The 57,671-nt window shown below is 56.3% G+C and carries 53 protein-coding genes and 1 riboswitch (2 of these 54 running past the window's edge); of the genes, 3 read left to right on the top strand and 50 right to left on the bottom strand.

Translation table 11 applies throughout. The features are described 5' to 3' along the window. From MHI24_RS13830 to MHI24_RS14070, 49 genes are all read right to left on the bottom strand, one after another. Nucleotides 1-1,175 carry the 5' portion of an S-layer homology domain-containing protein gene (locus MHI24_RS13830; RefSeq protein ID WP_340026166.1) on the bottom strand. The gene continues 2,473 nt to the left of window position 1, outside the view, so the window shows 1,175 of its 3,648 coding nt (coding positions 1-1,175); it begins with the start codon at nucleotides 1,173-1,175; the stop codon falls past the left edge of the window. A 186-nt stretch (nucleotides 1,176-1,361) separates the two neighbouring features. Then, entirely contained in the window at nucleotides 1,362-2,489 is a 1,128-nt protein-coding gene (locus MHI24_RS13835; RefSeq protein WP_340026167.1) for an MraY family glycosyltransferase, read from the bottom strand. Nucleotides 2,490-2,602: 113 nt separating this feature from the next. Beyond that, nucleotides 2,603-3,361 (bottom strand): WecB/TagA/CpsF family glycosyltransferase, encoded by a 759-nt coding sequence (locus MHI24_RS13840; RefSeq protein WP_340026168.1) that lies wholly within the window; start codon nucleotides 3,359-3,361, stop codon nucleotides 2,603-2,605. A gap of 7 nt (nucleotides 3,362-3,368) precedes the next feature. Next, nucleotides 3,369-4,532 carry a polysaccharide pyruvyl transferase CsaB gene (gene csaB, locus MHI24_RS13845; protein ID WP_340026686.1) on the bottom strand — a complete coding sequence of 388 codons (1,164 nt, stop codon included), beginning with the start codon at nucleotides 4,530-4,532 and terminating at the stop codon, nucleotides 3,369-3,371. Next, entirely contained in the window at nucleotides 4,505-6,544 is a 2,040-nt protein-coding gene (locus tag MHI24_RS13850; protein WP_340026169.1) for a DUF5693 family protein, read from the bottom strand. The genes csaB and MHI24_RS13850 overlap by 28 nt, the downstream gene beginning before the upstream one ends. A 107-nt stretch (nucleotides 6,545-6,651) precedes the next feature. Continuing rightward, a complete protein-coding gene (locus MHI24_RS13855; RefSeq protein ID WP_340026170.1) occupies nucleotides 6,652-8,370 on the bottom strand; it encodes a phospho-sugar mutase in 1,719 nt (572 codons plus the stop codon). Between the two features lie 47 nt (nucleotides 8,371-8,417). After that, the gene (fabZ, locus tag MHI24_RS13860; protein WP_238651165.1) at nucleotides 8,418-8,840 is read right to left on the bottom strand and encodes a 3-hydroxyacyl-ACP dehydratase FabZ; all 423 of its coding nucleotides are present in this window, start codon (nucleotides 8,838-8,840) and stop codon (nucleotides 8,418-8,420) included. A gap of 322 nt (nucleotides 8,841-9,162) precedes the next feature. Next, nucleotides 9,163-9,405: a DNA-directed RNA polymerase subunit beta gene (locus tag MHI24_RS13865; RefSeq protein ID WP_340026171.1), complete on the bottom strand. Its 243-nt coding sequence runs from the start codon at nucleotides 9,403-9,405 to the stop codon at nucleotides 9,163-9,165. A gap of 9 nt (nucleotides 9,406-9,414) precedes the next feature. Continuing rightward, a complete protein-coding gene (locus MHI24_RS13870; RefSeq protein WP_340026172.1) occupies nucleotides 9,415-10,236 on the bottom strand; it encodes a flagellar hook-basal body protein in 822 nt (273 codons plus the stop codon). A gap of 68 nt (nucleotides 10,237-10,304) precedes the next feature. Continuing rightward, nucleotides 10,305-11,183 (bottom strand): flagellar hook-basal body protein, encoded by an 879-nt coding sequence (locus tag MHI24_RS13875; RefSeq protein WP_340026173.1) that lies wholly within the window; start codon nucleotides 11,181-11,183, stop codon nucleotides 10,305-10,307. A gap of 48 nt (nucleotides 11,184-11,231) precedes the next feature. Beyond that, complete coding sequence (locus MHI24_RS13880; RefSeq protein WP_238651171.1) at nucleotides 11,232-12,230, bottom strand: rod shape-determining protein; 999 nt, start codon at nucleotides 12,228-12,230, stop codon at nucleotides 11,232-11,234. Between the two features lie 127 nt (nucleotides 12,231-12,357). Beyond that, nucleotides 12,358-12,645 carry a sporulation transcriptional regulator SpoIIID gene (gene spoIIID, locus MHI24_RS13885; protein WP_038597396.1) on the bottom strand — a complete coding sequence of 96 codons (288 nt, stop codon included), beginning with the start codon at nucleotides 12,643-12,645 and terminating at the stop codon, nucleotides 12,358-12,360. A 248-nt stretch (nucleotides 12,646-12,893) separates the two neighbouring features. Next, nucleotides 12,894-13,634 (bottom strand): M23 family metallopeptidase, encoded by a 741-nt coding sequence (locus MHI24_RS13890; protein ID WP_340026176.1) that lies wholly within the window; start codon nucleotides 13,632-13,634, stop codon nucleotides 12,894-12,896. A 61-nt stretch (nucleotides 13,635-13,695) separates the two neighbouring features. Further along, on the bottom strand, nucleotides 13,696-14,856 hold the full coding sequence (gene spoIID, locus MHI24_RS13895; protein ID WP_340026178.1) for a stage II sporulation protein D: 1,161 nt from the start codon (nucleotides 14,854-14,856) through the stop codon (nucleotides 13,696-13,698). Between the two features lie 198 nt (nucleotides 14,857-15,054). Further along, nucleotides 15,055-16,434, bottom strand: coding sequence for a UDP-N-acetylglucosamine 1-carboxyvinyltransferase (murA, locus tag MHI24_RS13900; protein ID WP_340026179.1), 1,380 nt, complete (start codon nucleotides 16,432-16,434; stop codon nucleotides 15,055-15,057). A 197-nt stretch (nucleotides 16,435-16,631) separates the two neighbouring features. Beyond that, complete coding sequence (locus MHI24_RS13905) at nucleotides 16,632-16,889, bottom strand: DUF1146 family protein (RefSeq protein ID WP_340026181.1); 258 nt, start codon at nucleotides 16,887-16,889, stop codon at nucleotides 16,632-16,634. Nucleotides 16,890-17,093: 204 nt separating this feature from the next. Further along, nucleotides 17,094-17,510, bottom strand: a complete 417-nt coding sequence (locus MHI24_RS13910) for a F0F1 ATP synthase subunit epsilon (RefSeq protein ID WP_238651176.1) — start codon at nucleotides 17,508-17,510, stop codon at nucleotides 17,094-17,096. Between the two features lie 62 nt (nucleotides 17,511-17,572). Next, the gene (atpD, locus tag MHI24_RS13915) at nucleotides 17,573-18,970 is read right to left on the bottom strand and encodes a F0F1 ATP synthase subunit beta (RefSeq protein ID WP_340026183.1); all 1,398 of its coding nucleotides are present in this window, start codon (nucleotides 18,968-18,970) and stop codon (nucleotides 17,573-17,575) included. 52 nt (nucleotides 18,971-19,022) lie between these two features. Next, a complete protein-coding gene (gene atpG / locus MHI24_RS13920; RefSeq protein WP_340026184.1) occupies nucleotides 19,023-19,892 on the bottom strand; it encodes an ATP synthase F1 subunit gamma in 870 nt (289 codons plus the stop codon). 113 nt (nucleotides 19,893-20,005) lie between these two features. Then, nucleotides 20,006-21,517, bottom strand: coding sequence for a F0F1 ATP synthase subunit alpha (atpA, locus tag MHI24_RS13925; protein WP_340026185.1), 1,512 nt, complete (start codon nucleotides 21,515-21,517; stop codon nucleotides 20,006-20,008). 11 nt (nucleotides 21,518-21,528) lie between these two features. Further along, nucleotides 21,529-22,080 (bottom strand): F0F1 ATP synthase subunit delta, encoded by a 552-nt coding sequence (locus MHI24_RS13930; RefSeq protein ID WP_340026186.1) that lies wholly within the window; start codon nucleotides 22,078-22,080, stop codon nucleotides 21,529-21,531. Then, nucleotides 22,077-22,565 carry a F0F1 ATP synthase subunit B gene (gene atpF / locus MHI24_RS13935; RefSeq protein ID WP_340026188.1) on the bottom strand — a complete coding sequence of 163 codons (489 nt, stop codon included), beginning with the start codon at nucleotides 22,563-22,565 and terminating at the stop codon, nucleotides 22,077-22,079. Before atpF ends, MHI24_RS13930 begins: the two co-directional genes overlap by 4 nt. Before the next feature lie 97 nt (nucleotides 22,566-22,662). Beyond that, a complete protein-coding gene (gene atpE, locus MHI24_RS13940) occupies nucleotides 22,663-22,875 on the bottom strand; it encodes a F0F1 ATP synthase subunit C (protein WP_340026190.1) in 213 nt (70 codons plus the stop codon). 109 nt (nucleotides 22,876-22,984) lie between these two features. After that, a complete protein-coding gene (gene atpB, locus MHI24_RS13945) occupies nucleotides 22,985-23,752 on the bottom strand; it encodes a F0F1 ATP synthase subunit A (protein WP_340026191.1) in 768 nt (255 codons plus the stop codon). A 29-nt stretch (nucleotides 23,753-23,781) separates the two neighbouring features. Then, the gene (locus tag MHI24_RS13950) at nucleotides 23,782-24,159 is read right to left on the bottom strand and encodes an ATP synthase subunit I (RefSeq protein ID WP_340026192.1); all 378 of its coding nucleotides are present in this window, start codon (nucleotides 24,157-24,159) and stop codon (nucleotides 23,782-23,784) included. Then, on the bottom strand, nucleotides 24,152-24,385 hold the full coding sequence (locus tag MHI24_RS13955) for an AtpZ/AtpI family protein (RefSeq protein WP_340026193.1): 234 nt from the start codon (nucleotides 24,383-24,385) through the stop codon (nucleotides 24,152-24,154). The genes MHI24_RS13950 and MHI24_RS13955 overlap by 8 nt, the downstream gene beginning before the upstream one ends. Nucleotides 24,386-24,549: 164 nt before the next feature. Further along, nucleotides 24,550-25,713, bottom strand: coding sequence for a UDP-N-acetylglucosamine 2-epimerase (non-hydrolyzing) (wecB, locus tag MHI24_RS13960; protein ID WP_340026194.1), 1,164 nt, complete (start codon nucleotides 25,711-25,713; stop codon nucleotides 24,550-24,552). 65 nt (nucleotides 25,714-25,778) lie between these two features. Next, complete coding sequence (gene upp, locus MHI24_RS13965; RefSeq protein ID WP_036699222.1) at nucleotides 25,779-26,408, bottom strand: uracil phosphoribosyltransferase; 630 nt, start codon at nucleotides 26,406-26,408, stop codon at nucleotides 25,779-25,781. Nucleotides 26,409-26,834: 426 nt separating this feature from the next. Beyond that, entirely contained in the window at nucleotides 26,835-28,082 is a 1,248-nt protein-coding gene (gene glyA / locus MHI24_RS13970) for a serine hydroxymethyltransferase (RefSeq protein WP_340026195.1), read from the bottom strand. Nucleotides 28,083-28,147: 65 nt separating this feature from the next. Continuing rightward, nucleotides 28,148-28,771, bottom strand: coding sequence for a TIGR01440 family protein (locus tag MHI24_RS13975; RefSeq protein WP_340026687.1), 624 nt, complete (start codon nucleotides 28,769-28,771; stop codon nucleotides 28,148-28,150). A gap of 105 nt (nucleotides 28,772-28,876) precedes the next feature. Next, nucleotides 28,877-28,960: riboswitch (ZMP/ZTP riboswitch) on the bottom strand. 50 nt (nucleotides 28,961-29,010) lie between these two features. After that, the gene (locus MHI24_RS13980; protein WP_340026196.1) at nucleotides 29,011-29,598 is read right to left on the bottom strand and encodes a low molecular weight protein arginine phosphatase; all 588 of its coding nucleotides are present in this window, start codon (nucleotides 29,596-29,598) and stop codon (nucleotides 29,011-29,013) included. Nucleotides 29,599-29,648: 50 nt separating this feature from the next. Then, nucleotides 29,649-30,221, bottom strand: a complete 573-nt coding sequence (locus MHI24_RS13985; protein WP_340026197.1) for a manganese efflux pump — start codon at nucleotides 30,219-30,221, stop codon at nucleotides 29,649-29,651. 150 nt (nucleotides 30,222-30,371) lie between these two features. After that, nucleotides 30,372-31,565, bottom strand: a complete 1,194-nt coding sequence (locus tag MHI24_RS13990) for an L-threonylcarbamoyladenylate synthase (protein WP_340026688.1) — start codon at nucleotides 31,563-31,565, stop codon at nucleotides 30,372-30,374. 288 nt (nucleotides 31,566-31,853) lie between these two features. Beyond that, nucleotides 31,854-32,645 carry a stage II sporulation protein R gene (spoIIR, locus tag MHI24_RS13995; protein WP_340026198.1) on the bottom strand — a complete coding sequence of 264 codons (792 nt, stop codon included), beginning with the start codon at nucleotides 32,643-32,645 and terminating at the stop codon, nucleotides 31,854-31,856. A 75-nt stretch (nucleotides 32,646-32,720) separates the two neighbouring features. Next, the gene (locus tag MHI24_RS14000; protein ID WP_340026199.1) at nucleotides 32,721-33,911 is read right to left on the bottom strand and encodes an FtsW/RodA/SpoVE family cell cycle protein; all 1,191 of its coding nucleotides are present in this window, start codon (nucleotides 33,909-33,911) and stop codon (nucleotides 32,721-32,723) included. A 125-nt stretch (nucleotides 33,912-34,036) separates the two neighbouring features. Beyond that, on the bottom strand, nucleotides 34,037-35,227 hold the full coding sequence (locus MHI24_RS14005; RefSeq protein ID WP_340026200.1) for an FtsW/RodA/SpoVE family cell cycle protein: 1,191 nt from the start codon (nucleotides 35,225-35,227) through the stop codon (nucleotides 34,037-34,039). Between the two features lie 439 nt (nucleotides 35,228-35,666). Beyond that, on the bottom strand, nucleotides 35,667-36,599 hold the full coding sequence (prmC, locus tag MHI24_RS14010) for a peptide chain release factor N(5)-glutamine methyltransferase (protein ID WP_340026689.1): 933 nt from the start codon (nucleotides 36,597-36,599) through the stop codon (nucleotides 35,667-35,669). Nucleotides 36,600-36,624: 25 nt separating this feature from the next. Continuing rightward, entirely contained in the window at nucleotides 36,625-37,692 is a 1,068-nt protein-coding gene (gene prfA / locus MHI24_RS14015; protein WP_340026201.1) for a peptide chain release factor 1, read from the bottom strand. A 363-nt stretch (nucleotides 37,693-38,055) separates the two neighbouring features. Further along, entirely contained in the window at nucleotides 38,056-39,156 is a 1,101-nt protein-coding gene (gene ychF, locus MHI24_RS14020; protein ID WP_340026202.1) for a redox-regulated ATPase YchF, read from the bottom strand. A gap of 528 nt (nucleotides 39,157-39,684) precedes the next feature. After that, the gene (locus tag MHI24_RS14025) at nucleotides 39,685-40,155 is read right to left on the bottom strand and encodes a GNAT family N-acetyltransferase (protein ID WP_340026203.1); all 471 of its coding nucleotides are present in this window, start codon (nucleotides 40,153-40,155) and stop codon (nucleotides 39,685-39,687) included. 47 nt (nucleotides 40,156-40,202) lie between these two features. After that, complete coding sequence (fni, locus tag MHI24_RS14030; RefSeq protein WP_340026204.1) at nucleotides 40,203-41,342, bottom strand: type 2 isopentenyl-diphosphate Delta-isomerase; 1,140 nt, start codon at nucleotides 41,340-41,342, stop codon at nucleotides 40,203-40,205. A gap of 174 nt (nucleotides 41,343-41,516) precedes the next feature. Continuing rightward, nucleotides 41,517-42,992 carry a phytoene desaturase family protein gene (gene crtI / locus MHI24_RS14035; RefSeq protein WP_340026205.1) on the bottom strand — a complete coding sequence of 492 codons (1,476 nt, stop codon included), beginning with the start codon at nucleotides 42,990-42,992 and terminating at the stop codon, nucleotides 41,517-41,519. Next, entirely contained in the window at nucleotides 42,989-44,182 is a 1,194-nt protein-coding gene (locus MHI24_RS14040; protein WP_340026206.1) for a glycosyltransferase family A protein, read from the bottom strand. Before MHI24_RS14040 ends, crtI (MHI24_RS14035) begins: the two co-directional genes overlap by 4 nt. Next, the gene (locus MHI24_RS14045) at nucleotides 44,143-44,883 is read right to left on the bottom strand and encodes a lysophospholipid acyltransferase family protein (RefSeq protein ID WP_340026207.1); all 741 of its coding nucleotides are present in this window, start codon (nucleotides 44,881-44,883) and stop codon (nucleotides 44,143-44,145) included. Before MHI24_RS14045 ends, MHI24_RS14040 begins: the two co-directional genes overlap by 40 nt. Further along, a complete protein-coding gene (locus MHI24_RS14050; protein ID WP_340026208.1) occupies nucleotides 44,852-45,637 on the bottom strand; it encodes a carotenoid biosynthesis protein in 786 nt (261 codons plus the stop codon). Before MHI24_RS14050 ends, MHI24_RS14045 begins: the two co-directional genes overlap by 32 nt. A gap of 2 nt (nucleotides 45,638-45,639) precedes the next feature. After that, on the bottom strand, nucleotides 45,640-46,497 hold the full coding sequence (locus tag MHI24_RS14055) for a phytoene/squalene synthase family protein (RefSeq protein WP_340026209.1): 858 nt from the start codon (nucleotides 46,495-46,497) through the stop codon (nucleotides 45,640-45,642). Further along, nucleotides 46,490-48,013, bottom strand: coding sequence for a phytoene desaturase family protein (gene crtI / locus MHI24_RS14060; protein WP_340026210.1), 1,524 nt, complete (start codon nucleotides 48,011-48,013; stop codon nucleotides 46,490-46,492). The genes MHI24_RS14055 and crtI (MHI24_RS14060) overlap by 8 nt, the downstream gene beginning before the upstream one ends. After that, entirely contained in the window at nucleotides 48,010-49,497 is a 1,488-nt protein-coding gene (gene crtI, locus MHI24_RS14065; RefSeq protein ID WP_340026690.1) for a phytoene desaturase family protein, read from the bottom strand. Before crtI (MHI24_RS14065) ends, crtI (MHI24_RS14060) begins: the two co-directional genes overlap by 4 nt. A gap of 282 nt (nucleotides 49,498-49,779) precedes the next feature. Beyond that, complete coding sequence (locus MHI24_RS14070; protein ID WP_340026211.1) at nucleotides 49,780-50,694, bottom strand: MerR family transcriptional regulator; 915 nt, start codon at nucleotides 50,692-50,694, stop codon at nucleotides 49,780-49,782. A 287-nt stretch (nucleotides 50,695-50,981) separates the two neighbouring features. Between MHI24_RS14070 and MHI24_RS14075 the strand changes: the two genes are divergently transcribed. Continuing rightward, the gene (locus MHI24_RS14075) at nucleotides 50,982-52,523 is read left to right on the top strand and encodes a phospholipase D family protein (protein WP_340026212.1); all 1,542 of its coding nucleotides are present in this window, start codon (nucleotides 50,982-50,984) and stop codon (nucleotides 52,521-52,523) included. An 83-nt stretch (nucleotides 52,524-52,606) separates the two neighbouring features. On the opposite strand, the gene cls is transcribed toward MHI24_RS14075, so the two are convergent. Then, nucleotides 52,607-54,115, bottom strand: coding sequence for a cardiolipin synthase (cls, locus tag MHI24_RS14080; RefSeq protein WP_340026213.1), 1,509 nt, complete (start codon nucleotides 54,113-54,115; stop codon nucleotides 52,607-52,609). Nucleotides 54,116-54,358: 243 nt separating this feature from the next. Here cls and MHI24_RS14085 point away from each other — a divergent pair, with 243 nt between their 5' ends. Continuing rightward, entirely contained in the window at nucleotides 54,359-55,270 is a 912-nt protein-coding gene (locus MHI24_RS14085) for a TetR/AcrR family transcriptional regulator (RefSeq protein WP_340026214.1), read from the top strand. Between the two features lie 58 nt (nucleotides 55,271-55,328). Further along, nucleotides 55,329-57,671, top strand: partial view of an efflux RND transporter permease subunit gene (locus tag MHI24_RS14090; protein WP_340026215.1) — the 5' portion only. It continues 867 nt past the right edge of the window; 2,343 of the gene's 3,210 nt are visible here — the first part of the coding sequence; it begins with the start codon at nucleotides 55,329-55,331; its stop codon lies beyond the right edge, outside the window.

Consider the following 57,671-nt stretch of genomic DNA (forward strand, 5'->3'; position numbering starts at 1 on the left):
AATACGCCTGATGAAGAATACGTAATCGTAGTACTCCCTGATGGACTGTAAAGCTGCTCGACCTCAGTAATGGAAGGATCATTCGCATTACGGTAAGTGAAATCTAGCGGATTGATACCCTTGCCGTCATAGGTTCCATTGTTAGTGCTGAAGGTAATCACATATTTACCATTAGTTGAAATAGTGACATCATCAGCACTGGTATATTTAAAGGTGATGAACTCTCCCGATTTAGCTCCACTACCGATAACCGTAGCTTCATTATTCGTGATAGGTACACTGTTACCGGTAGTGGTATTCTTGATGCTAAAAGTTAAATTCGAAAGAGGCGGCGTCGCTGTATCCTCAGCCACTCTAAAGGTAATGGAGCCGGATAATTTACCAGTAACCTGAGTATCTGCACCTGTCGGGGATACTACCTTCCCCGCATCCAGTGCGTAAGAGCCGATTGTGGTTTTGTTCGGCGTCCCCTTATCAATCGGCGCATATACCACTTCGCGTGTTACCGCGTAAGTGCGTGTTCCCGAATCTGTAGTTGCAACAAAGGTCAGCTTGTTAAGCCCCGCCGTCAACGGGAGGTCGGCAATGACAAAGGTACTGCTGCCGCCGTTAAACATCTTGGTGTTGTTGACCATCACCTCGGTAGCATTAGGGGCTTCGAGCGTGAGTGTCAGTCCCGCAGTATTAACCATCGCAGGTGTATTCTCACTTAGCAAGGTGCCATCGGGTAGAGCAATATTATAAATGGCCGGCACGTTGGAGAAATTAACATAGGCCTCACCACTGGCCAGACTTCCTGTCGCGGTTGTCCCGTAAATGGTGATCCGGTTGAGACCCTGGCTTAGCTTCACATTTGGAAAACGGAAGAATTTCTCGTTCTCTATGATCGGCTTCACATCGGCGCCGCTTGCTCCCGGCACGTCATTGCCGTTCACGATCCCGTCTACCTTGTAATAAATGCTGTCGGCAGAAACCCCATTGAACGTACCTTCCACGTCAACCGTGCTTGTATTTACTGAAGTTGGGGCAGCCTTGTCTGTACTGAACTTGGTGAACTGGAAGTATTGCCCTGCCGGAGCATCCTCCGCATATACAGCGCCTGCTGACGAAAGTGTGGACAGCAGCATCACTACTGCCATGAACATACCGCCTATCGCCTTCAATCTTTTCTTCACGTAAGAAACCTCCTACTGCTATTTGGTGTATTGTCGGCCTGTGCAGCATTCCGCGTCTTAACCAACTCTCTATTTTTATCGGACAAGGATTGACTAATAATTAGCAAAAAAACAAAAAACCTTACTCCAGTGGAGTAAGGTTAGAAGTATCATGCAATTTAGAATGGATAATGGCAGATGTTCATTCTAAGATTTGGAGCTGCGCTCAGGATCGAGCTTCATCCGCATTCTCAGGAACAAGTCAATTACCGGACGTTTGGTCTTGCTGATGACACCCGTGATCTCTGCACCAATCTGCAGGAAGAAGAGCATCACACAGATGACTACAAAGGTAACCCAGTTGGCTTCGTACAGCGAAGCGGAGGTCTGAATGACAGCCAGGATACCGAAGAAAGCGGCGATGCCGTAAATGATCAGTACCGTCTGGCGGTGGCTGAAGCCCAGTTCACGCAGACAGTGATGAAGATGACCCTTGTCAGGCGCGAAGATCGGCTTCTTCTGCAGCTTGCGCCGTACAATAGCGAAGAAGGTATCCGAGAGCGGCACCCCGATAATCAGGAGCGGTGTGATAAACGAAACCACGGCAATCTGTTTGAAGCCAAGCAGCGCCAGCAGCGCCAGGCAGAAGCCCAGGAACAGAGAGCCGGTGTCGCCCATGAAAATCTTCGCCGGGTGGAAGTTGAAGAACAGGAAGCCGAGAATACTTCCCAGAAGCAGCAGGCACAGCAGGGCAACCATGGTGTTCCCCATCAGGAAGGCCATTACAGCAATGGTAGCAATCGCGATACCGGATACACCGGCAGCCAGCCCGTCCAGACCGTCAATCAGGTTCACGGCGTTCGTGACACCGACAATCCAGAAGATGGTCAGCGGGATTGCAATCCAGCTCTCCAGCGAGGAATAACTATTATGAAAAGGAATATTTACGAAGTCAACCGTGATGCCGAACCCGAACACAACGATGCAGGCTGCGGCAATCTGGCCCAACAGCTTCACCTTGGCTGACAGCTCAAACCGGTCGTCCAGTGCACCGATCAGCACAATCAGTCCGCCGCCGCACAGCAGCGCTTTGATGAAGCCCGATTCACGCGGAGTGAATTCATACGGAATAATCGGTAATACGGCAAGCAGGCCTAACACAAACGCCAGAAAGATGCCGAGTCCGCCGAGGCGGGGCATGATCTTCGTATGCACTTTACGGGCATTGGGCGTATCCGTCGCACCGATCTTCACAGCAAATCTCTTCACGAGCGGTGTCAAAAGCAGTGCAAGCCCCATGCACACAATAAATCCGGCGATGTATATGATTAACATTAGTCAAGTCGACCCCCATTTCTCTACCGCATTGAATTATACGCTGAACCAAAAACAAATTCCAATACTGTTTTTAGGCTGTTACACGGATTTTTTCAGTAAATATCCCCATTTCACTGTTCTTTTGTTACTTTATCTTTCTCTCGCATTACTTTTACTGCAAATTTCGGCAGCGCAAGCATTCTTTTGTACCGTGTGGGTTCCTTAATCAGCCTATATAACCATTCTGCCCTTAATTTCTGGAACGCTGCTGGAGCACGCCGGCTCTTGCCGGAGATCACATCAAAGCTGCCGCCGACACCCATCATAACCGGAATCTGCAGCCGGGACTTATATTTGGCGATCCATGGCTCCTGGCTGTCCGCGCCTCTGGCGACAAAGAGCAGATCAGGCTTCGCTTCAAGGATGCCGCTGATGATCCGCTCATCCTCTTCCAGACCAAAGTACCCGTCATGATATCCTGCGATAACAATACCGGGATATCTTGTTTGTAACCGGGAAGCCGTCTCGCGAATCACCTCAGGGGTGGAGCCGAGCAAATATACTCTCCAGTTATAGCTTTCACCCTGATGTAATAATTCATGTAAAAGATCAAAACCGGCCACCCGCTCGGCTACAGGCTCACGGCAATATTCCGCTGCCCACACCACGCCGGTTCCGTCAGGAACTACCAGCTCTGCGGATTTCATAATCTCCATATAAGACGGATTCTCCAGCGCCGCCATGACCATAATCGGATTCGCCGTGATGACCTGGTGCGGCTCACGCCGCAGGACTGCATCCGTCAAATAGGAGACCGTCGCCTTCATATCCACCTTCGACACCCGTATGCCAAAAATAGGCACTGTCGGCAATTTACTATCTGCTCTCACTAATCACTCATCCTTTATGGCTGAAATATCGCACAATGTTGCGGGCCGGAGCCTCGGCCGCTTCCACCAGAGCAGCAATCTGCGGCTCCCGCTCCTGCTTCCAGCGCTCTCCTGATTCAAGCAGCTCCAGCAGCCCGGCCGCCACCTGATCAGCATCAAGGTCAGCGGTGGAGCCGGCCGGACGGCAGGCAACCCGTTCAAGAAAATGATCGATCTTCGGATCATAAGAGACCCCCATCAGCGGAACGCGCCGGCCGGCCGCATAAATCAGACTGTGCAGCCGCATACCGATCAGCGCCTGGCACTGCCCGACCTCGCGCAGCATCTGCAGCGGGTGCAGCGTATCCTCGCGGATGCTTACCGTTCCTCCGCCTGCTTCAACCGCGCCGCCCAGCTTCTGCATGACATAGCGGGAAGCCTCATTGTCGGCAGGATGATGGAAGGGCAGGAAGCGCACATCAAGCGGCAGCTTCGCTGCCACCTTCACCAGCCCTGCTGCCAAGGCGTCCAGCTCCTGACGGGACTCCTCCCAGAAGCGCACGGAGACGCCAACATTGTATGGGCGGACCGCCAAATCAGGGCCACCCCCGTCTCCAAGGCCGGGTTCAGTCTCTGCATTCCCTTGCCGCTCCTCCGGCAGGGTAAGTCCCATCACCGGGTCGGGAACCACCTCAACCTTGTCCTGGCTGATTCCCATCGACTGAAGCAGCTGGCGGGACTGTTCATCCCGCACAGAGATATACGCACATTTGCGGAACACTGACCGGATCAGCGGATGGAACAGCTTGCGGTTCACCGGGCCGATGCCTTGCGAATAGATGAACACCGGCTTGCCCAGCCATTGCGCCAGCTTAATGATCCCTAAGTAATACGGAATCGTCTTGCTGCTGGTCACATCCTGAAGCAGGCTGCCCCCGCCGCTGATCAGGCCCGCGCTTTCAGCGATCGCCTTGCGGACCTCCCCCAGCTTCATCCGGTGCACGGACTTCACACCATAGGTAGCCGTTGTCCATTCCGGATCGATCGACAGCACTACAGGCTCCAGCGTAATGCCAGCCGCTTGGGACTGCTTATGCAGAGCATTCAGAATCGATTGCAGCACAGCCTCGTCCCCGCTGTTGCGGAAGCCGTAATAGCCGGAGATTATAATTTGCGGAGCAGCGGCGACCATCGTTTCCAACACCTTTCTGCAATTTGCCATACCCCTACAGCGATAAGCCCAATGATCAGGCCGAGTCCAAGACCGAGGAGGCCGCGGATCAGTGAGATCAACACCGGCGAATGAATATGGGCAAAGGTATCCACCATAGATAACTGGCCGATGACAGCAATAATCAGAATGAAGGCCGCATTCCGGTATTTATAGGCCATGAAAGCGCCCAGAATGAAGAGCGGATGGGCCAGCAGGAACTCTTTGTTGCGCGGTCTGACCCCGACGTTATTCTCCAGGAAAACACGGAGCATTTTCTCAGGTCCGCTTACAGTTCCGCTATTACCGGTCCGGCTCAAATAATACATCCCCACGATACCGATCACCCCAGCGGCAATAACCATAGCGAGCGTGATTGGAGTCCGCAGCAGCTTGCCGGTCTTGTTAAAGGCAAATTCCCCGCGGTACAGCAGCACATACAGCGCAGTAAGGGCAATCGGCGCCAGATGGAGCAGGCTTACCCCGCGGAATTGGTTCAGAACCAGGGAATACGTAATATTGTTCAGCAGCGCAATCACAAACGGCACAGCACTGAAGGTGATCAGCGCTGTCTTGATATACAGTACCACACTATGTGTCAGCCTGCGGCGCGGGCTCATTACGGTATACGATGACGAATCGGAACGCAAAGGCGGACCCATCTCGTTAATTTTGCGGATCGCCAGCACCATAGCTACGGTAGGCGCACTTATTGCGACTGCAAGCGCAAGCGCCTGTTCAAATAAGGTTGGCTTCAGCATCAGCAGCCCGGCACTGCCCACCAGCCCCAGCACCCACACCGGCAGCGTCAGCCAAGGAATGAAGTAGGAGACCAGCAGCGCAACCATTGCCACCGCTCCAATCACGGCAATTAACTTGAAATAACGCTGGAAGGAAGAGTCCTGTACATCAAATGCCGTAGCTTGTCCAAGCTTAAAACCATTGGCTTCAATCTTGGCAACCGCTCCCTCCGGTCCGCTGAGGCTCTCGATCAGATTATCCAGTGTATCCGTAATCGCCGCCTGCTTCGTATCCCTTGAAGGAATCGTATTCAGATAGATCATCCGGATGTTACGGTCCTTCGTTGCGAGTGCGAACTGGTCTGCAATCACCTCTGTCTTCAAGCTGGAATCAGCCTCGCTGAGGGAGCGCAGGCGCGTCACATTGTAATCCAGCAGATAGGCAAGCTTGGAGAAGCCCTTTTGCTGCACCTTGATATTCTCAATAGCCGCAATCCCTATGCCATGCTCCTTCAGGAGATCCGCGAAGGCAGTAATACTGCCCTTATCCGCATCATCATTGAAGCCCTTAACAGACTCACCTTCAAAAAGAATCCGCTTGACGCCAAGCTCAGCGTAACGGTCCAGCAGAGCCTTCATGGCCTCCTGATCGTAGGGCAGTGAATCTACCAGGCGGGGCACAATGGTGAAGCCCTTCTCATGCAGCATGTTCAGAGTGATCGGGTCCGGCTGCAGCGGCTTGAGCGTCGCATCCTCCAGCGGGGTCTCAATGATCAGCCCCTGCTGTCCGCGGTAATTCCAGTCTTCCGTCCGGATATCCAGTCTGCTGAAGGCATCCCGGATGACCGGTGAGAGCGCATTGCTGTTCTCCGCACTGGTGAAGAGGACATATGTATAGTTCTCATTCTCCGGAATCACAGTATCGGTAAGATTGGCGATATCCGCTGCTCCCCAGAGCATCAGCCGGCGGGCTTTGCGGAAATCGTCCAATGTATTTTCGTAGATCGCCATACTTTGAACACCGGCCGCCATCAGCCGGTCAAGCTGCTCGGAGATATAATCCTGCGGATTCTGCCGGTAGCTTGCTACCTCAACCAGGTCACGGTAATCAAAGACAAATTCAACGGTTTTGGAAGATTTCTCTGTCTGCAGACGGTCATAGACTACCGGGAGGGCGGCAATTACACCCACCACCACAATGATCCATAACCACTTACGTGAAGCCAGATTCCAGCGTTGCCATTTCTGCTGCACCAATAGTACCTCCTCATTCACTTTAAAGCGGATCAAATTGAAGCGGAAACGGATGTCTCTCCCTCTGGAGCAGCTCCGTTTCCGCTGGCCAAAATCGGTATTCCGTATTATTTCCCGTCAACGCGTGCCATAACCTGGCTGGTCAGCTCCGCAACCTTGGCTTTGGCGTGATCCAGCGATTCCCCAACCACGGCAAAATACACCTTGATCTTCGGCTCGGTGCCGGAAGGACGCAGGCAGAACCATGAGCCGTCCGACAGCAGATACTTCAGTACATTCTCTTTAGGCAGGCCGTCCAGCCCGAGAGAATAGTCGAGCACCTGTGTCACCGAAGCGCCGGCGATCTCATGCGGCGGGCTCGTCCGCCAGTCATTCATAATTCCCTGAATCTGTGCAACCCCGTCCTTGCCCTTGAGCGTGCGGGATTCCAGGCTCTCCAGGAAGTATCCGAACTGCGCGTAGAGCTCCTGCAGCACATCATACAAGGTCTTGCCCTGGGCTTTGTAGTAGGCTCCCGCTTCGGCAATCAGCATAGCCGCAAGAACGGCATCCTTGTCGCGTGCATAGTTGCCGGCGAGGTAGCCGTAGCTCTCCTCATATCCGAAAAGATAGGTGTATTCGCCCGACTGCTCAAACTGGTTCATCTTCTCACCGATATATTTGAATCCGGTCAGGGTGTTGAACACGGTAGCGCCATAATGGCTGGCTACGGCCGCCCCCATCTCACTGGTAACAATCGTCTTGACCACTGCGCCGTTGCTTGGCAGCTTGCCCTGCTCCTGCAGGCGGCTCAGATAATAATGGATCATCAGCGCGCCCGACTGGTTGCCGGACAGCACCACGAACTTGCCTTCGTTGTCACGGACAACAGCGCCCATCCGGTCAGCGTCAGGGTCGGTACCGATCAGCAGATCGGCATTCAAGTCTTCGCCCAGCTTCATCGCCAGCGTGAAGGCTTCGCGTTCTTCCGGGTTCGGCGATTTCACGGTGGAGAATTCCGAATCCGGCTGCTCCTGCTCAGGCACCACATGCACCTGGGTGAAGCCGATCTTCTCCAGCACACGGCGGACCGGAAGATTGCCTGTCCCGTGCAGCGGGGTGTAGACAATGGAGAAGTCACGGCCCAGCGAGGAGGCGATCTCTTCACGGCTCACACTGACTGCGGCTACCGTATCGGTGAAGGCCTCATCCGCATCAGCGCCCAGCCAATGCAGCAGGCCCTCGCTCTCCGCAGCCTCTTGGGACATGCGCTTCACGCCATTGAAGGAGTCTACCTCCAGAATGCTTGCAATCACCTTCTCCGCTTCATGCGGCACCAGTTGCCCGCCCTGGGCATTATAGACCTTGTACCCGTTATATTCAGGCGGATTGTGGCTGGCCGTGATCACGATGCCGCCCGAGGCCTTCAGATGGCGGACACTGAAGGACAGCTGCGGTGTGGAGCGCAGGGAAGGGAACAGATGCGTCTCGATGCCGTTGCCGGCCAGCACAAGTGCAGCCTCCAGCGTGAATTCCGGCGAGAAGCGCCGGGAGTCATGGGCAATGACCACCGACGGACGGCCTTCCCCTGTATGCTGTGCCAGCAGGTAATTGGCGAAGCCCTGAGTGGCTCTGCCTACCGTATAGCGGTTCATCCGGTTGCTGCCTGCGCCGATCACGCCGCGCAAGCCGCCTGTTCCGAATTCGAGGTCTCTATAGAACCGTTCCTCCAGCTCCTTCGGATCATTGGCAAGAGCCTTAAGCTCCTCCTTGGTGCTCTCATCCACTGAAGGGTCCTGCAGCCAGCGCGTCAAGGTTTCCTGCGCCTTCGGGCTTAATTCAGTCATGTGAATCTCTCCTTCTCCATCTATAATGTATAAGTGTATTACAGGAACTAGCTGAGGGCGAACATAATTTCCCCGGAGGCCACTGTCTTGCCTTCTACTCTGGCGGTAGCTTGTCCCTTGCCGATGCTGCCTTTAAGCCGGGTAATCTCTACCTCCAGCTCAAGGGTATCCCCAGGAACGACCTGTCCGCGGAAGCGGAAGCCGTCAAGCCCGGCCAGAAAACCGATTTTACCCTTATTGGCCTCTACTCCCAGAATGGCTACTGCACCAACCTGAGCCAATGCTTCAGTAATCAGTACACCCGGCATGACCGGGAAGCCCGGAAAGTGTCCGGTGAAGAACGGTTCATTGATCGTCACATTTTTGATGCCGACCGCCCGTTTGCCCATTTCAATCTCCGTGATTTTGTCCACCAGCAGAAATGGGGGCCGGTGGGGGATGATTTCTTGAATTTGATTGATATCCAGCATATCAGTAAAAGCTCCCTTCGGATGGTACCGCGTAATGAACCTCCGCCTACAGCAGCGCTTACGTTTTATTCTACGCCACCCTGCATAAATATGGGCAGCTTCGGCAAAAACTATAATTATCCTTCACCACCTGCAGCAGTGGAGGTTCAGATAAGGGGCTTTCTCCACCGCACGCGGCAGGTTGGCGGAGAAAGCCCTTTTTGGCGCTCTTAGGGCACGCCATCATTATACATTTTTCAGTATAAAAAAGAAAACTCCCCGGCACAACCAGGGAGCTTCCATTTCATTATGTTATAGTAAGAAATTTCAGGAAACACAGGCCTCAGGGCGCAAAGACCAAATCATAGACATGCTTCCAGGTACTCCATACCAGCACATCGCTGAGCTCCTTCTTGCCTAGAACCACGTAGCCCACGACAAGCCCGCCCGCAAGCGCGGCAACCAGCAGCAGCGGAATCAGGAACCACTGGATGATGGTCCAGGCCGAAATCCCGCGCCGCTTCACCGGCTGCTGCTTCTCTTCTCTTTCCTTTTCCTTGGATTCCTTAACCTTCTCACGGCTCATTCCCTCACCTCACGCGCGCATGTTATTCGCCAGGCCCAGCATCTGGTCACTGGAGGACAGTGCCCGGGCAGCCAGCTGGTACGTACGCTGAATCTGCATCATCTCCGTCATCTCCCGGCTCAGATCCACATTGGAGGCTTCCAGATAACCTGAACGCACGCCTACATCCTTCGCTTCGCCTGCCGCTCTCTGTACAAACGCCTGCTGAGCAGTCACTCCACCGGCCAGGACATAGAAGTTGCCGTCCACCGCCTGAAGCGCGCTGCTGCTGCGCGGCTCAACAATCATAAGGGAGCCGGCCAGCACAGGCACAGCGGTCTCACTCGTCTTGGTCCACACCTGTCCGCGCTCGTCTATAGCCGCAATCCCGTTGGCACTGACCGTGAGCGGGTTCCCGTTCTCATTCAGCACAGGGTTGCCGGTATTGTCTACCAGCAGCATATTGTCCTTATTCGCAGGGTCCGGGGTGAAATGAAAGTCCCCTTGGCGCGTATACGAGGTGACTCCGTTCACCTGAACGCCGAACAATCCGTTGCCCTGAAGCGCCAGGTCTGTCGGTTTGCCTGTCTCCTGAAGTGTGCCTTCCTCCCAGTTGTTGGTTACGTTCGGCACCCTCACCCCAAAACCGATATTGAAGCCAAGCGGCATACTCCGTCCGGGCTGGTTATAATCACTGGATTGCTGCTGCACCCGGGTGAGCACATCCTCGAAAGAGCCTTGCTTGCTCTTATACCCGTTGGTATTCATATTCGCAATGTTGTCAGCGATAATATCCAGCCGCTGCTGCAGACTGGCCATAGAGACAGCGGCGCCGATTGTCGAGTTATTCACAGGTGTAACCTCCTACAGGTCTGATAAAAGAAAACCGTCTTATACTGTCAGTTATCCGTGCAGCCCAGCTACACTCTGCCGACTTCATTCACAGCCTTCTGCAGACTGCTGTCATAGAACTGGATGACCTTCTGGTTCGCTTCATACGCCCGGTAGGCGGCGTTCATATCCACAGTAACCTGGGTAGCATCTACATTCGAGTTCTCCAGATAGCCCTGGCGGACCTGCAGATTGTCGGTTGCATTCGAGAAGCGGATGTCCGCCGCCTCGGCATCATCGGCATGGAACACCCCGTTGCCGTCCCGCACCAGCTCCTGCGGTCTGGTTATGACGCTGATCCCGATCCGGGTGCCTGACGGCTGCCCGGTCTGGTTGTCGATGATATTGCCCTGCCCGTCCACTTTAAGGTTATCCTGAGGTCCTGTCAACCTGAGCGGATCGCCGCCCGCGTTCAGCACCCGGAAGCCGCCCGCGCTGAGCACCTCGCCTGTAGGGGAGACCGTGAAGCTCCCGTTGCGTGTATATAGATTGTTGCCTTCATTATCCTGAACGGTAAAAAATGCCTGGGGCCGGTATGTAACCTCGCCATCGGCACTGATGGACTTGCCGGACCCGTCAAACACAAGGTTCTGCCCGGGATTATCCGGGTCCTGTACCTGGAGATCGGTAGACAGCGCGAAATCCGTGCTCTTGCCGCTCTCGATCAGGTCACCCTGCAGATATTGGGAAACAGACTGCTCGGCAAACACCCCGGTGTTGATCCGCCCGACGGGCTTTGCAGCCCCGCCGCTCATCGCCGAGATCAGCACCTCGGGAAACGCATGACTGACGCTGTCCACCTGCTTGTACCCCGTTGTATTCAAATTGGCAATGTTCTGCGTCGCCGTATCATGTCTGCGCTGCTGTGTCACCATTCCGGCTGCGGCCGTATATAATCCTCTAAGCATGAGGTCAGTCCCTTCCTTGAATCTGCTGTTACCCCTTATATCGGCAGGCTAGAACTTTTTCTTAACCACCTTGTCCAGATGGTCAAGCATAATTCCCGTGCCTTTGACGACGCAGTGCATCGGATCTTCAGCGACCCAGACCGGCACATGCAGCTGTTCGGAGAGCAGCTCATCCAGTCCGTTAAGCAGGGCGCCTCCGCCGGTCAGCACCACTCCGCGGTCAATGATATCCGCCGACAGCTCAGGAGGTGTACGCTCCAGCACCGACTTTGCCGCAGCCACGATGGAGGAGACCGGGTCCCACAGCGCTTCCTTCACCTCACCGGAGGAGATGGACAGGGTCCGGGGAAGTCCGGTAACCATATCCCGCCCGCGGATATCCATGTCGGCCTTCATGCCTTCGGGGCGGACTGAACCGATGGTGACCTTAATATCCTCTGCGGTGCGTTCACCGATCAGCAGCTTATATTTCTGTTTGATATATTTTAAAATGGCATCGTCGAACTTGTCCCCCGCAATTTTGATGGAGGAGGCGGTAACGACGTCGCCCATAGACAATACGGCTACATCCGTCGTTCCGCCGCCAATATCGACGACCATATTACCGCTAGGCTGATAAATATCCATCCCTGCGCCGATAGCCGCAGCCTTAGGCTCTTCTTCCATGAATACCTCTTTGGCCCCGCTGCGCTCGGCAGCTTCCCGGATGGACTTCTGCTCCACAGATGTAATATTCGTGGGCGCACAGATTAATATACGGGGCCGTGCATACCAGGAGCGGCCGCCCACGCTGTCAATGAAGTATTTGAGCATCATCTCGGTAATGGCAAAATCGGCAATCACGCCGTCGCGCAGCGGACGGATCGTCGTTATATTTCCGGGCGTGCGCCCAACCATCCGGCGAGCCTGTTCACCAACCGCAAGGACCTTCTTCGTATCACTTTCAAGTGTGACTACGGAAGGTTCATCCAGAACGACTCCCCTTCCCTTGACATGAATAAGCACATTGGCTGTGCCGAGATCGATTCCGATATCCTTGCTAAGCATAATGAAAGAGCCCCCAAAGTGTTATTTTAAATGAGAAAAGAAGATTGTACCAAATTTAAAAATACCATACTTTAGGGGGTGTGCACAATGGACTAAACCTGAATAATGACCTCAAAATCTGAAAATCTTATGGCTTTGCAGCTACCGCGACTTCACGCTTTTTGCCGGTGGTTTTCTTATATTTAATTTTTGTGGCTTCTCCCCCCCGAAGATGACGGATGGACTTGTGATATTCGAGAATGTGCTTCACCTGATCAGCCAGATCCGGATTGATTTCCGGCAGCCGTTCGGTCAAATCTTTGTGCACCGTGCTTTTTGAAACGCCAAATTCCTTGGCTATGGTCCGGACCGTGTGCCTGGTTTCCACGATGCAGCGTCCGATTTTAATGGTACGTTCCTTGATGTAATCGTGCACGTTCCCGCCTCCCAACTGTGAATAGTTTGGTACATTATATGAGGGGCGGGCCTATATATTCGCCCTTTCAGGACCTGACAAGCCTTGGACAGCTCATTTTATTTGTCGGACAACCTGATGCGCGGTTTTTCACAGCCCTGATTAGAGAATAGAACCTGCCTGACCATACATTTCAAGAAGAATATATAAACAATCCCGCCAAATACAAAAAAGCAGGAGGCTTGTGGCCCCCTGCCTGATGCTCCGGCTTAGCGCTGCGGAAGCAGATCGGTCGGATTCATGATCTTGCCGTCCTCATGCACCTCAAAGTGCACATGGTTGCCAAGACCCTTCTCCATCTCGTTCTGTCCTGCCGTTGCCAGCGTATCGCCCTGCTTCACTTCATCGCCCTGCTTCACCTTGGTGTCGCCCAGACTCTGGTAGACGGTCTTCCGGTTCCCCGGAGAGGTCACCTCGATCACTTTGCCGAGTACAGCGACATCCTCCACCCGGGTCACTTCACCGCTAAGTGCGGCCTTAACATCGAAAGGCTTGTTGTCCTCACGGGCAATATCGATCCCGGTATTGGTCACAAAGGTGTTATTGTACTCTACCATCGCCGCAATATGATTCTCTTCGGTGCCATTCTCATCGTAGTACGGTTTAACGACTTCCACTTCACTTGGGCTGGCTACCGGCCAGGCCAGAGTCTCCGCTGAGGCCACGACCTCCATTGCTTCCGGATCACTGCTGTCTGTTCCGGTTACATTCCCCTTGGCGCCTTCCTGCGATACTACCGCGGCGTTGTCAGGATTCAGCGGCTTCTGGCCGGCATCCTGATAGACCCACACCAAGGTTAGTATAATTGCCGCTGCCGCCGTGTAGACTGCCGGGAATACCCAGCGCTTGGATAACATTCTGTTCCATGAAGAAGGCTTGGCGCCTGAATCTCCCTGCTTGTTTTTGAGAGATTCATCATGGGTTGGTTTAATTTTGTCTTGTTCATTCATATGTTTATCACCTCAGTAACCAGTGTTACCGGGCGATTCGCTTTTATACGTATCTTGCAATTTATTTTTGAAGAAGAGTTGAGACTTCGCTAAAAGAAATTCCGCTGTAATAGTGTTTGAGAATCTGGGTCGCGGTCTTGCCCTCTTTCGCCATGCCGTTCGCCCCCCACTGGCTCATGCCGACACCGTGGCCGTTGCCGTAGGTGGTGATGACCACCTTGCTCCCCTTGCGCTTCCAGGTGAACTGGCTGGAACGCAGGCCCAGCTTCTCTCTCACCTCACGCCCGGTAAACACAGTGCCGCCGATAGAGATCTCCTTGATCCGGTGCCCCGCTGTCAGCGAGAGCACCTCCGCCGGCAGTCCGGCGGACGAAAGGGACGTCGCCTGCCCAGGCTTGCCGGAGGCAGACAGGCGGGCCGCCGCCGGAAGCTCGCCGGCCGTAAGGCCCAGCTTCCGGCGCAGCTCGGTAATGCTGAAGGTGTAAGTAGCCGCCAGGTTCGGGGTAATCTCCAGCTCCCAGGGGCTGGCGACACTGCGCAGATAAGGCACCGCAGCGTTCCAGTAGTCCTCGGAGTTCTCAGTATATCCTCCGCTGGAAGCGAAGAAGGAAGCCGTAATCGGCTGCCCTTTATAGGTCATGATAACCCCGCGCGTCTCCAGGACCGCGCGGCGGATCTTCGCCAGTCCGGCGCGCTTGCCGGCGGACGTCCACTCCCGTTCCAGCGTTGCCTTCGAGACGTAAGCCTGATGGCTTACCGTATCGCTCACATCCGCCTCCGGAACGGGGACCCCGCTGTGGTCGCCGGCCAGCAGGCGGCGGGCAATGAAGGTGCGGGCCGCAACGGCCTGCGCTTTGAGCGCCTCCAGCTCAAATTCGGCCGGCATCTCGGCCGCCAGCACGCCGCTGACGTATTCCTCCAGCGGCAGGGTCTCGATCTGTCCGCTCTGCGACAGATAGACGGTCACCTCCGGCTGCGGCGCTTCCGCAGCAGCCGCCGGCGGTGCCGGGACGGCCGTGGCCTGCGGCACGGCCGGAGCCGCTGGCTGGGGTCCGCTCCCGCGCTGCGGGACCACAGCCAGCGGCAGCAGCAGCGCCGCCAGCAGAGGCGCTGCCAGCCATGCGGCGGGGGCCAGCCGCCGCAGCGGGGGGCCCCCGCGCCGCGCACGCGCTACGCTGCGCGGACGCTTCAGGATGTGCCGCAGCATTCTGAACTCTTTCATCTCTATGGCTCCTTCCGTAAGCACTGGTGATTCTTATAGATATGAATCTCCATACCCTGCTAGAACGTGATTTTGAGAGAAAGAGAGTTGCGGAATCCCCCGCACAGCATGGCTTTGTACAGCGTGGCCTTAGCTTCGAAGAATATCAAAAAAGGACCAGCCGCTTACCGGCTGATCCCTTCAATGTAAAAATTGCTATTATACCCAAGACGGTTGAATCTGGAAACGCGGTCTGGCTTCTTCCGCCTTGAACGCCTCGCTGCGGGCCGGTTCAGCCTTAGCAGCCTCTTCCTTCGCCGCAGCCGGAGCAGCCGCTTCTTCCATGGAGATCCGCCAGATGTCGGCACCGAGTCCGGACAGCTTCTCTGCCAGATTCACATAGCCGCGGTCAATATGATGGGTCCCGCTGACCTCGGTTGTGCCTTCAGCCACAAGCCCGGCCAGAATAAGCGCTGCACCTGCACGCAGGTCCGTTGCGCATACCTTGGCGCCCACCAGGTTCGCATTGCCGGTGACAATGGCCGAACGGCCCTCGATCTTGATCTCGGCGTTCATATTGTGGAATTCATCCACATGCATGAAGCGGTTCTCGAAGACGGTCTCGGTCACTACGCTCGTTCCTTCCGAGCGGAGCAGCAGGGCCATCATCTGGGACTGCATATCCGTCGGGAATCCTGGATAAGGCAGGGTCTTGAGATCGACCGCCTTCAGCGGCTTGTCGCTGATCACGCGGACGCCGTTCTCATCCGGGATGATCGTAACGCCCATCTCCTCCATCTTGGCAATCACCGGACCCAGATGGTCGGCAATCGCACCCTCCACGTAGACGTCGCCGCCTGTGATAGCAGCTGCCGCCATGTACGTTCCGGCTTCAATCCGGTCAGGAATGACATGGTGTCTGACGCCGTGCAGACGCTCCACGCCTTCAATCCGGATCACGCCGGTGCCGGCACCACGCACAATACCGCCCATGCCGTTCAGATAGTTGGCTAAGTCCACAATCTCCGGCTCTTTCGCCGCATTCTCAATCACTGTAGTGCCTTCGGCAAGCGCTGCAGCCATCATTATATTCTCGGTAGCGCCTACGCTGGCCACATCCAGATAGATCTTGGCCCCGCGCAGTCTTCCGTTACTTTTCGCATCAATATAGCCCTGGCCCAGACTGATCTCGGCGCCCAGTGCTTCAAAACCCTTCAAATGCTGGTCGATCGGCCTCGTTCCGATAGCACAACCGCCAGGCAGGGAAATACGGGTATGCCCCATACGGGACAGCAGCGGACCCATCACCAGGAAGGACGCACGCATCTTGCGTACCCATTCGTAAGGAGCTTCACAGGAAGTAATCTGTCTTGCATCCACTTCAATCACATCATTCTGGTATGTAACACCTGCACCCAGAGATTCCAATACCTTGCTGATTGTTAATACATCGTCTAACGGAGGTGCGTCCACAATAACGCTGACTCCTTCTTCGGCCAATAGAGAGGCGGCTATGATCGGTAGTACGGAATTTTTTGCGCCGCTGACTTTCACGCTCCCGGTCAATCTGTTGCCACCGCGGACGATAAATTTACTCATTTCGGTTTCCCTCCGCGTCCATGATTTCTGAATCTAATTTTGAGGTTAAAATTCGTCTGTTAAGATATTGAATATTCCGTCATTGCATCTTAGGTGCAGATCATTGCTTAAACTCAGTGTTGACATAATAAATTCTTATTATTCGACATTTTTTTCACTGCATCAGCCTATGAGAGATATAACCAAACCCGCAGCCATTAAAACATCCGGCCGATCAGTCCGCTCCAGCCCAGGTAGTCCAGGAAGAAGCCCGCAACGAAGTGGCCGAGGACAATCGCAAGCAGCAGGTGCAGAAGTCTGCCCTGAGAGCTCTTGGGATATCTTATGACCAAATCCAGCTTAAGGTTCTGAAGCGCCCACCATGATAATGCCACGCAAACCAGAGACACAACCATCGAAATTAAACTGCTGGTGCCGATCACACCCGACAAATCAGCGGATAAGCGTGTATTCATAATAGCCCCCCGTGTTAGGTACTCGGAAATCGACTCTTATATCATACTTGTGCAGGGGAAAAGAATCCAGTACTTTTACGAATTTTTAAACAAATGGGCCTTTGTATGCATAATCGGTTACGTTCTCTTCATACTTTTCCAATTCATTGTAATCAGCGTAGTTGCAAAAAAAGCAGTCAAGCCCAGGGCTTGACCGCTTATCTGCTACTGTTGACCTTTGCCGGTTGACACCTTGATCCGCGTTACAGCACGCTGGAGAGCCAGCTCCGCACGGCGGTGGTCGATCTCATCCTGCTTGCTTTGCAGCTTGAGACGGCGCTCAGCCCGCTCTTTAGCCGCCTCAGCGCGCTCAATATCAATGTCACGGGGCAGCTCTGCACTCTCAGCCAGCACCGTAACCTTATCTTTGTGCACCTCAACGAAACCGCCATGAACAGCGATGGTTACGGTAACGCCATCGGCCTTAACGGTAAGCGGAGCGACCTGAAGCGGGGTTACCAGCGGGATATGTCCCGGCAGAATTCCCAGTTCGCCATTCACACCGCGTACCGTTAAGCTGTTCACTTGCTTGGAGTAGACCAGATGCTCCGGAGTGACTATTTCGAGCAAAAAGGTATTCACTTCCATTCCTCCTCAAAGCTTTACAGAATAAAGCCCACTACCCGAGCATAACATGCGTAGGGTTACAACGTTTTCGCTTTTTCCACAGCTTCTTCAATCGTGCCTACGAACAGGAACGCCACTTCCGGCAGATCATCGTGCTTGCCTTCCAGAATCTCCTTGAAGCTGCGCACGGTTTCTTTGATTGGCACGTACTTGCCTTTGAAGCCAGTGAACTGCTCGGCAACGTGGAACGGCTGGGACAGGAAGCGCTCAACCTTACGGGCGCGGGCCACGATGACCTTATCCTCTTCACTCAGCTCATCCATACCGAGGATGGCGATGATATCCTGAAGCTCGGTATAACGCTGCAGCAGCTGCTTAACGCCCTGTGCCACGTTATAGTGCTCTTCACCGACAATTTCCGGTGCCAGAATACGGGAGCTGGAAGCCAGCGGGTCAACCGCCGGGAAGATCCCTTTTTCGGAGATTTTACGCTCCAGGTTGGTCGTTGCATCCAAGTGGGCGAACGCTGTCGCCGGTGCAGGGTCAGTATAGTCATCCGCAGGCACGTAGATCGCCTGGATGGAGGTAACCGAACCCTTCTTGGTGGAGGTAATGCGCTCCTGCAGCTGACCCATTTCGGTAGCCAGCGTAGGCTGGTAACCTACCGCAGAAGGCATACGGCCGAGAAGCGCCGATACTTCCGAGCCCGCTTGGGTGAAGCGGAAGATGTTATCGATAAAGAGCAGCGTGTCGCGGCCTTCTACATCGCGGAAATATTCCGCCATTGTCAGACCGGTCAGCGCTACGCGCAGACGCGCGCCCGGAGGCTCATTCATTTGTCCGAAGACCATCGCGGTCTTCTTGATAACGCCGGAATCCGTCATTTCGTGGTACAGGTCATTCCCTTCACGGGTACGTTCGCCTACACCTGCGAATACCGAGATCCCGCCGTGCTCTTGCGCGATGTTGTTGATCAGTTCCTGGATGGTAACGGTTTTACCTACACCGGCACCGCCGAACAGGCCGATCTTACCGCCCTTCGCATAAGGGGCGAGCAGGTCAATAACCTTGATGCCTGTCTCCAGAATCTCAGCCTGGGTGGACAGTTCATCGAAGGTAGGAGCCAGCCGGTGGATCGGATTGCGTTCCGCAACCACATCAGCACCATTGTCAATCGGATTGCCCAGGACGTTAAATACACGGCCAAGAGTGGCTTCGCCGACAGGAACCGAAATCGGGTTCCCCTGGTCAAGCGCTTCAATTCCGCGAACCAGTCCGTCTGTGGAGGACATCGCGATACAACGCACCAGGTTGTCACCCAAATGGTTGGAAACCTCAAGCGTCAGATCAATCGTGCGGCCATCTTCCAGGCTATGAGCAATTTTGATAGCGTTGAAAATCTCGGGCAGCTGGCCGCGTTCAAATTCAATATCGACAACCGGACCCATAATGCTCACAACGCGTCCTTTGTTCATCTTCATTTCCCTCCTCGAAAGCTGTTACATATGGGCTGTTAGCCCACTTCTATTAAGACTGCGCGTTCGCACCAGCCACGATCTCGGTAATTTCTTGCGTAATGGCCGCCTGACGGGCACGGTTGTACGTAAGTCTAAGTTCTCCGATCATTTTTGATGCGTTCTTCGTTGCACTGCCCATGGCTGTCATTTTGGCTCCCAGCTCACTGGCCTTGCCGTTCAGAAGAGCACCATAAATTAAAGTCTCGGCGTATTTGGGAAGCAGTACCTCCAGCACACCGGCAGGGGACGGCTCATACTCGTAAGCTGCCGTTGCCCCGTGATGCCCGCCCTCTCCTACGCCCTCCATAGGCAGAAGTCTGTCTACGGTAGGAACCTGGCTGATCGCGTTAACGAACCGGTTGTAGCAAATGTACAGCTCATCGTATACGCCGGTCTCGAACTGGTTCACCGCCGAGTATGCAATCGACTTGATGTCGGCAAACTTCGGGGTATCGGACAGCTCGGTAATCTCTTCGACAATCGGGTACTCACGGCGCCGCAAAAAATCACGGCCTTTGCGCCCGATGACAAACAGTGCATACTCATCCTTGGACTTATGCCGTTCTGCGATCAGCATGGTTACCTTGCGCAGAATGTTCGCATTGTAGCCGCCGGCAAGGCCCCGGTCGGAGGTGATGATCAGATAACCTGTTTTTTTGACAGGCCGGCTGACCAGCATCGGATGCTGGAGATCCTGCGTACCTGCAGCAATGCTGGCGACCACCTCTTTAAGCTTCTCCGAATACGGACGGGCAGCCTCCGCCTTCTCCTGCGCCTTGCGCAGCTTGGAGGCTGCGACCATCTCCATCGCCTTGGTGATCTGTCTGGTGTTCTGAACGCTCTTGATTTGACGTTTAATATCACGCATGCTTCTTGCCATGATTTCACCACCTTAGAGCTTTGACGGAGTCAAAGCTAACTTCGTAAGCATAAGCTGAGCTTTGGCGCAGCCAAAGCTGACTTCGTAAGCATAAACTGAGTACACTCTATATATTAGCTTGTAGCAAAGCCTCTTTTGAATTTCTCGATTGCATCCTTAAGCGCAGTCTCGTTATCAGCGGTCAGATCCTTGGTGTCCGTGATGGACTTCAGGATTTCGGCAGCGCTGCTGTCGACAAAGGCCAGGAATTCCTTCTCGAAACGCTTAACGTCCTTGACTGGAATATCGTCCAGGTATCCCTTAACAGCGGTATACAGGCTGACAACCTGGTGCTCAACGGTCAGCGGCTGGTTAACACCCTGCTTCAGGATCTCCATCATACGCGCACCGCGGTTCAGACGGGCCTGCGTAGATTTGTCCAGATCGGAACCGAATTGGGAGAAGGCCTGCAGCTCGCGGTATTGCGCCAGATCCAGACGCAGGGAACCGGCAACCTTCTTCATCGCCTTGATCTGGGCGGAGCCCCCTACACGGGATACGGAGATACCGACGTTAATCGCCGGACGCTGGCCGGAGTTGAACAGGTCGGATTCCAGGAAGATTTGTCCGTCCGTAATCGAGATTACGTTCGTAGGAATGTAGGCGGATACGTCAGATGCCTGTGTTTCGATGAACGGCAGGGCGGTTAATGAACCACCACCAAGCTCATCGCTGAGCTTCGCCGCACGTTCCAGCAGACGGGAGTGCAGGTAGAATACGTCACCAGGGAACGCTTCACGGCCCGGTGGACGGCGGAGCAGCAGGGACAATTCGCGGTATGCGGATGCCTGCTTGGAAAGGTCATCGTAGATGACCAGCACATGCTCGCCCTTGTACATGAAGTATTCGCCCATGGCGCAGCCTGCGTATGGAGCAATATAGAGCAGCGGAGAAGGCTCGGAAGCCGATGCAGTAACGACGATTGTATATTCCAGCGCGCCATGGCGGCGGAGGGTTTCTACTACCTGTGCTACTGTAGACTGCTTCTGTCCGATAGCAACATAGATACATTTCATCCCGTTGCCCTTCTGGTTGATGATCGCGTCGATCGCGATGGCCGTTTTACCCGTCTGACGGTCACCGATAATCAACTCGCGTTGTCCGCGGCCGATCGGCACCATAGCGTCAATGGCCTTCAGACCTGTCTGCATCGGTTCATGCACCGATTTACGGTCAATAACCCCCGGCGCATTATGCTCTACGGGACGGAATTCAGTGGTGGCAATAGGGCCCTTGCCGTCAAGCGGCTGTCCCAGCGCGTTCACAACGCGGCCCAGCATGGCTTCGCCCACTGGAACCTGCATGATCTGGCCGGTACGTTTGACCTGATCGCCTTCGCGGATTTCCTTGTATTCCCCGAGAATAACGACACCGACGTTGCTTTCTTCCAGGTTAAGCGCCATGCCCACTACACCGTTGGAGAACTCCAGCAGTTCCCCTGCCATTGCGTTTTCCAGACCGTAGACACGGGCGATACCGTCGCCGACTTGAATGACGGTGCCAATTTCGGCAACTTCGATATCGGCTTTATATTGCTCAATTTGACTTTTGATCAAAGTGCTGATCTCTTCAGGTCTGATGCCCAATATCCTCACCCCTATCTTCTTTGCTTATCATTAAAGGATTTCTCAAGACGCTCAAGCTTGCCGGCCAGACTTCCGTCATACAGCGTATCGCCGATGACCACCTTCAGTCCTCCGAGCAGGCTTGTATCCACCACATTGGTTACACGAATCTTGCGGTTTGTAAGCTGGCTGAACTCAGCCGCTACGCTATCCTGTTCCTCTTGGCTGAGCGCATAGGCGGAGTACACCATAGCGTCGCCGATTCCCAGCGCATCGCCTTCGATCTTGACGTAAGTTGCCAGCAGCTCTGCGAAAATATCAGTTCTGCCCCGCTCTACCAGCAGCTCTACCATGTTCATTACCGCTTCAGAGACTTTGCCTGCAAGCGTTCCGCGCAGCACATTCAGCTTATCGGCCTGCGAGATGCGCGGCGCCAGGATGAACGCTCTGACCTCTGCATCATCATGAAGCACTTCGACAACCAGCTTGAGCTGTTCTTCCACCTGAAGCGTAGTGCCTGCATCTACTGCTGCACTGTACAAGGCTTTGGCATAGCGCTTGGCAACTACCGTATCGCGGCTCATGACCGGCCTCCTACCTCTTTGAGGTATTGATTCACGAGCTGTTCCTGTTCGCCGTCTGATTTAACTTCCTTCTCAAGCAGCTTGGAGGCGATGCGGACCGAAGCGGTTCCCAGCTCGCTGCGCAGGGCTTCCACGGCCTTGTTCTTCTCGCTCTCAATATCACGGACAGCCTCGTCTTTGAGACGGGCAGCCTCAGTCTTGGCCTGATCCAGAATCTTGTCAACCTGATTGTTGCTGGTGGCCTGGGACTGTTGAATAATAGCCTGTGCCTCCTGGCGCGCCTGCTGCAGGGCCTGCTTCTGCTCCTCTACGTAAGCGACCGCCTGCTCTCTGGTCTTGGCTGCTTCATCCATTTGCTGCAGCACCATTTGGCGCCGTTGCTCCATAATTCCGAACAGCTTGCTGAAAGCAAATTTGCTGAGCAGGATATACAGAATTACGAAAGCTATAATGGAAAACACTATATTTGTCCAAACGATAGTCACTGAGGTCACTCCCTTCCGTTACCGCGGGTTGCGGACATATACAAAAGTAAGGCGCGGATGGCACTGGCCCTCCCCGCCAAACCGTAAGAACGGTCTATTAAGAAAACATGATCAGGAATGCAATAACGGTTGCGGCCAAAGGAATAACTTCCACGATACCTACACCGATAAACATTGTAGTTTGCAGTGCGTTGCGTGCTTCCGGCTGACGGGCGATCGATTCCACTGTTTTGCTGACGATCATACCGTTACCAAGACCTGCGCCAAGTGCGCCCAGACCTACTGCGATTGCTGCTGCCAAGAATTCCATTTGTAAATATCCTCCTTTAATTTTCGGTTCTTTGTGTGTATTGGCTTAATAATATAAAATCTCCCGCGAAGCCGGTTCGGCAATCTGCCGCTGTCCTCACGGCAGCTTATTAATGCGCTTCTTCCTCGTGGATCGTCATCTGCGCGATGTACACCATCGTCAGAATCGTAAAGATAAAGGCCTGAAGCGCCCCGACAAAGATACTGAAGCCTTGCCAGACGGCCAGGAACGGAATACTGAACAGTCCCAGCTTCAGAATTACGGTAATCAGGACCTCGCCGGCGAAAATGTTGGCAAATAGACGGATGGCAAGCGCCACCGGCTTCGCCAGGTTCTCAATGATGTTCAGCGGCAGGAAAATCGGAAACGGCTCAACGTAATGCTTGAAATAATGCTTGCCGTTCAGCTTGATGCCCAGATAGTTCATCAGGAAGAATACGACGATTGCAAGTCCTGCGGTTACGTTGATGTCTGCGGTCGGCGATTTGTACCACAGAATCTCTGCATGCGCCCCGCCCGCCAGATCTTTGGTTGCTTCGATAACATGTCCAAAAATGTACACCGGCTCATGGGCTTCAGTAATGAAGGAAAACGGCAGACCAAGGAGATTGGAGACGAAGATAAACAGTATCAGCGTCAATCCCAGTGATATGTAGGGCTTTCCCTTCTTCAGATCCATGGCGCTGCTGATCAGTCCCTGTACAAATTCGACCACCCACTCCATGAAATTCTGGAGCTTGGACGGGTTCTCAACCGACAGGTTGCGGACGGACAGCATAACCAGAACGAACACAATCACTGAGCTGATTACGAGCATCAGCACCGCAGACAGGTCAATCGGAATTCCGCCGACATAGATTAAAGGCATTTCGTGCATAGTATCATCCCCCTTTCTCGTTAATATGGCTACAGCTTATTCTTGATTCCTAAATATATCCCCACGGGAATAGCCAGAAGCTGGGGGATGAACAGGCCGGTGATCGTTGCCTCCAGCGAGAAATGCTCATATTTGACCGAGAACATGGTGACCAGAATCCCGAAGCTGATCCGGGTGACAAAACCGAGACTGAATGACCGGTTCTGCTGATCCACCACCGACTTCGTGACCCGCCTCACCTTGATGGCAAGATAACGGAAGTTCACCAGTCCCGCCAGCATGCCGAGCGTCATTCCAAGCGTCACTGCCCGGGTCTCATGATGAAGAGCCCAACCCATGACCAGGCCTGCCATAATAATCAGGGTAATCCTGGTGACGATGTTGATGATGGGAGTCATATTATCCATTTTGCTCCCCCAGATATTTTTTGATGAGCATAGCAACATTCACAACCCCGAGTACCATACCGGCAATTGTGCCGATAGCCAGCCAGACAGGAGGGCCGTCCATCAGCTTCCGCAGCCACCGGGCTACGAAAAAACCTATCACAATGTAAGCGGCAAGCAAACTGCCTGCACTCCCGAGAACTAAAGCGATCCGCCCCAGTCCCGGCTCCTTCTTTTGTTCCTTCATAGGCTACAATCCCAACTAATTTTACTGAATATCCAGACTCTTTGTCAATTCACAGAAAATTGCCCAAAAGCGTGTGAAAGTATGAAAATAATCACAGCAAAACATGACAAAACCATATAAACCGTACAGTTTCACTGTATGCTACTTTCATTCATTTTAGTATATTAGTTGTCCTCATTTGTGAACATTGTGTGAAATTCTTCAGGACGTTCCTTAACGACCCCGAAATGATGCAGAATCGCATTGACAATTCTTTGGGAGGCTTTACCGTCTCCATACGGGTTGGCGGCCCGGCTCATCGACTGATACAGGTTCTGATCGGTCAGCAGCGCATGTGTCCGTTGATACACCTTCTCCTCGTCCGTGCCCACCAGCTCCAGCGTTCCGGCCTCAATCCCTTCGGGACGCTCGGTTGTATCGCGCAGCACCAGCACAGGAACCCCGAAGGACGGAGCTTCCTCCTGCAGGCCGCCCGAATCGGTCAGAATCAGGTGGGTATGCGGATAGAAATTATGCAGGTCAACGACATCGAGTGGATCAATCAGCTTGATTCTTGGGTGTCCGCCAAGGATCTCATGCGCCGGTTCCTTCACAGCAGGACTCGGATGTACAGGATACACAATGGCTACATCTTCAAATTCATCAGCGATTCTTTTGACAGCACGGAAAATATGACGGTGCGGTTCGCCTTGGGATTCTCTGCGGTGCGCCGTCATCAGAATAAGTCTTTTTCCTGAAGCAAAATCCAGTACAGGATGCCGGTAATCCGGCTGTACGGTATATTGAAACACATCAGTTACGGTGTTGCCTGTGATATATATACTTGATTCTTTTTTGTTCTCGTGTCTCAGGTTCCCGGCTGACCAGCCGGTCGGGGCAAAATGCAGATCGGCAAGAACCCCCGTCAATTGGCGGTTCATTTCCTCCGGATAAGGCGACAGCTTATTCCAGGTCCGAAGTCCTGCTTCCACATGCCCAACCTGAATTTGCTGCAGGAAAGACGCATAGCTGGCCAGGAAGGTAGTCAGCGTATCCCCGTGCACAAGCACCAGGTCCGGCTTCGCCTCGCGGAGCACCGGCTCCAGCCCTTCGAGCACCCGGATGCTGATCTCGTTCAGCGTCTGGCGGTCCTTCATCACGTCCAGATCGTAGTCCGGGGTGATTTTGAACACCTCAAGCACCTGATCCAGCAGTTCGCGGTGCTGCGCAGTCACACATACCACAGACTCGATATGCTCAGGATGTCTTCCCAGCTCCAGAACCAGCGGCGCCATCTTGATTGCCTCGGGGCGCACACCAAAAATCGTCATTACTTTAATTTTGGACATCAGCCCTACCCTCTCTTCTGAGAACAGCTTATTGTGTTCGTTCTATAATAAATACCAGCAAGTTCCTACTTGGTTCCGTACAGCCTGTCCCCGGCATCCCCAAGCCCTGGAACAATATAACCGTGGTCGTTCAGATGGTCATCCAGCGCAGCCACGTAGATGTCTACATCCGGATGGGCAGCCTGTACCGCAGCAACGCCTTCCGGGGCAGCAATCAGGTTCATCATCTTGATCTGGGTGCATCCGCGGTTCTTAAGCGAGGTAATCGCTGCAATTGCCGAGCCGCCGGTTGCCAGCATCGGGTCGATCACGATCAGCTCACGCTCCTGCACATCGGTAGGAAGCTTGATATAGTATTCCACCGGCTGCAGGGTATCCGGATCGCGGAACAGGCCGACATGTCCCACCTTCGCCGCAGGCAGCAGCTTAAGCACACCCTCCAGCATCCCCAGACCGGCGCGCAGAATCGGAATCAGCCCGAGCATTCTTCCCGAGATTACCTTGCTCTGCGTTTCGGCCACCGGTGTCTGCACCGTAATGGTCTCCAGCGGAATATCACGCGTAATTTCATAAGCCATAAGAGTAGCTACTTCATCGACATGCTCCCTGAACTCTTTCGTATTGGTCCGCACATCGCGAATGAATGTCAATTTGTGCTGAATCAATGGATGATCGCAAATCACCAATTTTCCCATGTTGTCCCTCCGGTAATCTTAAGTCTTATTTATAGCCAGAGTAAGCGCTTTGCTTCCAGGTGGCTAAATCTCGTCTATTATATCATCACCAAGGATGCTTTTCACCTACACTTGGACAAAACTCCCCAACCCTTAACCCCCTCCGGCAGTACCCGCCAATGGAAGCTTAAGGTAAAATGTACTCCCGGCTGGATATAAACCAAACCGTAGTTTGTGCATTTTGGCGCAAATCATACTTTTCACAGTTCTTTCACTATTTTTATTGAAAATTCCATGAACTTTCATGATTTTTTCAACGATATTCATGGCGTTTTCTTCAGGTTTATTTGTGAACATTATGTCACAGCAGGTTCTTCATATCATCCAAAAAGGCCTTTGCGTATGCCGGGCTAACCGGACACGCAAAGGCCAATATACTGCTGGAGATTAGTACTTCAGTTCAGGATAGATCGGATACTGCTCCGTCAGCTTCGCCACTTCTTTGGCAGCCTGGGCCAGCGCAGCTTCATCCTTCGGGTTCTTCAGGACTGCTGCGATAATGCGGCCGATCACAGTCATCGCCTGCTCATCCATACCCCGCGAGGTAACGGCAGGTGTACCGATACGGATCCCGCTGGTCACAAACGGGCTGGTAGGGTCAAACGGAATCGCGTTTTTGTTCACTGTAATTCCGATGGAATCCAGCACCTTCTCGGCATCCTTGCCGGTAATGTTCAGACTGCGGGTGTCAATCAGCATCAGGTGGTTATCGGTGCCGCCCGATACGATGTTCACACCTTCACCGATCAGAGTCTCAGCAAGAACCTTGGCATTCTTGACTACATTCTCAGCATAGGTCTTGAAGGAAGGCTGCAGTGCCTCACCGAGCGCCACGGCTTTGGAGGCAATCACGTGCATCAGCGGTCCGCCTTGGGAACCCGGGAAGACAGCTTTATCAATAGCGGCAGCCCATGGCTGTCTGCAGAGAATCAGACCTCCGCGCGGTCCGCGCAGCGTCTTATGCGTAGTTGTCGTAACGAAATGGGCATGAGGAACCGGGCTCGGGTGAATTCCGGCAGCCACCAGACCGGCAATATGGGCCATATCGACCATGAACAGGGCGCCTACATCATTCGCAATGGAACCCAGGGCGGCAAAATCAATCGTCCGCGGATACGCGCTTGCACCGGCGACGATCATTTTGGGACGATGCTTGAAGGCTGCCTTGCGCACTTCATCATAATCAATCAGGAAGGAATCCTCTTGCACGCCATAGGCAACAAAGTTATACAGAATACCGGAGGCATTCACCGGGCTGCCGTGGGTCAAATGGCCGCCATGCGCCAGGTTCATCCCAAGAACCGTGTCGCCAGGCTTAAGTGCTGCGAGATACACAGCCATGTTAGCCTGTGCGCCGGAATGCGGCTGCACGTTGGCATGCTCCGCACCGAACAGCTGCTTGGCACGGTCACGGGCCAGATTCTCGACGATATCGACATCCTCACAGCCGCCATAGTAACGTTTGCCGGGATAACCTTCGGCGTACTTGTTCGTCAGCACCGAGCCCATCGCTTCCATCACAGCTTCACTTACAATATTCTCTGAAGCAATAAGTTCAATGTTCGCACGCTGGCGGTTCAGTTCAAGTCCCATCGCTTCCAGTACTGCCGGGTCACTCTTACGCAATTGTTCCATGTTTGTTACTTCCTCCCTGTTCCTCTGATTTATGTGGTGTTTAATCAAAACCGTTAGTTAAGTGCTCAATCGCAATTGGCCGAACCGCTCGTCTCCGGCGTGCGGTACACGGCCCGCTCCCCGCCGATCAGCGGCGGTCTGCTCCACGCGGCATTCACCCGCGCGGCCCCGATGTATCGAAGGCTTGGCCGGTAAGGTACGGCAACCCGCCGCAGATGCATACCGATCAGCGTCTCTCCTATATCTATACCGGCGTGGGCCTCCACGGACTCCGCCAGCACAGGGTCTGCCATCGACTGGTAGGCCGCCGCAGCCATTGAGCCTCCGGCCCCCGGAACCGGCACAGCCGATACCTCCCTGAGGCCAAGCTTCTCCAGCAGCTCCCGTTCCATCACCAGCGAACGGTTCAGGTGCTCGCAGCATTGGTAGACCGTATGAAATCCAAACTCGGCCGCGACCCCGGTGATACCCTCCAGCAGCTGCCGCGCAACCTCCAGCGCACCGCCGGTCCCTATCCGCTTGCCTGCCACTTCACTGGTGCTGGCTCCGACGACAAGGATTTTGCCCGGACCCAGCTTACCTGCTACTGCAAGTTCACGCGTTACCGCAGCAGCGGATGCAGCCAAAGCTTGTTCACCGCCGCCCGCAATCTGCGGCGCTGCTGCCTGAACACCCTCGTGCTTCAGCATATCTTCCATCTTACCGCCCCCTTCAAGCATTAATTGTGCCCTGATTCTGGTGGAGACGCAACATTTAAACAAAAAAGAGCAGTCCGCAGTGAAACTGCGGATGTGCTCTTTTGCCCAGGCGACCGGCCGTTAATTCCAGGTGCTCCATCGTGGTTTCATCCACACTTGTCGCCAGTTACACCGGAACCGGATCATATTTATTACATCTTAAGGGATATACCGCGAAAAATCAACCACCTTCACAGCTTCCGCAGCGATTCAAGTTTATCCAGCAGACTGTAGAGCGCCGAGCGGATCTCAGCCGCCGCCAGCTCGTAATCCTCGCGTGAGCCGCCGAACGGATCGATGATATCGAAGCTCGGAATACGCTGGCGGATCTCGATGATCCGCTGCAGATCGGCCGCCGCCGGCTCTGTGCCCAGCGCCAGATTCATCTCTGCCTCCGCATACAGGCTATCCAGCTCGCGGATATCAGCCGCCACGGACTCCTGGGTCTGCACATATTCCTTCAAGGTATGTGTCTTGGCAATAGCATCGGGATACAGCTGCAGCAAGTGCCGCTTATGCGCTCCTGTCAGGGTAAGAATCAGATCGGCCCAGGCTACAGCTTCTCCGGACAGTTGAGAGGATACGATGTTATCATGAATTCCTTCATCCTGGAGAATGCCGGCGGCATGTCTGGATATAGAAGTACCGGGGATGGCAGAAACTCCGGCAGAACGCACCTCCACATCCACTCCCCGCTCCTTCGCAAGCTTCCGCAGAAGCCCCTCCGCCATGGGACTGCGGCAGGTATTTCCTGTGCAGACGAATAAAATATGCAGCATACTTTCCACCTCCGGTGAACAATATAATTTCGGTTATTGCCGTTATTGTATCAGAAGATGAACAGCAAGCCAAACGCCAGCAGAATCGCCCCGCCCAGCGCTTCCCCGTAATCGCCGAGACCGCGGCTTACCCGTCTACCCAGCAGCAGCCCGGTAATAGCCATGAACCCGCCGCAGGCACCGAAGGCGAGTACGGTCAGAACGATATTGCTGACAAACATCCCCAGCGAGACCCCGACGGAGAAGGAATCCACACTCACACTGAGCGCAATCAGCAGCATGCCCCAGCCTGTCCGGTGATCCATCTGCCGGCTGGCGCCGTCGCCTTCCCGGAAGGAATTGAATACCATATGTCCGCCCAGCAGCACCAGCAGGCCTCCGGCGGCAAACGTGGTGACTTGTCCCAGCAAATGGCCGACATAGCTGCCGGTGAACAGGCCCAGAAGCGGCATCAGCACATGAAAAAAAGCAATCAGCAGGCTGAGCTGCAGCACATGCAGCAGACGGATGCCCTTCATCCCTATGCCCACTCCGAGGGAGAACGCATCCATCCCCAGCGCAACCGCCATAATGGCCACTGTCACGATCTCGCCCCAGCCCTCATATATCCCGCCTAAGCCCATGAATATACACCCACCTTAGGTCCATAAGTCTTGTACAACCACGATATGCGGACAAGACGGCATTCATGACTGTAAGGTAGATGGGAGGATGGGGCTGGAGGATTTATTAGTGCGCTTCATTCGCCCGGAAAGCCCAAGTTAGTGGCATCGTCAGTCTGTGTCGATGACCGTATTACCGGCGGCCTTCATTAGCCGGTTCATAATAGCGGCACCGAGGCCCGTGACCGGGCAGGCCTCGGCCAGGATGTACGTGGCCCCCGCTTCATCAAAGCGCCGCAAGGCGGCATACAAGAAGCGGGCGGCCTCCTCCGGCGAGGCGAGCGGGCCGAGCGACACCACGCAGGCGGCCGGATCGGCCGGGTACAGGGCCCTATGCTCCTCGAAGAGGAGCAGGCCCGTCACCGCGCCGTCCCGCTGCGCCGCCTGCAGCAGCTCCGCTGCGGTCTCCGCGACGCGCTGCGCGGAGGACCCGCGTACTATGCTGAGCGCTCCGCGCGGAGCATAGTGCGTGTACTTCATGCCCGGCGCGCGCGGCGCCGCCGGGCCGTCCTCCGCCGCCTGCGCAGCAGCAGCGGCGGACACACCAGCGCCGCCGGACGCTCCGGCGGCGGAGCCGGTCACCGCCGCAAGCTGCTCGGCGGTGATGCCGCCGGGACGGAGCACCTGCACCGTCCCGTCCGGCTGCACCTGCACCACGGTCGACTCCAGGCCGACCCCGGCTGCGCCACCATCGAGGACCCCGCCGATATACCCGGCGAGGTCCTCCAGCACATGGGCGGCCAGCGTGGGACTCGGCCGCCCCGAGCGGTTGGCGCTGGGCGCCGCCACCGGGCAGTCCGCCGCGCGCAGCAGCGCCAGCGCAACCGGATGGTCAGGCATCCGCACCCCGACCGTATCCAGCCCCGCCGTCACCAGCGGCGAGAGGACGCCGGGGCGCACCGGCAGCACCAGCGTCAGCGGGCCGGGCCAGAACGCATCGATCAGCCGGGCGGCGACCGGATGCACCTCCGTGACCAGGCCCTCCAGGTCGCTGCGCCGGGCGATATGCACAATCAGCGGATTATCGGAGGGCCGGCCCTTGGCGGCAAAAACCGCTTCAACCGCAGCGGTATTCCGCGCATCCGCGCCCAGCCCGTACACCGTCTCTGTCGGGAAGGCCACCGTCTCCCCGCTGCGCAGCAGGCCGGCCGCTGCTTCAATCTTCTCCAGGTCGCTGCCGCTGAGCGTCCCCGAATTTCCCGCCTCCCCATCCGGATCGCCGCAGGCCAGGCTCCAGTACAGGGTGGACTCTATATGACCCCTGCGGCGCTGGGCCGCAAACGGGGTATGCTTATGTTCTGACATCATTCATCACTAGCTTTCCTATGAGATTAAGGCCGAAGGCTGCGGCTGCACCGGCAACAACAAGCTAAATAACCCCACAAAGTGGAGCTTTGGCGTAGGTGGTGACTCAGGTACTTTGCGGGGACCCCAAAACATATAAATTCATATCTATCCCCAAAACGGCCCCACCAGGTGGAGCCGCCAATCACCTCAAGTTCTGCCATCATCCTTCATCCTACCATATCCGGGGCCAAAACTGTAGAATTCATCCTTCACCTACCTTCACCGGCAGCCCGGCTTCGCAGTACTTCAGGCAAACAGCCCGCAGATCCAGCTCCATACATTCTTCAGCAGCTCCCAGATGAAGAATTTCACCTTCGGTGCCTCCGCACCAGATTCTGTACTTTCTACCTTGTTAGCCGAATCAGATATACTGGAATCAGCCTTCCCGGCGGCTCCATCCGCCGCTTTGACCTTCGCTCCGTCTCCTGAAGCCTTGGCCGGGACCTTAGCTGCATCCTTTGCCGCCTCCTTGGCGGCAGCCGGTGCGGCCGCCGCAGCATCCCCGCTGCCTGCGTCGATGAAGCACAGCGGCGGAAACAGCACGCACCACCAGTTCTGCCCCTTGCCGGCCCCCAGCGTAATCCGCACAGCCTCATACTCCCCGGCGGGGTAGACACGGCCGCCATACATTTTAGTTGGAAAAGGCACGGTTCCCAGCTCTACATGATAGCTGTAATCGATTCCCCGCTGCTCCAGCTCTCTGCCTACCAGATCTGTCAGCTCCGGCAGATGACTCTTGATTAAGGCACGGGCTTGCTCCAGACTCTGCGGGTCCTCCAGCCCGGCCACCCACTGGTTGATCTGCTCGACCACCCGGTCGCGGATCTGGCGCTTGACCAGCTGGTCCCCGGTACTATCCGAATTCGCCAGAATGCGCAGGCGGATCGAATCCTGCGGGATCGATACCTCCGCTACGGCGGCATCGCTTTTTTGGCCCTCCCAGGCCATCATCAGAATCATAAAGAAACAAATTAAAATGGCAGTATACTTAAAGGTAATCCGCAGGGAATCCCCCTGATCCGGCTTATAATTCTCCATCTTCTGCAGCCCCTCTCTGAATCTCTTATACTCCCAGTATGTCCAGGTAAGAGAGAGGGCAAACCTAGTAATCTATTAAAATCTGGACCACAGCGACTCACTCTTCGCTCCCGGCAGCGGAAGATCGTCCTCAGCCTCCTGCCCGTAGAGCCGCACGCTCATCGCAATCCCCATACAGGACATGTTAATCAGCAGCGAGGTCCCGCCGTAGCTGATGAATGGCAGAGTAATGCCCGTCAGCGGCATCAGCCCGATCATCGCCCCGATATTTTCCAGAATCTGATAGAGCAGCATCGCCACCACCCCGACAATCAGAAACGGACCGGCACGGTCCCTGCACTCCATAGCGATGATAATGAGCCGGTGAATCAGAAGGAAGAACAGCATCAGCAGCACCGCCGCCCCCAGGAAGCCGAATTCCTCGCCGATCTGCACAAAAATCGATTCAGAATACAGATACGGCACCCGGTTCGCCTGTACAGAGTTCCCCTGAAGATAACCTTCTCCTTGCAGACCGCCGGAGCCAATCGCCGTCTTGGCATTCTTGGTATGATAGCTCGCTTCACTGCTGGCCTGCTCCGGCACCAGCCACGGGTCAAACCGCCGGACGAAATGATCCCGGCCCAGTGTTTTCTCAATGAAATGAACCGTCTGTTCATGGTAGTGGATATAGCTCAGAATGAAAGCAAGAATGGCCCCGCCGGCAATCATTATGCCGATCAGCGCATGTGATAATTTGATCTGCCCTATCCACAACAGGCCAACCAGGATCACAATATAACTCAGCGCATTGCCCAGATCGTTCTGGATGATGACCAGCGCGAACGGCAGCAGGGTAATCAGGCCCAGCGGCACGACATCGCGCCAGAACTGGAGCGTGGTTTTATTTTTGCGAACGAGCATGGTGCTTAGAAAAATAATCAAAATCAGCTTAAACAGCTCCGCCGGCTGAATACTTAACTCCCCGATGCCGATCCAGCCCTGTGCGCCGTTCTTCACCTTGCCGATGAAGCTCACCAGCAGCAGTATGCCGATACCGGCAAGGTAGATATACAGCCCGTACCGCACCAGCAGGCGATAATCAAACAGGCTCAGCAGGATGAACGCAACGAAGCCCGCCGCGTAGTACTGAAGCATTTTCAGATGCATCCCGTCCAAGCCGTCTCTTCCATGCGTCACACTATAGATCGAGAAGAGACTGATGCCCATCAGCAACAGCAAAATAAGCACAATGCTGCCGTCTATTCTCCGGATTCTCTGCCACATCAGGATGTCCCCCTTACCTTCGCCGAAGCCCACCATTTTCCATTATAATGCAGCAGATGCTCATAAACAAATAACCGGAACCCCTCGCAAGCGAAGAATTCCGGTGAGACTTTCATTGATTAAGTTCAGCCTTTCTTGGCCGGGGCCGGGGAAGCATACAGGGATGGAGCAGGCAGATCCTCCTCCACCTCTTGACCATGCAGGCGTACGCTCATGACCAGACCGATGCTCGCCATGTTGATCAGCAGTGAGGTCCCCCCGAAGCTGATGAACGGCAGCGTAATCCCGGTCAGCGGCATCAGGCCCAGGAAGGCGCCGATATTCTCAAAAATCTGGTAGAGCAGCATCGCCACCACTCCCACGATCAGGAACGGCCCGCCCCTGTCCTTGGCCTCCAGTGCGATGAGGATCATCCGGTGAATGAGAATGAAGTACAGCAGCAGCACCAGCGCCGAGCCGACAAAGCCGTATTCCTCCGCAATCTGTACAAAAATGGAGTCCGAGTACGTGTAAGGCACACGGTCCGTCTGCACCGAGCTTCCGGTCATATAGCCTTCCCCGCTCATTCCGCCGGAGGCGATGGCCATTTTGGCGTTTTTGGTATGGTAGATCGCCTTGGCGGTCGCCTTCTCCGGCACCAGCCACGGGTCGAAGCGTTCAATCCAGTGGGAGCGGCCGATATCGGTCAGGAACGTCTTAAGCTCATCGTGATAGTGGATATAGCTCATAATTCCGGCCGCGGCAGAGCCGCCGACAATCAGCAGCCCGATAAGGGCGTGGGTAAATTTGATATTGCCGATCCACAAAAGCCCCGCCAGAATCACGACATAAGACAGAGCGTTCCCCAGGTCATTCTGGCTGAGCACGATCAGAAACGGCAGCAGACTTAAGAGCCCCATCGGGACCACATCACGCCAAAAGAGCAGCTTGTTCTTATTCTTACGGACGAGCGCCGCGGCCAGGAAAAGAATCAGCACCAGCTTGAACAGCTCTGCAGGCTGGAGGCTGAGGCCTCCGAGATCGATCCAGCCCTGGGCGCCGTTTTTTTCGGTTCCGAAGAAGGTGACCATCACCAGAATCCCTATCCCGATAATGTATGCATATAACGCATATTTCACCAGCAGGCGGTAGTCCACGAAGGTCAGCCCGAAAAAGGCGACGAAGCCGACAATATAGAATTTGATCATTTTGATATGCGAGCCATCCAGCCTCTCACGTCCATGAGTCACACTGTATATAGATAAAATGCTGACCACCATCAGCAGTGCAAGAATAACCACGATCACGCCATCGATCTTCTTAATCTTCTGAAGCATATTCTATCTCCTTACCGGTACTGGTTCTTCTTATCCTGCATGAAGGCAGCCCTACGCAGAAGTTCCGTCTTTCTATTGTATAGGAAGGGGCAGCGAAAATACAATTTCCATCGTTTGGGGGTGATCTATCATCCGGCGCGATTCCCCGCAGCGGACAGTTAGGACCTTATTTGCGGCAAAAAGCGCTTTTCCGTTTGTTACGCGGACAGGGAGGACGCTATTCGTTCATTTGGCTGCTCGCACAGGCCCGTTTATGGACAATAACGTCTTGTCAGTCCGCAAGCGCTGAGCTTTTCCCGTTATTTGAGCAAATAGCGTCTTCTCAGTCCGGTTTCCGTGTTCACCGTACGGCTGGGGTTCTATGAGCGTCCATGATCTGCTCTGTTGGCTTGGCCACCTATACATTAAGGCCCTTCTATTGCAAAAAGCACTCAGTCAGCTACCGGCGTGCTATGCCCAGCACATGCCGGGGAATACCGGCGAGATCCTCGATGGTGATGATCTCGTCCCAATGCCCGGCTGCCCGCAGCATATCGGCTACCTGCTCCGCCTGCCCCTGGCCGAGCTCGAAGCCGACCAGGCGCGGCGGCGCCGGGAGCAGCGGCAGCTGCTCCATCATGCGGCGGTACGGGTTCAGCCCGTCCCCGCCGCCGTCCAGCGCCGTGCGCGGCTCATGGTCGCGCACCTCGCGCTGCAGCCCGGCGATATCGCCGCCGGGAATGTACGGCGGGTTGGAGACGAGAATATCCGTCTCCATCCCCGCGAACGGCTCGAGCAGATCGCCGAGCCGCAGGTCCAGGGCCGTGCCGTGCCGCTGCGCATTGCGCCCGGCCACGGCCAGCGCGCCGGGCGAGATGTCGCCGGCGCAGACCCGCCACGCCGGCGCTTCGGCCGCCAGCGTGACGGAGATGGCCCCGCTGCCGGCGCCGATATCGACGGCGGTCAGCGGCCTCGCGGCGCGCGGCGCGCCTGCGCCGTTACCGGCGGACGCGGCTTCACCCCGCGCCGGCACCATGCCGTCCGGCCACAGCTGTGCGCCGTACTTTAATATTGCCTCGACGAGCAGCTCCGTCTCGGGGCGCGGGATCAGCACCTCAGGTGTGACCTCGAAGGCGCGGCCGTAGAATTCCTGCTCGCCGGTGATGTATTGCACCGGCTCGCCCGCTGCCCGGCGGGAGACCAGCGCCTCCCAGCGGGACTTAAGGCCAGCCGGGAACGGATCGGCCAGCGCCATATAATAAGCCGCCCCGGACAAGCCCAGCACATGCTCCAGCAGCAGCTGGCTGCTGCGCTGGGGCTCGTTCACCCCATGTGCGGCCAAAAAAGAAGAAGCCTCCGCAAAGGCTTCCCGGATGCTTTGCACGTCAGGCATGACATAAGAGTCGTGTTTCAAAGCATTATTCTCCTTTTTGCATCAATTCCGCTTGCTCCGCAATCGACAGGGCCGAGATGATCTCGGTAATATCACCGTTCATCACCTGGTCCAGACGGTGCAGGGTCAGGCCGATCCGGTGATCCGTTACACGGCTCTGCGGGAAGTTGTAGGTACGGATGCGCTCACTGCGGTCCCCGGTGCCCACCTTGCTCTTCCGCTCCCCGGAATACTTCGCTTCCTCTTCCTGGCGCTTCAGGTCCGAGATGCGGGCACGCAGTACCTGCAGTGCCTTCTCCTTGTTGGAGTTCTGGGACTTGCCGTCCTGGCAGGTCGCGACAATGCCGGTAGGCACGTGGGTTACACGTACAGCCGACTTGGTTGTATTAACGGACTGTCCGCCCGCACCACTGGAGCAGAAGGTATCGACACGGATGTCCTTGTCATGAATCTCGATTTCGAATTCTTCCGCTTCAGGCATAACCGCCACGGTGGAAGTGGACGTATGGATACGTCCGCCGGACTCAGTCGTCGGGATGCGCTGCACGCGGTGCGCGCCGCTCTCGAACTTCATTTTGCTGTATGCGCCGCGGCCGTTAATCATGAAGATAACTTCCTTGAAGCCGCCGAGGTCATTCGTATTCACATCCATCAGCTCGACGCGCCAGCCCTGGGCATCGGCATAACGGGTATACATGCGGTACAGGTCGGAGGCGAACAGAGCCGCTTCATCGCCGCCGGCGGCGCCGCGGATTTCCACGATGACGTTCTTGTCGTCATTAGGGTCCTTCGGCAGAAGCAGCACACGGATCTTCTCCTCCAGCTCAATCTGGCGCGCGGACAGCTCCTCGATCTCCATTTTGACCATTTCTTTCATTTCATCATCAAGCTTCTCGGCCTGCATCATCTTCGCGGCTTCAAGCTCTTCCATTACATTCTTATATTCGCTATACGCCTCGAAGGCGGGCTGCAAGTCGGATTGTTCTTTGGAATAGTCCCTCAGTTTCTTACTGTCGCTTGCAACATCCGGGTCACATAGCAGTTCACTGAGTTTCTCATAGCGGTCCGCCAGGGATTGCAATCGGTCCAACAAGGGAATTCACCTCTCCTGATTCAAATTCTTCAGTAATATTACTTCAAATTGTGGATACAAACGAATTAGATATACGACTTTATATTATACCACCATTGATGCTAATTGGCTACTGTACAACCTGCCGGGACGGGAAAATCACCCGCACGGGTGAGCGGCGCCGGTGCCCATTGTGTTCGCTTTTCCGCACTCATCCGGCCCACGTACCATCCACCAGCCAAATGTATTCGGTTTTCCACATACATCCGGCCCACGTACCGTCCACCAGCTTCACCAAACGCATGAAGGCCACCCAACAAGTATCACCGCTACTCTTGGATGGCCTTTCTAATATTCTCGGAGGGAGAACCTTCTATACGCGCTCTATACGTTGAAGCGGAAGTGCATGACGTCGCCGTCCTGCACCAGGTATTCCTTGCCTTCCAGACGCAGCTGGCCGCGTTCCTTGGCGCCGTTCATCGAGCCTGCCGCTACCAGGTCAGTATACGATACGACCTCGGCCCGGATAAATCCGCGTTCGAAATCAGAGTGGATCACACCTGCTGCTCCTGGTGCCTTGGTGCCCTTGCGGATGGTCCAGGCACGAACCTCCTGCACGCCCGCAGTGAAGTAAGTGTACAATCCCAGCAGCTTGTAGGCAGCCTTGATCAGGCGGTTCAGCCCGGATTCCTGCAGCCCCAGCTCTTCCAGGAACATCTCCTTGTCTTCGCCCTCCAGCTCGGCAATCTCGGCTTCCACCTTCGCGCTGATCGGCACCACCTCCGCATTCTCGGCGGCTGCGAACTCACGGACCTGCTTCACATAAGGGTTCTCTTCAGCGGTCGCTACCTCATCCTCGCCTACATTCGCCGCATACAGCACCGGCTTCAGCGTCAGCAGATGGAGATCGCGCACGATCAGGCGCTCGTCATCGGACAAATCCAGACTGCGTGCAGGCTGGTCCTGATACAGAACTTCCTTCACGCGCTCCAGTACTTCTACTTCCTGGGCGTATTTCTTGTCGCCGCCCTTGATATTTTTGCGGGAACGCTCAATCCGCTTCTCCACGCTCTCCAGATCGGCCAGAATCAGCTCCAGGTTAATCGTCTGGATGTCGCTGATCGGATTCACCTTGCCGTCTACGTGGGTCACGTTCTCATCGACGAAGCAGCGCACTACGTGCACAATGGCATCCACCTCGCGGATATGCGCCAGGAACTTGTTGCCCAGGCCTTCGCCCTTGCTTGCGCCGCGCACGAGTCCGGCAATATCCACGAATTCAAAAGCGGTCGGAACCGTCTTGTTCGGCTGCACCAGCTCCACCAGCTTATCCAGACGCTCGTCCGGCACTTCCACAACGCCCACATTCGGATCGATGGTGCAGAAAGGATAGTTCGCAGACTCCGCACCTGCCTGGGTAATAGCATTAAATAATGTCGATTTACCAACGTTGGGAAGCCCAACGATACCTGCTTTCAAAGCCATTTATATGACAACTCCTATTTTCGGTTGGTTTGATCACCGCATGAAACGCCTGAACTGATCTCAACCATTATATATTAGAACAAAATCTCCAGCAACAGCAGATGTCAAGGGCAGGCGGGCAAACTCTTCTTACCGGGTAAAAAAATATTTACTTGGCGCTGCTCATTATGTTCCGTTTTATCGCGTACATTTGGCCCACACGTCTCATCCTAGCCCATTATGACCGGTTTTCCGATTACATTTCGCCTGCACGGCGCATCCAGTCCATTTGTGGTCGGTTTTCCGATTACAATTCGCCTGCACGGAACTCCCGGTGCAATAGTGATCGGTTTTCCGATTACATTTCGCCTACGCAACCCATCCAATCCAAATATGGTCGGTTTTTCGATTACATTCGGCCTATACGCCCCCGCACATACTCCCGAACATTCCACATTATGCAAAAAGACTCCTTAAGGAGTCTCATCTTCTTCCGATTGCAACGTTTGAATCCCTATGTCAGAGCCGGCGCTTCTTCTCATCTGCGGCTTACAGTGTCTTAGACATCGTAATATCTGTGACCTGGAAGCCCATTTTCTTATACAGACCGAAGGCGCGTTCGTTGTGCCCGAAGACATGCAGGCCGATCTTGGCCACCTTCAGCTTGCGGGCTTCCTCATCGAGCAGGAGCAGCGTCTGCTTGCCGTACCCCCGGCCCTGGAACGGCTCGAAAATATAAATGTCATAGATAAAAGCCTCCCGCACCCCGCGCTTCTCGGTCACATTGATCCAGAGATAACCGGCCTGGGTTCCCGTGGCCTGCTCCACCACAGAATAGAAATAAGCTCCCTCTGTATGAAGCCCTTGCGGCAGGTAGCGGTTCATTTCTTCCCGGGCCTGCGTTAATGCTGTGTCAGCAGCCCAGGTTCCTGCTTTGACCTTCTCTTCTGCGTAGTCGCTTGTAGATTGCTTCAAAAACGACTGAAATGTTGCTTCGTCCATCGGGACCAGTGTAATCATCGCGTATAGCCCTTCCTTCGGTTCATATTGTGTCAGCCGGCCCGGCGTCAGCGCCGGACCAGCCGGGGTGTGCCGCGCAGGGCCGCCAGGTCCGGCGCGCCTATGCCGAACATCACCGTCTGCAGCTCCAGCTCGACCTGCGCCAGCGCCTGGTCCAGCGCCTCCTCCGAGCTGACCGCCGGGCCGAGCAGCCCCCGCCCGAAGCCGGCCAGGTCCGCGCCAAGCGCCAGCGCTTTGGCGGCATCGACGCCATGCTTCAGCCCGCCGCTGCCGATCAGCGGGCCGTCCGCTGATACTGCCCGCACCTCGGCGATGCATTCCGCCGTGGGGATGCCCCAGTCGGCGAAGGCCTCCGCCGCCGCGCGCCGCACAGGGTCGATGCTGCGGAACTTCTCGACCTGGCTCCAGGAGGTGCCGCCTGCACCGGCCACATCGATGAAGGCAACTCCGGCGTCATATAGCCGGGCCGCCGTCTCGCCGTCGATGCCCCAGCCGACCTCCTTGACGCCTACCGGCACTTCAAGGCTGCGGCACAAGGCCGCGATCCGCTTCAGCAGAGAAGCGAAGCCCGTATCGCCCTCCGGCTGGAAGACCTCCTGCAGCCCGTTCAGATGCAGCACGAGCCAGTCAGCACCCGCGATATCGACGGCGCGGCGGCATTCCTCTACCCCGAAGCCCAGGGAGAGCTGGACTGCTCCGACATTGGCGATCACCGGAATCGTGGGCGCGTTGCCGCGCACGTAGAAGGTGGACGCCAGGTCGGCACGCTCTACAGCGGCGCGGACCGAGCCGACGCCAAGCGCCCAGCCCCGCCGCTCGGCGGCTTCGGCCAGCCGGGCGTTTATGCTGCCGGTGGCCTTGCTTCCGCCGGTCATGGAGCTGATCAGCAGCGGAGTCCGCAGCTTGCGGCCCAGAAACTCCGTGCTCAGCGAGATTTGCTCAAAGTCCACCTCGGGCAGGGCATTATGGCGGAACCGGTACTGCTCGAAGCCGGTTGTAATACCGTTGCCGGCAACATCCTCATTCAGGCAGAGCCGGACATGCTCAATCTTCCGTTCGCCGGTTCTGGATTCAGGCAGCAGCGATTGCTGCCCGGCATTGCCCTGACTCTGCTGCCTTGTTGCCGTCCCGCTGCCCGGCTGCTCTGCGGAGCTCTGCGGCACACGGTCCTGCGGCCTGTCATTCATGCGGTCTTCCTCCGTTTCCGTTTGTGCTTCATTATAGCATAACCCCGCCAGGCGTTTGAATGCAGGGCGGGGCCAAAGGTGACACAGGTGGCAAAGGTTACATGCAGCCGACTCAATCATTGGTCGATCACTAATGGCCTCATTGGCCGTTCACTATTGTCCATCACTGGTTGTTCACTGAAGTCCGGCAACCGCTTCGCCCACCAGCCTGCCGGACAAGGACACGACCGGCGTTCCGCCGCCGGGATGGGTGGTCCCGCCCACATACCAGAGCCCCTGCACATCCTTCGAGCGGTTGCCCGGACGCGAGAAGGTCTGGCGGACGGTATTGGAGGAGATCCCGTAGATCGCCCCCTTGTGCGCGAGGGTATCACGGGCAATATCACGCGGTGTATAGCGCTGCAGGACTTCTGCGGAGGACAGCCCGGTAATACCGTGGCTCTCCAGCACCGACAGCACCCGTTCCCCGTAAGCATCCGTCTCGCTGCTCCAGTCACAGGCCGGACTCAGGTAAGGGGCATTCGCCAGAATGAACAGATTGCTTCCGCCCCTAGGTGCCATCCCCGGCTCCGAATATCCTGAGTGGCAGACATAAACTGTTGGCTGCTGCGGAGGACGTCTACGCCCGAAGATGTCCTTGAATTCCTGCTCATAGTTCTCCGGGAAAAACACCGTATGATGCAGCAGCGTATCATACGTGCGCGGCACTCCCGCCAGCGTAACCAGCCCGGACAGGGACGGCTCGTAGGCTTCTATTCTGCGGTCCGTCATCCCCGGACGGTCCGCTTCCGGCAGCAGCATCCGGTTAATGGTCAGCACATCGCCGCCGGCGATCACCGTCCTGGCAGGATAGAAGCCCTGCTCCGTCTCTACCCCTTCCACAGCACCGGAGACGACAGAAATCCCCGTAACCTCTGTTCCTGTAATAATCTGCACGCCCAGATTCCGGGCCAGTGCGGCCAGGCCGCTGACCAGGGAATACGTGCCGCCCTTGACCCCGTATACGCCCTCCTGAAGCTCAAGATGCCCCAGCATCGCGAAGATGGAAGGCGACTGGTACGGGGAAGAACCGACATAGGTGGCATAGCGGCCGAACATGGCCAGCGTATGCGGGTGGCTGAAGTAGCGGAGCAGGAGCTTATGAAGATTGAGCCACGGTCTGACCCGCAGCAGGTCCCGCACCAGTGATGGCGAGGCTTTATCCCTCCAGGAGAGCAGCAGCCGGTTCAGGAACTGCTTCCCGCTCAGCTCATGCAGCCGCGCTGCCTCCGCCAGGAAGTCCGGCAACCGCGCGGCATCTGCCGGGCTGTAAGCTGCGATCTGCTCCTGCATTCTCCCGGTGTCCCGCGAGAAATCGACCACCTTGCCGTCAGCGAACACATTGCGGGTGCGCGGCTCCAGCTCATAGAGCTGGACATAATCCTCCATGCGCGCCCCGGCAAGCTCATACAGCGAGCGGAATACATGAGGCATGGTGATCGTGCTTGGACCACGGTCGAAGGTGTAGCCTCCCGCCTGCACACGCTGCAGCTTGCCGCCGGGCTGCGGCTGCCGCTCCAGCACGGTGACCTCCCAGCCCCGGGCAGCGAGGGTCACCGCGCAGGACAATCCTCCGAATCCGGCTCCTATGATAACAGCCTTCCGTTTCATCCATAACGCCTTCCTTTCCATTCATAACCTCCGCGTGAGCGGCTTCCGCGCCAGGAGGCCACGGCTATCAGGGACAGGCAGAGGATACTGGCCGGGACCAGGAGGCAGAACCAGACCGGCTGCCTCCCGGCGGCATCACTGATCCGTTTGACAGTGATACCGGCTGCCACGGCAACAGCAGGCCATACAGCCGCACCTGGCTGACCGCTCAAGACGAACCAGAGCAAGGCAGCAGCAGGCAAAACATACAGCGACCAGTACATCAGGAGCACCGCCAGCAGCAGCGCCGGGCTGCGGCCGGTACCGGCGTAGATGTTCTTCCGGTAGCCGTTCCACACCTGCCGCGCATTATGGTACATCCGCATGGACACATGCTCCGTAATATCTGCAAGGACAACCGGTTCGCCTGCCCGCTTCATCGCCCGGGCCAGGGCCATGTCGTCCACCAGCTCGCTGCGGATGGCAATGTGTCCCCCGCAGCGGCTGTAGCTGCTCCGGCGAATCAGCAGGAAGCCGCCGTGCGCGGCAACGAATCGCGGATCGCGGGAGCCGCGGACCAGCGGAACCGGCAGGTGGCAGATGATCGTGAAGACCATCAGCGGCACCACCAGCTGCTCCAGCCAGGTCCCGGTCACCTGCCTGGGGAAACCTGTGACCAGCCCGCTGCCCGCAGCTTCGGCGGCAGCGCGCGCCGCCTGGAGCGCCGAAGGCTGCAAGCGGACATCCGCATCCAGGAACAGCAGCCAGTCGCCGCTGGCCGCTTCTGCAAGCTGGGCGCAGGCGTGAGACTTGCCCAGCCAGCCCTCCGGCAGCTCCCGGCCCCTCAGCACACGGACCCGGTCTCCTCCGGCGGCGGCAGCGATGTCCCCAGTTCCGTCCGCCGACGAATCGTCCAGCACCAGAATCTCCACCTCCAGACCATCCGTGGGGCAAGCCAGCACAGAGGAGAGGCAGCCGGCAATATTAGCCGCCTCGTTGCGGGCGGGAATCAGCACCGACAGACGCCGGACCCGGGCAGTCACCGGCCGCCGCACGGCTTCCGCTCCCACAGCTCCAGCCCCTACCCCCAGCCCCGGAAGCTGCGCTTTATTCCATAACGCGAATAGAAGTTGAAGCACCAGAAGACCGGTTATGACCTGGAAGAACACGCTCATCCCCTCCCCCTGCCCGGCCGCAGCAGGTCCAGCCATTCATTCGTCGACCTTCCTCTGCGGAGCAGGGGATGGAACTCCTCCGGCATATAGCCCTTATAGCTTAGAATGTTGCTGCGGTGTGCCTCAAGCTGCCTGTTCAGAACCGATTCCAGGGTTCGTGCAATCTCCGGACGCTCCATCTCTGCCCAAGGCAGGAGCTGCGGCGCTCCGGCCAGCAGCGTGGCTTCCGGCTTCGTATGGCGGAACAGGCCATGGTACAGCGTCACCGGCACTACGGCAGTCTGCGGGCTGAGTCGCAGCACCAGGGCCGCTCCTTCCTTCAGGCTCAGCGGGCGGTGCTCCAGCGGCAGTATTTCGCCCTCGGGATACATCCAGACGCTCTCCCCTGCCTGAAGCAATCCGGCAGTATAGCGCAGCGAAGCGCGCAAGTCTCCGGGATTACCCGGGTTAATCGAGAAGGCTCCGAGCTTCCTGAAAAAGGCATATTTACTTAGCTGCTCCTCTTCCATCATGAAATAATGCCGGTTCCCCGGCAGCTTCCCGGCAGCATGGTAGGCCAGCAGACCGTCCCACCAGGAACTGTGATTCATCAGGTAGAGAATACCTCTGCCTGCGGCGGCGGCAGGCTGCAATTCTCCGCTTAATCCGATGAAATGGAAATGCCTGCGCAGCAGATACAGCGAATTATAGCGGGAGAACAGGCGGTCAAAGCTTGCCGATTTGGCGGCTTCCAGCATAGCGCAGACTCCCTTCAGCCAAGAATACGCCCGCACCGGCGATAATTGTACAGGCGGGCATTCCCTCCTTCAGAGCCATGAGGCCGAACAGGATCAGAATGGCCTGATACAGCCGGGTGCCCCGGCGGGCAGCCAGCCTGGTGACCGGCACGGCCGGAGGCAGCATAGACAGAGCCGCACCGGCAATCAGCCAGCCCCCGAAGTTGCTCCAGGGCACCTGATAGAAGCCCCCGCCGCCTTCCCAGTGCCAGAAGCTCCTGGCATGGGCGACAGGATCAAGCACCAGATCCATCAGCACGGTCCAGAAGCCTACCTGCACCGCCCTCAGCAGCAGCAGCCGGAGGCCGCGCTGCCCGAAGTCATGGCTGATGAGGATGGCATTGCACACGACAGCAATCCAGGCGAAGCCCAGGGTAACCGGAACTCCGTATACCAGCGGCCCCAGAATGGAAGAATACGAATAGTCCCCGAACAACCGGCCGGAATGGACGCCTACCCATTCAACCGCCATACCTCCGAGCCAGATCAGCGTAAAAGCAATCCATAGACGAAGGCTGCGCTTCGACCCGGAATCATTGACTGACCAGTCAGACATGAATGGCTTTTGCTGTCCCCTCACGAATAAGTCCATGGCATAGGCGGCGTAGAATACAAGAAAAAGTCCATTCGAGAATTGCAGGCTGTCCGGAATACCGAGCCAGATCAGCAGCAGCGCGCCAACCGCGTACCAGAACCAGAATAGTGTCCTGACCATCGCTAGACCACCGCACTTCCCGTCCCGGCGTATCGTACCATGGTCCGCTTGAATAACTGAAGCTTCATTTCATCACTGACATAAGACCGCTCGCGGTACACGTCGTAACCGTTAGCTTCCACAGCATCGAGAATGGCAGCATAGAAGGATGCGGCAAGCTCAATCGCAAGTCCGCTCTCCTGCGGGTAGGTATCCACCTGCTCCAGGCCTCTTTGGAACCAGATCAGCGCTTCTGCCTTAAGCTCCTGAAGGACTGCGGTAAACTGCTGGCTCACAATCCCGGACTCCAGCTCCTGCTGGCTGTATCCGTGCTTGTTCATCACCTCAAGGGGTACATATCTTCTTCCCCGGCGCAGGTCCTCTCCCACATCGCGGATGATATTCACAAGCTGCATTCCGATCCCTAAGGAAATTCCCGCTGTCTGTGCCGCTTCGCTCTGATCATCCCGCAGAACAGGCAGCAGCATCTCCCCTACCGTTCCGGCTACCAGATAGCAGTAGCCCTCAAGGTCCTCCATCGTGTCATATTCCGTAACCGTAAGATCTCTGAGCTGGCCCTCCATTTGCAGATGGAAGGGTTCACGCTGCAGCTGTGGGAAGCTGCTGAACAGCCAGCGCAGCGCCGGCCAGATGAAATGCCCTTCGGCCTGCTCCAGATCCGTGAACAGCTCCTTCAGCTCATGAATACTGTACGGCGAATTCCCGGGCTCATCCACGCTATCGTCTATAATCCGGCAAAAGGCATAAATGACATGCACGGCTTCACGCCTGGGACTTGGCAGAACATCGAACGCTTTATGAAACGAAGTGGACCCCTTCTTCATCAGTTCCTCACATTGCTGCAAAATCCGTTCATCCATGTACGCTCATCTCCTTTATCATTTCCTGAACAGCAAGCCTTGCTCCCTGCATTACAATCGGCACACCGCCGCCCGGATGGACGGAAGCGCCTGCGGCATACAGCCCTGCAAGCGGATAGGGCTTCGGCTGGGGCCGGAATACTCCGGATTGGCTCAGCAGCGGCGCAATACCGAAGCTGCCGCCCCCATATAATCCTTCCTTATCGGCATCGGCCGGTGTCCGCAGCCTGCGCCAGATGATATGGTCCGTAAGCCCGGGGAAGCCCCGCTGCTCCGCATCGGCCAGCACCCGGTCAGCCAGTTCCCCGGCTAACGCCTCCCAGTCTCTGTCCGTCCCTGACGGAACGGGAACGAGGAAGTACAGCACGCTCTCTCCCGGAGGTGCCGCGCTGTCGTCCAGCGCTGCCGGATTGAATACATAATACGAAGGATCTGCCGGAATCTGCTCCCGCTCAAACAGCTCATGCAAGCTGCTGTTCAGGCTGTCCGGCAGAAAGAACTGATGGACCAGTGACTCCGGCCACCGCCGGGACACTGCGGCATAGATCAGCAGACAGCCAGACGAGGGCTTGAAGCGCCCGCGCTTCACGGCGGCCTTCGCGGATGGGCCGCTGGCCTGGACCGCTGTTATCCCCACAGCCCGCTCCGGCTTGAATACGCCCGGCGGAAGCAGCTTCTCCACATTCGGGAAATCTCCGTTGTACAGTACCGCATCATACGTGATCTCCTGCCCGTTGACGACCACTCCCCTGCAGCGGTCCCCCTCAATTAGCAGAGACTCCACTTCAGTGCCGGTATGAATCTGTACCCCGCGCTCCTCCAGCTCCCGGGTCATGATCTGCGGCAGAACACCATACCCGCCCTTCAGCATCCAGATCCCGAAGGCTTGCTCGGCGTAGGGAAGCATGGTGTAAATGCCTGGGGTACGGAAGGGTGCCCCTCCAATATACAAGCTCTGAAGGGAGAACGCGTCCCTCAGCTCCTCATGCCGGAAATACTGCCCGATGGCTGAGCGCAGGTTACGGTAAGCACGCAGGCGGACCATCAGCGCGAGATTGGCCGGACTGAAGAATTCCCGCCCTCTCTTGTATCCCCTCTCCAGGAACGAGGTGCGCCCCTTGGGGTACAGCCCTGACATATCGTTCATGAAACGCGTGAAGCCCTGGCCCTCGCCGGGGTAGAGCCGTTCAATCTCTTCAGCCTGCGCCGCAGTATCTGAGTATTTGGTGAGCACGCGCCCGCTTCTGAAGTGCACCCGGTAGAGCGGATCACAGTGCAGCAGCGTAAGGCTCCTGCGCGGCAGGCCGCCTTCTTCCAGAATCCCGAGCAGCATCTCCGGCAGCAGCACGATCGTCGGTCCTTGGTCAATCCGGTAGCCATCCTGTTCTTCAAAAGCTACCCGCCCGCCAACCTTGGCGGCGCGTTCATACACGACCACCTCATGACCCTGCCGGGTCAGCAGCAGCGCTGCCGTCAGCCCGCCGATGCCGCTGCCCACAACCGCGATGCGGCTCATAGTGCAGCCCCCGCGCCCGCGCCAGGAGCGCCGGCCGGTACGGTGACTCTGCCCCGTACCGACTGGTCATGCTGCCGCAGCAGCCGCGCGCTGATTTTGGCTGACTCGAAGATCGTCGGCAGGCCGCTGCCGGGGTGCGTTCCCCCGCCGACCAGCCAGATACCGCGTACCTCCTCGAAGGTGTTATGCGGCCGCAGATACATCATCTGCCCCAGATTATGGGCCAGGTTGAAGGTTGCGCCGTTATAGACATTGAGCCGGCTCTGCCAGTCCTGCGGCGAGAAGAACAGGCGCTCTTCCACCCGTCCGGCAATTCCCCGAAGCTGCGGAATCTGGTCCAGACGTTCCATCATCCAGTCTTCAACCTCCGCACGCTCCCGCTCCCAGTCAATATCTGCCTTCAGATTAGGAACCGGCATCAGCACATAAAGCGAGGATTTGCCCGGCGGCGCCAGCGTCTTGTCGATGACTGAAGGGTTATGAACATAGATCGAAGCATCCTCAGACAGAACTCCCAGCTCCGTAATCTCTCTGACATTGCGCCGGTAATCCTCCGCGAAGTGGACGGAATGATGAGCCAGATCCGCCTCGCCGTCCACGCCCAGATAGAGCATGGCGGTGGAGCAGGAGTATTTTTTGCGGGCAAGCTTACCGGGTGTGTATTTCTTGAGCAGGCCCGGCTCGAACAATTGGGTCATCGCGGAGCCGAAGTCTGCGCCGATCACAACATAATCCGCTGCCACCTGCTCCCCATTCTCCAGCAGCAGCCCTGTGGCGTGTCTGTCCTTAACCAGAATCCGCTGTACTCCGCTTGCGGTGTGCACACGTCCGCCATGCTCCTGAATCACATCAGCCATCGCCTGAAGCACCCGGTTCACCCCGCCGATGGGATGGTACAGGCCGTAGCGGTGCTCCATATAGGACAGAATAGTGAAGGTTCCGGGGCATTCCCAGGGCGACATGCCGAGGTATTTGGCCTGGAATGTGAACGAGAAGCGCAGACGTTCGTCATCGAAATAACGCGACAGCCGGTTATACACAGTATCTGCGGCGTTCAGCTTGGGCAGAGCATGGATAACGTCTCTTTTAACGTAATCGCCAATCGATTGGAACGGACGCTGCAGCAGCGGAATGACCCGCTCCAGCTTGTCGCCCTCTTCAGCCATGAACCGGCGGTAGCCGCTTCCGTTGCCGGGGAACAGCCGTTCAATCTCTTCAGCAGTCTGATCCTGATTGGTCGAAGGGGTAAATACGGTATCTCCGAAATGCAGGGAATACAGCGGATCAAGCGGCTTCAGAGTGACATAATCATGCACCGAACGCCCGGCCAGAGCGAACAGCTCCTCCAGCAGATGCGGCATCATCAGGAAGGTGGCCCCCCGGTCGAAACGGTAGTCCCCCAGCGTAAGCTCTGCCGATCTGCCGCCCACTGCGGCCTGCTGCTCGTATAAATCCACCTCATATCCATCAGCGGCAAGCAGCATGGCTGCGGCCAATCCGCCGGGTCCGGCGCCGATCACTGCAACTTTTGCGGTGTCTGTGGTTCGGGTCAAGCTTGCTTCCTCCTGTCTGCGGGTAGCCTCTTTTATCCTAACATTATACAAAAACTATACAATCCTGATACAAATATCATACATACTTTGCGGGTCTGTGTAAATATCATCCTAGCGTCTTCCGGCAAATTGGCTGCTAGACTTGTCTGACACCAAAAAAACCGGCCGTTACCCTCATGGGGTTCCAGCCGGTTCTTAACCGCTTATCATCCGCTATATTTGGTTTTTGGCGAACTCCTGATCGAACCAGACCTGCCAATTCTCCGGAGGCTCCGTCATTTTATAGGTGGCCCTGGTATCCTGCGGAGCTGCCGCCTCATACGCCTTGCCGCCCACAATCAGCTGCATCTCCGGGTACCGGCTGCCCAGCCGCTCCAGCAGTTCTTCGCAATACGGGACAAGCTTCACATTCGTCACGGACAGGCAGACTGCCCTGATCCGCGGTCCCTGGGCCGCCAGCAGCTCCATTACGCCCTCCTCCGGCGTGTTCGCCCCCAGATAGATGACCTCCACCCCGTTTCTACGCAGGAACAGCGAGAATAACAGCAGCCCGACCTGATGATGCTCCCCCGCCGGACAGAACGCGAGCACCTTCGGATAATGCGCATACACAGGAAACACATGGAAGAACTGGGACAGCCGGTTCGAGATCATATGCGTCATATAATGCTCCTGCGCCACCGTGGCTGTTCCGGCTTCCCAGGCATCGCCGATCCGCACCAGAACCGGGATCAGCACATGATGGACCATCGCCTCATAGCCGTATAAGGAGAACCCGAAGTCAATCAGGGCATCCGCCCGCTCCCCCTGAATATCCAGCAGCGCGGTGTAGATTTGCTGCTTCATTTTGTCCAGGGCATCCTTGGGGGCTCCGGCGTCTCCGGCTACCGGCTCCTTCTTGCCTTGCTGTTTATGCTGCTTCAGCATCCGCACCGCATGGGAGATACTGACGCCCTGCTTATCCGTCTGTTCCTTCAACCAGCGAAGGTCCTCGATGTTCTCCTGGCTGTACAGCCTGTAGCCCGATTCGGTGCGCTCGGGGACGACAGCCTGATATCTGTTCTCCCAGGCACGCAGAGTGACGGAAGGAATATCGAGCATTTCGACAACCTGTTTGATGGAATACACGATGGATCTCACTCACTTCCTGTTGGCACTGAATACTTTGAAGATTCAAACCTTATACAAAATGTCTACACTCATTATACATTCGCATTTGTATTATGTCACCAGCCCTTGCATAACCCGGCATTCGGGAGGCAGCTGCATAAATCGGGAGCGATCAGCCAAAATAATCCTTCGGGCGAATTCAGCATCTCCTGCTTCACTTCTCTCCAGCGGGCGTTATAGGTACTTACATCACCTGCGCCGATCCAGCTGTATTCCGGCTCCGCAGCATACCAGGAGGATTATCCATGAATCAACGCAGCCGCCCCACCCCCGAGCAGATGCAGCTAACCCTGGCTTCCGGTGCCATCACCGCCGGCCGCCGCACATCAAGAAGACACTTCCCGCTCCGTCTCCCCAGGCTGTGGGTGGCTGCTGCCCTGCTGCTGCTGTGGCTCGCCGGTGTCATGATCTATCAGACCCATAAGCCGCTCCCGCCCGGCCTCTCTGCCGGGAGTCCTGCCTACAAGGTGGATAAGGTAGCCTTCTGGCATGATCTGACCTACCAGGACAGCAGCGGAAAGCGGGCCAGGGAGGAACAGATTCTGCCGCGAATCCTGCAGATTATCGGGGAATCCAGACAGTTCCTCGTCATCGATATGTTCTTATTCAATGATTACACACATACAGACCAGCAGTTCCCCAAGGTCAGCCGCAAGCTGGCGGATAAGCTGATTGCCCAGAAGGCTGCTTATCCCGGGATTGAGATTGTTTTTATCACCGATGAAGTCAATACGAACTATGGCTCCGCGCCTAATCCGCTCCTGGAAGAGATGAAGGCTGCCGGCATCAAGGTCATTATGACGGATGTAGACTCTCTGAGGGACTCGACCCCGGCTTATTCCGCCGTCTGGCGTACCTTCATCCAGTGGTTCGGCCAGTCCGGCAAGGGCTGGATACCGAATCTTATGGCCAGCGGAGGACCGGATATCACCGCCCGTTCGTACCTGAAGCTGCTGAATGTAAAAGCCAACCACCGTAAAGTGATCCTAAGCGAGAACACCGCGCTGATCTCCTCGGGGAATGTGCATGACGCCAGCGCTTATCACTCCAATATTGCGCTAGAGGTGCAGGGGCCGGTCCTGGCGGATATTCTGGAGAGCGAGCAGGCCGCCGCCAACCTGTCGGGAGCAGGCCCCCTGCTTAGCGAGCAGCCGGTATTCACGCAGTCCGCCGCCCCTGCGGGAGATGCCAAGCTGGAAGTCCGCTATCTGACGGAGGGCAAGGTCTACAAATATGCACTGCAGGATATCGCTTCGGCGGGGCCGGGAGATGTGATCTGGATGGGGATGTTCTATCTGGCGGACGACCGGATTGTCGACGCCCTGCTTGCCGCAGATGCCCGGGGAGCCAAGATCAGGCTCTTGCTTGATCCCAACCAGAATGCCTTCGGCCGGGACAAGATCGGCATCCCGAACCGCCCGGTAGCCCAGAAGCTAAGCCGCAGCTCCACAGGGAATCTGGCCATCCGCTGGTACAACACCGGCGAGGAGCAGTACCACACCAAGCTGATGTTCATTGCCAAGCAGTCAGGGCCTTCCATTGTCCTTGGCGGATCAACGAACTTCACCGCCCGTAACCTGGACGATTACAATCTGGAGAATGATCTCCGTGTGTCGGTTCCGAAGGATCAGCCGCTGTATGCAGACACGGAAAGCTACTTTACCCGTCTGTGGAACAATGAGGGAGCGGAATACAGCCTGCCGCTGGAGGAGTATCAGAGCGAGATGACCTGGATCAAATATGTAATCTACCGGATTCAGACCCACCTCGGGTTCACAACCTTCTAAGCATCTCCGGACCCTCCGGCCAAAAGAAAAACGGTACCCTCCCACATGGACGGTACCGTTTCTATTTGTGCTTCGACTTCCGCCTACAGCAGCGGGGACATCAGGCGGGCGGCGGATTCCAGCAGCCGCTCCAGCAGTCTTTTCTCCATAAAGGTCTCATGGACAATCTGCCGCGTGGACAACAGGTCGCGCTCGAAATCGGCAACGACACGCGAGACGCTCTCGGTCTGCAGCAGCAGCGCATTCACCTCGAAGTTCAGATGGAAGCTGCGCATATCCATGTTGGCCGTCCCGATCGTTGCAATCTCCCCGTCGGCAATCAGCAGCTTGGAGTGGATGAAGCCCTTCTCGTATTCAAAGATCTTCACGCCCGATTCCAGCAGCGCCGGGAAGTAGGAATGGGAGGCCAGGAACGGAAGCCACTTGTCGGGCTTGGCCGGGAACAGGAGGCGCACATCCAGCCCCGACATGGCCGCCACACGCAGCGCCGTCAGAATATCCTCATCCGGGATGAAATACGGCGTGGCGATCCAGACCGACTTCTCCGCAGTGGTGATCATCGAGAAGAAGATATTCTTCAGCGCACGCCGCTCATTATCGGGTCCGCTGGCAATGATCTGCACCGCCCCGTCCCCGGCCGTGAAGCGCAGCTGCGGGGAGAGGTAATCCTGCTCCAGGATTTTCTCGCCGGTGGTGTGCATCCAGTCCTGCAGGAAAATAATCTGCATCGTCCGCACCGCTTCGCCCCTCAGCAGCATATGCGTATCCCGCCAGAAGCCGTAGGTCTTGCTGCGGCTTAAGTATTCGTCTCCGACATTCAGCCCGCCCATGAAGCCGACGTCGCCGTCGATAACTACGATTTTGCGGTGATTGCGGTAATTCACCCGGCTGGAAAAGAAGGATGTTGAGTTGCCGTAAGCCGCCACCTGCACACCGGCATCACTCAGCTCCTTCAGAAATGCCCGGGACAGCTGCATGCTGCCAACCGCATCATACATGAACCGGACCGCCACGCCCGCGCGGGCCTTCTCAATCAGAATCTGCTGAATGCGCGTCCCGATATGATCCGCCCGGAAGATGTAATATTCCATATGAATATGATGCTGCGCCTGCCGCAGCTCCAAGAGCAGCGTCCCGAAGGTCTCTTCGCCGTTAGTCAGAATCCGCGACTCCGAATTGAAGGAGATCGGCGTACGCCCGAGCCGCTGGGACAATCCCAGCAGCTTCTGCCGCGCGGGGCTGAACACTGACCAGTCCTGGTGCATCCGCAGCGCGTCGTTCTCGATCCGTTCATAGGCCATGAGATCGCGCTGGGCCTTTTTGTCATACTTGCGCCGTTTGAATACATTCTGTCCGAACAGGAAATAGAATACCAGCCCCACCACCGGGATCAGCGCAAGCAGGAGTATCCAGGACACCGTGGTGGACGGGTTGCGGTTCTCCATGAAGATCCCCAGCCCGATCGAGATGACCGTCAGTGTGGAGAAAATACTGATTATAGTCCCGGCTGTACTGCCGAAAATCCCGAAGCCAAAATAATAAAAAGCCAGCAAAGCCGCTATGATGACTATAGCCTGCAGTCCTCTTCTCATAGGTAACCTACCTTCTCTTTCTGCCGTTGCTCACCAAATTGACACATGTCTATATTAGCATGAAGAATCCAATTCTTCCTACTGAAATCCTATACAGAGCTGGAATCGCGACCCTTCTGTAATATTCCCCCGCAAAGGCCGTCCGCGCCGGATTTGTAATGGCGCAGCATATATAATATAATCTCTCTGACCACATAGTCAATTATAGAACTTGATAGTCAGAAGGAAGAGAGAGGATTCGCTATGACCGCGAAAAGCATAAAAAAAGAACAAATCCTCAAGACCGCCATGCAGCTATTCGCCGTAAAGGGCGCCTCTGCCACCTCCATGCAGGAGATTGCCGCGCTGTGCGGGATCTCCAAGGGAAGCCTCTATCTGTCATTCAAATCCAAGGAAGAGCTGGAACATAGCATCTATATGTATTGCTTCCGCATGATTCATGACCCGATCCAGAAAGAGGAGCTGGAGACCGGCCGAACCCCGCGGGAGAAGCTGTGCAACCAGATTGAGATACTGCTTAGTCATGTGTATGAGCTCCGGGAGTTCCTGCAGCGCCAATTCCTGGACCTGGCCGGGAGAGGGCAGACCGAAGTGCCGGAATGGGTGCAAAAGAACAATGCCGCACTGCTGCGCTGGTCCCGGGATAAGCTGGAGCAGCTGTACGGGCCGGAGATCCTGCCCTACTCCGGCGAGCTGTTCCTGCTCAGCAACGGGTTGATCAGCTCCAGCATCAAGCTGCTGTTCTGCGGAGGGAACTCCGTGCCGATCCCCGTCCTGGCCGGACGCCTGGTGGACTGGCTTGATATGCTGGCCGCCGGCCTGTTAACCGGACAGCCTGCTCCCCTGATCACCGCCGCTGATCTGGAGCAGTGGGCAGACCCTCCAGGGGAGGTACAGCGCCAGAGTCCGCTTCAGCTGATCAAGGCCATGAAGCTTCTGCTCAGCGAGGCTGACGGGCTTCAGCCGAACGATGCCGAAGACGGTCTGGAATCCCTGAGTATCCTGGAGAACGAAATCCTCAGCCCGGACCCCCGGAAGGTCATTATTCAGGGCATGATTGCCAATCTGGAAGGATACCCCGTCCTGTCCGAAGAGCTGAGCAAGCTGAAGAAGCAGTTCGCCCCTCATATGAAGATCTGCGGGCTTCATGAGTGAATCATGCAGCACGCTTTAAATATCCAGATTAATTCGTAATGGAGGTTTTATTCCACAGATGAAAAGCCTAATTAATTTCTCGCTCCGCAACAAGTTCGCCATCTGGCTTCTGACGATTATCATTGTCTTCGCCGGCCTGTACAGCGGAATGACCATGAAGCAGGAGACGCTGCCTAATATCAGCATTCCTTATCTCAGCATCACTACGGTCTATCCCGGTGCTGCGCCTGAAGGGGTAGTCAATGAAGTCAGCAAGCCGCTGGAGCAGAAGCTGCGCAACGTGGACGGCGTGAAGCTGCTGACCTCGACCTCGCTGGAGAACGCCTCCAGCGTTACCATTGAGTTCGACTACGGCACGAACCTGGACAATGCCACCGCAGCCGTGCGGGAAGCCTTGAACGAGGTGAAGCTGCCGGAGGAGGTCCAGAAGCCGCAAATCTCGCGCTTCAGCCTCAGCTCGCTGCCGGTCGTCTCGCTCAGCATCTCCGATGAGAGCTCCGGGGATCTGGAGGAGCTGACGCGGATAGCCGAGAATGACATCCGCCCGGCGCTGGAGGATGTTGAAGGCGTAGCCTCCGTGCAGATCGCCGGACAATACGTCAAGGAGGTCTCCCTGAAGTTCAACCCGGAGAAGCTGAAGCAATACGGCCTGACCGAGGATACGGTCAAGGGTATCATTCAAGGCTCCTCCCTGCGCGTGCCGCTGGGATTGTTCGAGCTGGACAAGGCGCAGAAGGCGGTTGTCGTTGACGGCAATATTACCACGGTGGAGGATCTGCAGAATGTCCGCATTCCACTCGTTCCTTCTGCCCCTCAAGCGGGCAACGCGGGAGCGGGGGCTGCGGGCGGTGCGGCCGCTGGCGGGACAGGAGCAGGCGCTCCAGACGGTAATGCGGCTGGCGCCGCAGGTAGCGCAGGCGCTGGTGGTGCAGGCGCTCCGGCGGGTGCAGCCGCGATGACCGGACTGCCGACCGTGAAGCTTAGTGAGCTGGCCACCATTGAGGTAGTTGGCAAATCAGAGTCCATCTCCCGCACCAACGGCAAGGAATCGCTCGGGATTCAGATTGTGAAGGCCAATGATGCCAATACCGTCGATGTCGTGAACGGCGTCAAGGACCGGGCGGAGGAGCTGAAGAAGCAGTACAAATCTATGGACCTTACCGTCCTGCTCGACCAAGGCAAGCCGATTGAGGATTCCGTCAATACCATGCTGTCCAAGGCAGCCTTCGGCGCTCTGTTCGCAGTGTTGATCATTCTGCTCTTCCTGCGCAACATCCGTTCCACCATTATTTCCATTATCTCGATTCCATTATCACTGCTGATCGCGATATTATGCCTGCGGCAGATGGATATTACGCTGAACATGATGACGCTGGGTGCGATGACCGTCGCCATCGGCCGCGTCGTCGATGACTCCATTGTTGTCATCGAGAACATTTACCGCCGCCTTACCCTGTCGGGAGAGAAGCTGCGCGGCCGCGAGCTGATCAGCGCGGCTACCCGTGAGATGTTCGTGCCGATCATGTCTTCTACGATTGTAACCATTGCTGTATTCCTTCCGCTCGCTTTTGTCAGCGGGATGGTCGGTGAGCTGTTCCTGCCGTTCGCGCTGACTATGGTCTTCGCGCTGCTGGCCTCACTGGTGGTCGCGATCACCCTGGTGCCTGCACTGGCTCACACCCTGTTCCGCAACGGGCTGAAGAAGGGCAAGAAGAGCCACGATGACAAGCCCGGCGCGCTGGCTGGCGGATATGCCAGAATTCTGGACTGGTGTCTGTCGCACAAGCTGATTACCTTCGGCGTAGCCGTGCTGCTGCTGGCAGGCAGCCTGTTCCTGGTTAAGCCGATCGGCGTCAGCTTCCTGCCGTCCCAGGAAGAGAAGAATGTGACGCTCACCTTCTCTCCGAAGGCTGGACAGACGCTGGAGGATGTGAAGGCGCTGGGCCTGAAGGCCGAGAAGTTCATTCTGGCCCAGGAGCACTTAGATAAAATGCAGTACTCCATCGGCGGCAGCTCGCCGTTCGGAATGGGCTCCGGCAACTCCGGCCTGTTCTACGTAACGTATGACAGCGATACGCCTGATTTCGATACCGTGAAAGAGAAGCTGATCGAAGGATTAACCAAGGAAGTGCCTGAGGGCAAGTGGGGCGATTTGTCCGGTATGGCCGGCGGCGGTCTGGGCGGCAACACGCTGACCGTCAACATCTTCGGCGATTCACTGGAGCAGCTTAAGCCGGTAGCCGATGAGATCGCCGGCATCGTGCAGGCGGATAATAAAAACTTCAAGGACGGCAAGACCAGCCTCGCTGAAGCCTATGATCAATACACCATCGTAGCCGATCAGGCGAAGCTGAGCTCGCTCGGCCTGACCGCCGGACAGATTGCGATGAAGCTAAGTCCT

The sequence above is a fragment of the Paenibacillus sp. FSL K6-1096 genome, from assembly GCF_037977055.1.
Classification (GTDB): Bacteria; Bacillota; Bacilli; order Paenibacillales; family Paenibacillaceae; genus Paenibacillus_AQ.

Excerpts from the sequence above, each read along its gene's own strand:
- glyA (WP_340026195.1), bottom strand. The coding sequence starts at position 28,082 with ATGGAACAATTGCGTAAGAGTGACCCGGCAGTACTGGAAGCGATGGGA.
- MHI24_RS14075 (WP_340026212.1), top strand. The coding sequence starts at position 50,982 with ATGAATCAACGCAGCCGCCCCACCCCCGAGCAGATGCAGCTAACCCTG.
- prmC (WP_340026689.1), bottom strand. The coding sequence starts at position 36,599 with ATGCCTGACGTGCAAAGCATCCGGGAAGCCTTTGCGGAGGCTTCTTCT.
- atpD (WP_340026183.1), bottom strand. The coding sequence starts at position 18,970 with ATGAACAAAGGACGCGTTGTGAGCATTATGGGTCCGGTTGTCGATATT.
- MHI24_RS13875 (WP_340026173.1), bottom strand. The coding sequence starts at position 11,183 with ATGCTTAGAGGATTATATACGGCCGCAGCCGGAATGGTGACACAGCAG.
- MHI24_RS13975 (WP_340026687.1), bottom strand. The coding sequence starts at position 28,771 with ATGCTGAAGCACGAGGGTGTTCAGGCAGCAGCGCCGCAGATTGCGGGC.
- cls (WP_340026213.1), bottom strand. The coding sequence starts at position 54,115 with ATGAGAAGAGGACTGCAGGCTATAGTCATCATAGCGGCTTTGCTGGCT.
- fni (WP_340026204.1), bottom strand. The coding sequence starts at position 41,342 with ATGAATGACAGGCCGCAGGACCGTGTGCCGCAGAGCTCCGCAGAGCAG.
- MHI24_RS14005 (WP_340026200.1), bottom strand. The coding sequence starts at position 35,227 with ATGCTTCAGAAGATTAAGAAGATCGATGGCGTGATCGTGGTTATTCTT.
- MHI24_RS13890 (WP_340026176.1), bottom strand. The coding sequence starts at position 13,634 with ATGAATGAACAAGACAAAATTAAACCAACCCATGATGAATCTCTCAAA.
- murA (WP_340026179.1), bottom strand. The coding sequence starts at position 16,434 with ATGAGTAAATTTATCGTCCGCGGTGGCAACAGATTGACCGGGAGCGTG.
- MHI24_RS14040 (WP_340026206.1), bottom strand. The coding sequence starts at position 44,182 with ATGGCTGGACCTGCTGCGGCCGGGCAGGGGGAGGGGATGAGCGTGTTC.
- spoIIR (WP_340026198.1), bottom strand. The coding sequence starts at position 32,645 with ATGGAGAATTATAAGCCGGATCAGGGGGATTCCCTGCGGATTACCTTT.
- MHI24_RS13865 (WP_340026171.1), bottom strand. The coding sequence starts at position 9,405 with ATGAGCCGTGAGAAGGTTAAGGAATCCAAGGAAAAGGAAAGAGAAGAG.
- MHI24_RS13985 (WP_340026197.1), bottom strand. The coding sequence starts at position 30,221 with ATGGGCTTAGGCGGGATATATGAGGGCTGGGGCGAGATCGTGACAGTG.
- upp (WP_036699222.1), bottom strand. The coding sequence starts at position 26,408 with ATGGGAAAATTGGTGATTTGCGATCATCCATTGATTCAGCACAAATTG.
- MHI24_RS13980 (WP_340026196.1), bottom strand. The coding sequence starts at position 29,598 with ATGCTGCATATTTTATTCGTCTGCACAGGAAATACCTGCCGCAGTCCC.
- csaB (WP_340026686.1), bottom strand. The coding sequence starts at position 4,532 with ATGGTCGCCGCTGCTCCGCAAATTATAATCTCCGGCTATTACGGCTTC.
- atpE (WP_340026190.1), bottom strand. The coding sequence starts at position 22,875 with ATGGAATTCTTGGCAGCAGCAATCGCAGTAGGTCTGGGCGCACTTGGC.
- MHI24_RS13950 (WP_340026192.1), bottom strand. The coding sequence starts at position 24,159 with ATGGATAATATGACTCCCATCATCAACATCGTCACCAGGATTACCCTG.
- fabZ (WP_238651165.1), bottom strand. The coding sequence starts at position 8,840 with ATGCTGGATATCAATCAAATTCAAGAAATCATCCCCCACCGGCCCCCA.
- crtI (WP_340026690.1), bottom strand. The coding sequence starts at position 49,497 with ATGCTGCTTGCCGCTGATGGATATGAGGTGGATTTATACGAGCAGCAG.
- MHI24_RS14085 (WP_340026214.1), top strand. The coding sequence starts at position 54,359 with ATGACCGCGAAAAGCATAAAAAAAGAACAAATCCTCAAGACCGCCATG.
- MHI24_RS13880 (WP_238651171.1), bottom strand. The coding sequence starts at position 12,230 with ATGCTTAGCAAGGATATCGGAATCGATCTCGGCACAGCCAATGTGCTT.
- MHI24_RS14050 (WP_340026208.1), bottom strand. The coding sequence starts at position 45,637 with ATGGTCAGGACACTATTCTGGTTCTGGTACGCGGTTGGCGCGCTGCTG.
- MHI24_RS13905 (WP_340026181.1), bottom strand. The coding sequence starts at position 16,889 with ATGAATACACGCTTATCCGCTGATTTGTCGGGTGTGATCGGCACCAGC.
- crtI (WP_340026210.1), bottom strand. The coding sequence starts at position 48,013 with ATGAGCCGCATCGCGGTTGTGGGCAGCGGCATCGGCGGGCTGACGGCA.
- MHI24_RS14045 (WP_340026207.1), bottom strand. The coding sequence starts at position 44,883 with ATGCTGGAAGCCGCCAAATCGGCAAGCTTTGACCGCCTGTTCTCCCGC.
- MHI24_RS13835 (WP_340026167.1), bottom strand. The coding sequence starts at position 2,489 with ATGTTAATCATATACATCGCCGGATTTATTGTGTGCATGGGGCTTGCA.
- wecB (WP_340026194.1), bottom strand. The coding sequence starts at position 25,713 with ATGTCCAAAATTAAAGTAATGACGATTTTTGGTGTGCGCCCCGAGGCA.
- MHI24_RS14055 (WP_340026209.1), bottom strand. The coding sequence starts at position 46,497 with ATGGATGAACGGATTTTGCAGCAATGTGAGGAACTGATGAAGAAGGGG.
- atpG (WP_340026184.1), bottom strand. The coding sequence starts at position 19,892 with ATGGCAAGAAGCATGCGTGATATTAAACGTCAAATCAAGAGCGTTCAG.
- atpB (WP_340026191.1), bottom strand. The coding sequence starts at position 23,752 with ATGCACGAAATGCCTTTAATCTATGTCGGCGGAATTCCGATTGACCTG.
- MHI24_RS13990 (WP_340026688.1), bottom strand. The coding sequence starts at position 31,565 with ATGTCAGAACATAAGCATACCCCGTTTGCGGCCCAGCGCCGCAGGGGT.
- MHI24_RS13930 (WP_340026186.1), bottom strand. The coding sequence starts at position 22,080 with ATGAGCCGCGATACGGTAGTTGCCAAGCGCTATGCCAAAGCCTTGTAC.
- MHI24_RS14000 (WP_340026199.1), bottom strand. The coding sequence starts at position 33,911 with ATGTGGCAGAGAATCCGGAGAATAGACGGCAGCATTGTGCTTATTTTG.
- MHI24_RS13955 (WP_340026193.1), bottom strand. The coding sequence starts at position 24,385 with ATGAAGGAACAAAAGAAGGAGCCGGGACTGGGGCGGATCGCTTTAGTT.
- spoIID (WP_340026178.1), bottom strand. The coding sequence starts at position 14,856 with ATGAAAGAGTTCAGAATGCTGCGGCACATCCTGAAGCGTCCGCGCAGC.
- MHI24_RS14025 (WP_340026203.1), bottom strand. The coding sequence starts at position 40,155 with ATGATTACACTGGTCCCGATGGACGAAGCAACATTTCAGTCGTTTTTG.
- MHI24_RS13855 (WP_340026170.1), bottom strand. The coding sequence starts at position 8,370 with ATGACTGAATTAAGCCCGAAGGCGCAGGAAACCTTGACGCGCTGGCTG.
- crtI (WP_340026205.1), bottom strand. The coding sequence starts at position 42,992 with ATGAAACGGAAGGCTGTTATCATAGGAGCCGGATTCGGAGGATTGTCC.
- ychF (WP_340026202.1), bottom strand. The coding sequence starts at position 39,156 with ATGGCTTTGAAAGCAGGTATCGTTGGGCTTCCCAACGTTGGTAAATCG.